This is a genomic window from Psychrobacter sp. 1044 (assembly GCF_904846525.1).
In the GTDB taxonomy this organism is placed as follows: domain Bacteria; phylum Pseudomonadota; class Gammaproteobacteria; order Pseudomonadales; family Moraxellaceae; genus Psychrobacter.
Map to the genome: position 1 here is coordinate 115,343 of NZ_CAJHAZ010000001.1, position 57,671 is coordinate 173,013.

A 57,671-nucleotide genomic window follows, 5' to 3' on the forward strand; every position below is an offset into this window, starting at 1 on the left:
GTCATGCGTGACTGGTTTTCATTATTGGGTCGAGAGGCGGTGGTTGCGTTGATGCTTGGGGCGACGATGGCGGTGGCTATCTCAATCATCGGTTATGTACGTGGTGATGCAGTGGTGTCGTTAGTGCTGGCACTGAGTATGATGTCGGTGGTGATGATTGGTTGTGTGATTGGTATGAGCTTACCTTTTGTGCTTAATAAATTGGGTTTTGACCCTGCCACTGCCAGTGCGCCTTTGATTACCTCTGTCTGTGATGCCTCGGGTGTACTAATTTATTTGTTTATTGCTTCACAGTTTTTGTCTATCGGTTAACGCTGCTATAAAGCCTAGTCCCACTAGCGTTGTGGTTTTTTTATAGTGGTAATTCAGCTACACTGTCACTATAAAAGGTCTGGCTAACACGCTCACGAGCGGTATTGTTCACGACAGTATTCGCTGAGTTTTTGCCATGCCCACCCACTTGTATAGGCAGTAATAGTCGCTATGTTTAACTTTATGAAGAAAACCTCCACCAAAAAATCAGAAACACCAGAGCAGCGGGCAGAGCGCGATAGTGCCGTGGACAAGGTGCTGCTTGGTTATGAGGTAGGTACTGTCAGTATTGCCACCATGGTAACGGGGCTCGAACGTGATGGTGACCAGCTCACCTTAGACTTGCGTCTACCCGTAAATAGTAATCCTGAAATTATCCAACAAGAGCTTGGGCAACTGTTACATCCGCACGGGATCAAGACTATTCATATGAATGTTCGTCTGCCCGCACCGACGAAAGGCTCGGGGTCAAGTCTGCCAAAAGCAATGCCAAAAACCACTAATGCCATGGACAATCAACATCAACCAGCGGCAAATGCTGATAGCAATACTACTGTTGAACCACCAATTACCAAAGCCGCGCCGACACAAGCGTCACTCGCCGCGCATCCGCGTATTCGTCATATTATCGTCGTGGCGTCGGGTAAAGGCGGTGTTGGTAAGTCAACGACTACCGTGAATATCGCCTTGGCATTACAAAAGCTAGGCAACCGTGTTGGCGTACTGGATGCCGATATTTATGGTCCTAGTATGCCAACGATGCTAGGCGTCGATAATGTCAAACCTGAGCTGGAAAACGAGCAGTTTGTTCCTATCAATGCGCACGGTATGGCAATGCTATCGATTGGTAGCTTGCTCGATGGCGACAATACGCCTGTCGCGTGGCGCGGACCAAAAGCCACTGGTGCGCTGATGCAGCTGTATAATCAAACCAACTGGCCGCAGCTGGATTACTTAGTCATTGATATGCCACCGGGTACGGGCGATATTCAGCTCACGCTAGCGCAGCGTATTCCCGTGACGGGCGCGGTGATTGTCACGACGCCGCAGCATATTGCCTTACTTGATGCGCAAAAAGGCATTGAGATGTTTAACAAAACCAATATCCCAGTACTCGGCGTGGTCGAAAACATGGCACTACATACCTGTAGTAACTGTAATCATACAGAAGCTATCTTTGGTACAGGCGGCGGTGAAAAAATCGCTGAACAGTATCAGGTGCCGCTACTGGGACAATTACCGCTCGCCAGTGGCATCCGTGCACAAGTGGATAAAGGTGAGCCGAGCGTATTAGCCGATGATGAGTTTGCGCCGTACTATCTTAGCATTGCTAAAAATATCGAAGCCACTATTAATAAATTCGCCAAGCCTGTCAATGATAAGCGTATTTTTTAATAGTTTTTAATTGCTTCTAGTAATAGTTAAATAGCCTAAGCAAATAAAATTAAGGGGCTTAGATTTTCAAAAAGGGAGTATTGTGAGCTTATCTATTTATCAACGCCATTTAGAGGATATTCCCACGCAGTATATATTTTTGAAATTATTGCGCCCGCCGATATACGTGATTGAGCTCTCAAACAATCAAGTGATTGCCGTTTGCTACTATAAAGATGGGAGTAGCAAACGGCATCAAGTTAATGATGACTTTAGTAATCGCCGCATGGTGATTACTGATCTTTTAAAAGCGGTACAAGCGTTAGCTTATCTACTACTTAAATTTCCTAAGCATCCGTTTGCAATAAGTGCTTTTGCAGTAGTCAATGTCTCTAAAGAGTTGGCAGACAGATTGCCGATGATAGAAATAAAAGCTATTAGGGAAGCAATTTGGGCGGCGTCTACACAGGCAAAGAGAAGAATCATAAGCACCACCGTCAGCTACCAAGGACAGCTAATCTCACAATGATATTTGGCTAGGATGCCATGACTATGAATAAAAACTTTAACAACCAAGATCAGCAACAACTATCTACCAGCATTAAGCCAGCTGTTCTTAACGAGCTGATTAAAAATGGTCAGCCTATTTTTGGTGTTTTTGCTCACGTTAAAAATATCAATTATTTGGACTATCACAGCCATCTTATCTCACAAAAGGCGCTGCCAAACTGGCGCAAAGAGTTAAAAGCCAATCAATTCTGTTTTATTCAAATTATCCAGCCGCCTTATCGGGTTTGTCTGGCATTAGCGACGATTAAACTGGCAACCAGTGCTTTCGTTTATGTTTATAACGATGAGATTGAGCAGTTAGAGGTTTGTGAAGCATTGCAGCCGTTGATGCATCAAACACAGTTAGAAGGCGATTGCTATCAAGGGAAAATGGCATTTACCCATAGTAATCTCACATTAACATTGGATTTTACGCCTTCACAAATCGCAGTAGCATTGGATAGTAAACACATTACGCTTGATGCGACGCTACAGCGGCAATCAGCGCCATTAGCAGTCTGCACACCAACAGGCAGGCGCGGCTGGACCTTCACCCAGAAAGAACCGTTGTCGGTTATATCTGGTCATTTACTGATTAAAGCCCATTCAAAATTTAACACTGATTCTCAAGCCAAACAAATCCACTTTTCCGAAACGACTATCGCCAATCTCGATTGGACGCTTGGTTATATGCGTCACAAGACCAATTGGTTTTGGAGTTGTATCAATAGTTATTTGCCAGACGGTCGTCATTTTGCCCTAAATCTAGCGATGGGCGTCAATGAAACAGGGGTTAGCGAAAATGCGTGCTGGCTAGATGGGCAGATTTATTATTTACCGCCTGTGATGTTTGTTCGTGATGGTTTAAATTTGCCAGCTAATGAGCAAGATGATACTGCTAAAACCACAGATAATATGCGACAGCCTTGGCGCATCTATCATCAAAACCTAGGCTGGAGCAATGTTGATATTGACTTAACCTTCACGCCGATAACCGTCTATAAAAAGACGGATAACTTTGGTGTGCTTGCCAGTATATTTGAGCAATGGCTTGGCTTTTATAGTGGTGAGATTCGTCTAAAAGATGACGTGATTAAAATTGATAAGATAATGGGCTTAGCTGAAGACCATTTCGCAAAATGGTAGGCGGTTGTCGTATTGATTGTAGATTTATATTAAACGCAGGCAAGCCTATAAATTAAGCGCTCAATTCCGTATAATCGTCGCTATCAAAATACACTTCATATCATAAATTTTATTTTATAGCTGCTAAGGAACAACAATGTCTATCAAGTCTGACCGCTGGATTCGTAAAATGGCTGAAGAACACGGCATGATTGAGCCGTTTGAAGCGGGCCAAGTACGTTTTAATGATGCAGGCGAGCGTTTGGTTAGCTACGGTACGTCAAGCTATGGTTATGATGTACGCTGCGCGCCTGAATTTAAAGTTTTTACCAATGTTCATTCAGTGATTGTAGATCCAAAAAACTTTGATGAAAAAAGCTTTATTGATGTCATCGGTGACGAGTGCATTATTCCACCAAACTCGTTTGCGCTAGCACGCACCATGGAATATTTCCGTATTCCACGCGATGTATTGACGATCTGTCTTGGTAAATCAACGTATGCCCGTTGCGGAATTATCGTCAACGTGACGCCGCTGGAGCCTGAGTGGGAAGGGCATGTCACTTTGGAGTTTAGTAATACCACCAATCTACCAGCGCGTATTTATGCAGGTGAAGGGGTGGCACAAATGCTATTTTTCCAAAGCGATGCTGATGACGTATGTGAAACCAGCTATAAAGATCGCGGCGGTAAATATCAAGGTCAACGCGGCGTGACATTGCCAAGAACCTAGTAATTTTATATGCTAACTGAAAGTGCATAATGATAAATCTTTTAGATTAATCACAAAAAGGCTGACCGTATATAATACGATCAGCCTTTTTTATACCGAAAAATTGACTATTTCAATACTTTTAAACCAGCTTTATTATCACGTTTGGCTTTAGGTGTCGCAGTAGGGCTCTTCTGTGAGCTTACTATCGCATCATCTTCAGGTTGATAGTTGTCATATTCATTGGGGTCAAAAAACATCCCTTGCGAGTTTTCTTTCGCATAAATACCTAACACCGACGTCATTGGTACCCAAATCTCTTGTGACACGCCGCCAAAACGCGCACTAAAATGAATATAATCATTTTCCATACTCATATTACCAGTCGCACGGCTGGCGATATTCAATACGATACGACCATCTTGCACGTGTTCCCTTGGAATCTGTACGTTTTCGGCAGTGGCATCAACCATCAGGTAAGGCGTTAGTTGATTGTCTTCTATCCACTGATAAAGTGCGCGCACCATATAAGGACGTGTTGGGGTAATAGAGGTGGTTTCGCTCATCTAAGGGTTTCCTATACTGATAATTTGAAGATAATAACTTAAAGGTATTTTGTTGTTTTCTATTTTAAGACAGCGGTTAAGCATTGTCTAGGGCGTGTCCTGATTTTGAAAATGGTGATAAAAATTGCAGCCAAACAAGGAAAGTAGTGCTGATAATATCTAAATATAAGCAAGTTACTTTGACACAGTTTGACAAAGATTTAGTCATTTTGGCCCATTTAAGGTTTAATGCTCAGATTGAGGGTACACCCTAATTAACGCACACTTTTTTGAAAGCTAGTACGCTCAAAGACCCGCTGTTGATAATCAAATAGGGGGCGACTAATTGCGCGTGGCAGCTCAATTCCCATTTCTTCAAGTCGCCATAACAAAGGTGCTAACAATACATCACACCAGCCAAAATCGTCTGCCATAAAATAAGGTTTATGAGCAAACAGTGGTGATAAAGTAATCAGAGAATCGCTTAACTGTTTTTTCGCAATAGCAGCTTGTGTTTTGTTAAAGCTATTAGGGTGCATGAGTAGACGCTTACCGAGTACCAGCCAATCGTGCTGAATACGCCAAGCCAATTGGCGAAATTGGGCACGCTCTTGCGGGGTATCCGGTAGTAGCTTGTTTGTATGGTAACGCTCTTCAAGATACTCAAAGATAACGTTAATCTCATACAGTGCGATTTCACGTTGTTGCAGAACAGGCAAGGTGTGATAGGGATTCAGCTCGGTTAAATCTTCAGGCCGTTCAGAGTGCAAGCGTGATAGATAATAGGCCAGCTTTTTTTCCTCAAGCAATAGGCGCACTACATGACTGTCGTAGCCATCATCAGCGTATAAAATCAGCTGACTACTTGGAATGTCGTTCGCATCAATCATGAAAGCCTAATGTTAATAGTAAAGCCTATCATCGTAAACAAAGTTGCTCTGATTATCAAGGCAAGGTACGTAAACATTGCGGGTGAGCCTTTTTTTAAATAATGGTTCAGTGTTTTATGGTCTTTTAAGAGACAAAAAAAGGCACTACCAGAGTAATGCTTTTTACATAATGCATGATTTAACTTGATAAAACGATAGACGATAAAATTATTCCTAGAACCCTTTATTTTATTGATGTATAGTGATTTTAGATATATGATGTACTACAACGTACGATATTATCTTACAACATAAAGCATTATAAATGGCTACCAATGTGGCTACCAGATTAAGGGGGCAGGAAAATGGTTAGAAAGGAGGTTAGCACCGATACCCAAATCAAACGGGCAATCAAAGAAGCCGTGCAAGCTGACAAAGCAGTTAGTTATCCAATAGCAGGTTATAAAGGCTTAGAGATACGCATAAGACCGCATAAAGATAGCACAGATGCTACAGCCGATTTTAGACACCGCTATACACACCCCATTACAGGCAAACGCCCTTACATGACGCTAGGACAATACCCAGCGTTAAGCCTTGCCGATGCCCGTCAATACCACAGCGACAATATGCAACTACTAGCCAAAGATATAGACCCAATAGAGCATAGAGAAAGTAAAAAACAAAAGCAGATAACCGACCGCCAAAACATCTTAAACCACTTCATTAACGAATGGCGCGATATTCAAGCCAGCAAAAACCTAAATAAACGCACTATCAAAAATCTTGAGGAATTAGTAAGACCGATTGAAAAACAGTTAGGGCATATGAAAGTAACAGACATAACCCCCAGTCTAGTTATCAAGTTTATTAATGACATTCAAAAAACCAATACCTATAAAGGATTGAGGGTAAGAACGTTATTAAAGAGTATCTTACAGATTGCCAAAGCTCATATGGTGATCGAATACAACCCAGCAAGCGACCTACAAGGAACGCTAAAAAGACATGCATCTAAACACCGCCCAGCATTGAGTAATGATGTGACCGCTTTTGCCAAACTGCTAAACGAAATTGACCAGTTAGACGATGCAAGCCAGCTATATAACAAGCGTATCTTACAGCTATTGGCTTTAACCTTTACTCGAGTAGGCGACCTATGCGCTATGCAATGGACTGATATTAATTGGCTCAAAAAGCAATGGCAGTTTAAGCCACAAAAGGCAGGTAACAGGGGCGATATGGTAGCTAGTCTAGTGATACCACTTGCACCGCAAGCCATAGCCATATTAGAGCAGATGCAACCGCTAACAGGTGATAGCGATTATGTATTTCATAACCCTAGACGCAAAAAAGAGCCTTACCATCATACGCAAGCAATCAACAAAGTATTAAACAGTGACTTAATGAATAACGGACAGGGCTACAAAGACATTCACAGCCCACACGGTTTTAGAAGTACAGCAAAAACTATGCTGATGGAACGGTTAGGATATGACGAACTGATAACCGAACTGGCACTAGGTCACCGCATGCTTAATGCTTATGGTACTGCATACAATCGAATGACTGGATTAGATCAACGCGCTTTAATGATGACCGACTGGGCGAACTACCTAGACGACATAAAAGCTGGCAAGTTTGATAATGTTATTCATGCTGATTTTAAACAGCAAGCACAAAAGCAGGGCTAAGCTACTGCTACAATGACTATGCAAGGCTAGGACTAATTACCCGAACGCCAGCCATTTCATGCCTTAGGCTGGCATGCCTTGCACCTATTTTTATTAAGGTATGAATAACAAGTAAGGCATGGTTATGGGATTAATGGATAAGCCGAAAAGCGATTTTGGAAAAAGCCACGTATTTATTGATGACTTTATTTTATACATAGCATTTAAGCTACAAGAACCAATTGAAACCGTTGTTTCATGGTTGCTATATAACGGTTTTGATAAAAATATAAGCTCATATGAGGTTGATAAGCATTATCGAGTAAATAAAGGATTACAAGTAGATGGAATTGATAAGAATATAGATGAACTCTTTAATCAAATCAGTATAGATGGTTATTACTTTTATAGGGAATACTTAGAAGACCATGAATATCACTACGAAGGAAAAGAAACGTTAGAATATGACGAATATGAAGTAGTAAATAACAGCTTTTATTTAAATATCAATGATTTAAAAAAGCTTGAGTATTTAAGCGATCTTAACTTTAACGCTGCTCATAGATATAGCTATACAGTTTATGTTTGTGACTCAGTAACAGCAGAGTTAATTGATACAAGTCGAGACATACCTATAAGAATGTTTAAGCTCATTGGTAATAGTTTAGATGATTACGAGGAGATAGAAAAAAATAGAAAGCTATCTTCTACGAATGATAAAGATAGACATATAAGACCTCAAGTGATTGATGGTGAAAAAATTAAAGCATTAATTGAATCTATAGCGAGTGGTGAATTCATACCAAGTGATAAAGCAACTAAGCCTAAAGAAAAAAGTGATGACAATGAGCCGTTAAATAGTAGATCACAAGATAAAAAGTTAATAGCGATTTTAGCATTGCTACTTGCCAGCAAGTCAAAAATATATACTGTTGGAGATAAACCTAATGCTACCCAAATAAGTAATAGTATTTATGAGTTTGCAATTCAAGATCTAAAAATAGCTGATGAAGACATGAACGGGTTGAAAGCTGCTACAGCCAAAATCAGCAAAGCAGTACAGGATCACAGTGATATGCTATATAAACGCCCAGAATAAGAAAGCTAACTTTAACTTTAATTAATTAACTTTAATTTTTAATAACACCCCACACCGCACAATAAGCCTTAACAACTTTCATCAACTGAATAGGAGTTAAGGCAATGCCTAACACTACCCACGCAGCACCCACCAACAAGCTAAACCTAGCTTACCTATTAGCGAACCCTAAAGAGCTTTATCAGGTTAAGCAGATAGCCGATGTATTCCACAAGCACCCCGAAACGATTAGACGATGGATTAAAACGGACAAGATCACAAAGCCGTTATCTATCAATGGCGTTTACTACTTTAAAGGTAGCGACATTGTGGACTATCTAAACGCTACTAATGAGGGGGCTTAATCATGGATAAGCTAAAACGCAGCCAAAACCAAATAATCAAAGACCATCTTTTGACTGGTCAATCAATCACACGCTGGCAAGCTATCGAACTTTATAGAATAGCCACGCTACCCACTCGCATTAACCAGCTAGAAAATACAGGCTTAACCATACAGCGCAAGCGAGTAGATAAAGATGGCAAGCATTGGAATGTTTATTGGATTGATACCGATAATCTAGCTAGTGGGGTGCAGTCATGAGCCAATCAAACGACAGACTATTGCAGATAGCGGACACTTTAGAGCATATCAACGAGCAGCTAATTTTATTATCAATTGATACCGAACATTACGCTATGGCATTGCAAGCCGTGCAGACAAATGACCCCGTATCTCAAGGCGTTATTCAAGCAGTCATAGCTGCATTGTTTAGGGACTCACTATTTGCCACTGATGCAAGCGAACAGATGGACAGTGTGTTATCAACGCCTGAAATGGAGGTGACGCGTTATGAGTAAAGATAACAAAGACAAGCTAAAAGCCCGTGACAAGGCACACAGACAGCCTCAGCAACGCAAGTATATTAACCGCGCCTTTATCGTTTACATGCTGCTAATGACAATTTTATTTTCATTGTTATTTATACCATCATGCCAAAGCGCAAGGGGTAACTTATGAGCAGCGAGGGGGTAATCATGAGTAATACAGACAAAGCAAAGCCCCAAGCTGATGACAAGGGGCTAAGCAATTTACTAGGCATTTCAAAGCAAACTACAGATAAGATTATAGCAAATGATGAAGTATTAACCAGCCTTATAGCACTAGGTCAAGGCGATAAGCTAAGACAGTTTGATGATACTTTTAGTGTAGCAGGTGAATTTATTAACACCGCTGGCAAGGTGGCTATGGTATTAAGCAATAACTTGCACCAGCCAGCCAATATCGGTATTTACACGCCTAATAGTGATAAACCTATAGAGGTAACCGACCCAAGCCAGCCCAGCGCTTTTGTTATTGGCAATCTTAGCTTAGATAGTGACTGGTATGCAGTAAAGAGGCTTGCTGAGGGGATAGAGCTATACAGGCAGCTAATAAGCCAAGGGTTAAGCGTTACTATATTGGTGAGTATTAACCCCTTTCACTTTAATAATATGGTCAAGCATTTTGCTGAGGTTAAGCAAGTTATCGTTACTGCTACCATAGATAAAAAAGATGAGCTAACCCAGCCCCTACTAGGGGTAAACGTCAAAGCCATAATAACGACTTTTGACTTGCTGCTATCGTTTGATAATTACCAGACGCTTGATGATGTTTTGAGCGACCCTGACACGATCATAAAAGACTTATTAGCGGAGGCATGGGAAAAGCTAGGCGATATTGCAGACCAACACACCAAAGCCACACCCTATCCAGTAGAGGCATGGGGCAAAGATGGGCAAGTACTAAGAGATGCTTTAACGGCTATTATCTATCATGCACAAGTACCGCCAGCAATGGCAGGTCAATGCATGCTAGGGGCTTTAGGTACTATTATTCAGCAATATATTAACGCCCCTTATGCGTTAGGTAATAAGTTTATGCCAGCCTCGCTATTTTTACTCACTGAGGCAGAAAGCGGAGGCGGTAAAAGCAGAACGGTAGACTTTACCCATAAAGAGCTATTCAGTTATCAAAATGACAAGCGCAAAGAATACCGAACTTTGCTAGATGAATGGCTTGCGCAAAAAGCCAGCACCCCAAAAAAAGATTTAGAGCTATGGTTACTTGAAAACCCCAAACCTAAGCAAACGATACTTTTGGTTAAGTCTGGCACGATCCAAGGATTTTTAGACAATATGCTGATCGGTAATACCACCGATATAGCATGGTCAACGGCTGAGGCAGCCCTATTTTTAAGTGGTCATAGCTTAACCAGTGACACCGCCAAAAGTAACATTAGCCAGATATGTGACATATGGAGTAGTGGCTCGTTTGATAGGCTGCTATCCCCTCGATATGACACCATAGAGCAAAACAGCATGAATGGGGTTAGGTTTATCCTAGACTTGCAAGGACAGCCACCAGTAATCGCACCAGCGTTAAATGATGAGGCTATGAACGGTCAAGGCTTACTACCTCGCTTTTTATTTGCTTTTCCTGACAATATGAACGGTAAGATAGTTTATAACACTGATGAACGGCTAGACGCTAAACCAGAGCAAGACCCAAGATTGCAGGCTTACTGGCAAAGGTGCAGAAGGCTGCTAGACCCCATTGCTGATAGTGTAGATAGAGATAATGAGGGCAATATTATCCGCTTTAATATGCCTTTTAAGGATAGGCAGGCTAGAAAGGCTTTAGCCGATTATCAAACCGATAAAGAAAGCCAGTTATGCAAAGGCGGTCAGTTAGAGAAATACGCAAGCTATGCCAGACGCTTACATGAAAATGCCAGCCGTATCGCCTCAATACTTGCTTACTTTGATGGTAGACGCTTTATAACCGCTGAGGATATACATAGAGCATTAAAATTGACTGATTACTCGATAAGCGAGCGTATGCGCTACACTGACAAGCCCCAAGCTGGTGATAATGACACTCAAAAGCTAATCAGCTGGCTAGTGAATTACTGTAATAGGCAATCGGTTAAGGAGCTGGCTTATTCAACATCTCAAAGCAAGGTTACACCTAAGCACTTACGGCAAAAGCATAACTTTGAATTGATAGCTGAGGTATTAGAAAGCGAGGGTTATATTAAGATCATAACCAATGGCAGGGCTAGAACCATACAGGTAAGACCTGAGTTATTAGAGGCTAAGTAGGGGGAAAACTAGGAAAGTGGGAAAGCAACGGTTAGAACGCTTGGCATGCATAGACTAGCCAGCTTTCCTAATTATCAACTCACTAGGCAAGTGGGGAAAGTGAACGGCTAACCAGCTGCTAACTTTCCTTATTTGCCTTTTTAACTTTATAAGGGGAAAACACTATAAGCCATATATACCAAGACTTTGATAACTTACTTTCCTACTTTCCCCATTTTCCCCACTTTGCATATTGAAGTCTTGCATAAGATAATTTAAAACCATTTAGCTACAACGATTCATCTTCATAAAACTTTGCTACACATGGCATAGGTTCAACATAAATATCAGGGTTATCAAAATCTGGTGTCATTTTACACTCATACTTAATATTGCCACTTGAATCGAGCTCAATCATTGAGTCACCAATTACTTTGTAATAGCCACCATCTTCAAGAGGAAATCTATCAGCGTATTTGCCTTTATATAGTGTATAACTACCACCTTTTGTAATTGCTGTAATCTCAGTATGACCATCTGGTTTTATGACAATAGACTGTTCATTATTATTACCACCATATAAATTATAGCCACGCTCTCCAGTAAATGGTAACTCTACCTGTTGCTTTATATTTGTATTAGCACAAGCTGAACCAATAAATGCAAATAAAAAGCAAAAGGGTATTAATTTTTTCATAACTTACAATTCCTTATCCACAAAGTTCAATTTAAGCTACATTAACTTAATTCCAGCCTAAATCACATCGCTTAATAAAGTAACAGAGTATCAGTATTAAAATAAGGTCAAGAGTAAAACAACTAATGATAAATACTCATGATAGTATAATAAAAGTGAATTTAACTAATGATTTAGATAACAGGTGAAAGTAGTCATGCCAACACTTGCCACAACCCACAGCCTAAATAATTACCCCAGACTGAGTATAACTAACTATCGTGACCAGTTGAGGCAAGCAGGCAAAGCAAACAAGATTGACCTTAACTATAAATACCGCAATCAATCCTACAGCTATTCCATTAGCCTAACAAAGACAGCATGCAATTATGGCAATTACCGTTACTGGTGGTTATGCCCGAACTGCAGCAAGCGAGTATCAATATTATATTGCGCTGGTGCTTACGTCTGCAGACATTGCATAGGGGCAAATTATGGCAGTCAGCTGCAACAACCAATTGATAGATTGTTTAGTCGTGCAGACGCAATCAGGCAGCGTTTAGGCTGGCAAAGTGGCATTGCTTACGGCAACCAAGGTAGACCCAAGCATATGCACTTTACGACCTACTATAAGCTAGTGACAGAGCATGACAGGCTAGTACAAAAGATATGCGGTGCAACCATGCAGATGATTGAGAACAACAAAGGCAGGGCAAGTTATGAGCGATAGAACACGCGATTTTATTACACTAGATAGCATACTTGATGAAATAGAGCAGGTAAGGCAAATGGCGTTGAATGACGATGATTATAAGACAGCCTTGTCATGCACCATGAGCAAATCAAAACTGCTAGGCGGTGGGTTAGGATTAGAACGTAGGCAGAAAGATAGAGATGACCCACTAATGAAAATACTATCCATGTGATTAAGAGCAGCAAAAAGACAAGATATGATAGAAAAAAGCAAACTTGCCTAATGATTTAGATAACCCACGAAATATAATTATGCCTACCACTGCAAATACTCATAGCCTGAGCGACTATAAACAGATCAGCATAAACAGCTTTAATGATTATATACGCACTAGCCAGCCTAATCATTTAGCCTTTAGCTACAGCCACCGTAATAAGTCATATAACTATAATGTTGAGCTACTAAAGACAAAATGCAATTATGGCGGTTATCGGTATTGGTTCGCTTGTCCTAAGTGTAGCAGGCGTGTAGGTGTGCTTTATTGCGCAGGGCTTTACGTCTGCAGGCATTGTATAGGAGCTAACTATCAAACACAGCTAATGCAGCCATGGCAGCGACCCGATATACGCATACAGGCAATAAGAAAGCGTTTAGGGTGGCGTTATAGTATGTATCAACCCAAACCCAAAGGCATGCACAGAGCTACCCATAAACGGCTATTCATGGAATACATAGAAATAGAGGATAGTTATATCAGTAGAATAGAAATGATTGATAAGTTAGTGAAAGCAAAAAGTAATAGCTAAACTTTTAATTATGCGGACGTATAAAAATTACTTAGGCAGCTGTCATTACTAATAAACAGCTCAACAATTACATCGCCCTATGGCTACCAATACTCAAAAATCAAAACTACTGGCTACCAAAACGGCTACCAAAAAATAATAACGAAATGTTATTAACAATTAAATCAAGAACTTAATGCAATAAAAAAGCACTACCGGAGTAGTGCCCTTTTTTTCGATAAAAATATATTTTTTAATACTTAATTATTTTACATCTTTCCAGAATTCTTTGTTCAATAAGTAAACTGGAATGAGTAATACTAATAAGAATAAAATTACAAAGAAGCCAATCACTTGACGGTCATGACGGTTAGGCTCTGCCATCCACGCCATAAAGTTAACCAAATCACCCACTTCGGATTCAAACTCTTCAGCACTCAGCTCTTCTTGCATATTATGCAATACATGAGGCATCGCCGCATTGGCAAGTACTAAGTTATTGGCACCCCAAGGACGGCTTGGGTCTTCATAAAACGATAACAGGTAAGTATATACCCAGTCATCGCCACGTAGTCTGGTCTCAAGTGATAAGTCTGGTGGTGCTGCGCCAAACCATGATGCTTGTACTTCAGGATCAATTTCAGCATTGATATGATCACCGATTTGATCGGTGGTGACCATCAAATACTTTTCGACCAACTCAGGTGGTATCTCTAAATCTTTAGCAATGCGCGAGTGACGAACATACTGGGCAGAGTGACAACCAGCACAGTAGTTCATAAAGATTTTCGCACCGTTTTGTAGCGAGCCCTTATTGGTAAAATCAATAGGGGCAGTACTACAAGCTAAATGTTCTTCAACACCCTCAGCATTGGTGAATGTACCACATCCACCGCCACCAGCTGCCAGTGCAGTACCAGCCGTCAAGGTTAATGCCGCGCCTAAGCCTAGACCCGCTAGGGATTTAATTAGCGTGTTCATTAGTGACCTCCGGTAACGCGTTCTGGTGGCTGTTTACACTTCTCAATAGAGGTATAAATTGGCATCAGTAAGAAAAACAAGAAATACAAGACAGTGAAGATACGAGCCATCAATGTTGCTGTTGGTGTCGTTGGCGTCGCGCCTAAGTAACCTAAAACTAAGAAACTAATCGCAAACACGGTTAAAGCAATTTTAGATAAAATGCCTTTATAACGTATAGAGCGTACAGGCGATCTGTCTAACCATGGTATCAAGAATAGTACGGCAATCGCACCACCCATCGCAATCACACCACCCAACTTGTCAGGAACCGCACGTAAAATGGCATAGAATGGCGTGTAATACCATACTGGTGCAATGTGTGCTGGTGTTTTCAATGAATTCGCTGTCTCAAAATTTGGTGGCTCAAGGAAGAATCCGCCGCCTTCTGGGAAGAAGAATACCACTGCAAAGAACAAGATAAAGAAGACCACGATACCAATCATATCGTGTACTGTGTAGTACGGATGGAATTCAATACCATCTAACGGCACACCATTTTTATCTTTTAGCTTCTTGATATCAATACCATCAGGGTTGTTCGAACCCACATGGTGTAGCGCTACAATATGCATGAATACTAAGCCCACAAGTACGAGCGGGATAGCAACCACATGTAGAGCAAAAAAGCGGTTTAGGGTGATACCTGAGATAATATAATCACCACGTACCCATTCTGCAAGCCCATCACCAATCACAGGTAGAGCAGCAGGAAGGTTCAAGATAACCTGTGCACCCCAAAATGACATATTGCCCCAAGGAAGTAGGTAACCGAAGAAACCTTCTGCCATCAATGCTAAGTAAATACCCATACCGATGAGCCAAATAAGCTCACGTGGTTTCTGGTATGAACCATATAGCAGTGCTCTAAACATATGCAGATAGACGACCACAAAGAACGCAGATGCACCAGTTGAGTGCATATAACGGATGAGCCAACCACCTTTGACATCGCGCATGATGTATTCAACAGACGCAAATGCCCCTTCGGCACTTGGGTTATACATCATGGTCAGCCAAATACCTGTTACCAATTGGTTAACCAATACCACCATTGATAACACGCCAAAAAAGTACCAAAAGTTAAAGTTTTTTGGTGCATAGTACTTTGACATATGGTATTCATAGGTTTCGGTCGCTGGAAAGCGTGCGTCCACCCAATGCATTAACTTTTTACCCATGCTCATATTAAGCCTCCCCAATCGTCAAGATGGTACCATCCATGTTGTAATCTGGGACAGGTAAGTTAAGCGGTGCAGGAACGCCACTATAAACGCGACCCGCCAAGTCATATTTAGACCCGTGGCATGGGCAGAAAAATCCGCCATACCAATCATTACCACCCAAGTCAGCCGCGCCAACATCAGGACGGTAGTTTGGTGCACAACCTAAATGTGTACAGACGCCTTCTACTACCAATACTTCTGGTGAGATAGAGCGTTCTGGATTTTTACAGTATTCAGGTTGTAATGACGCATCAGATTCAGGGTCAGACAGTAAAGGTTTTACTGACGCTAAAGTCGCTAGCATGTCTTCTGTGCGTTTGACCACAAAAATGGGTTTACCGCGATATTTGACAACGATCATCTGTCCTGCTTCGATAGAACCAATGTCTTGGGTCACTGCAGCCCCTGCAGCCTCAGCTTTAGCGCTTGGGTACCAAGAACGGACAAAAGGTGTTGCCACAGCAGCTACCCCAGCTGCACCAATCGCGGCAGTCGAGGCAATAAGAACTCTACGGCGTTGTACGTTAACGCCTTCGGCTTGGCTCATTAATACTTCCTCCAGGTGAATGAAATGGGATTATCCCACACTGGGTTTGTGGCTTAGAAAATGTACAATATCAAGCCACTTTGGCTGTGCCTAATTTTGCTAATTGTTGCTATTCTAAGCTATTTCGGTGATAAAATAAATTATTGCGTTAAAAATAAAGCAACCTTGATAGAACATACTCTAAGGTTGAATAGGAGAATTGATGCAAAATAGCTGCATTATCAATGTCTCACATAGATTTTTTGGCAAGGATTATAAGCGTGATGACCTTATAATTAATAAGGATATTTTGCAATAGCGAATGATACTCGAAATTAAGGTAATGTTCACTAACTTTCAGTACCTAACTACTATGTAAGTAGTCGTAAACCAATAATCACCGCTTTATAAGAACAAAACGGTGATTATTTCATTACTTTTTATGTTTTATCAAACTTCAAGTTTTATAAAACATGGCTTCAGTCGCTAACATTAGCTCTCAAGCTCACTCCAACGCTCAAGCTTACTCATCATCTCATCTTCAATCGTCAGTAGGCGCTCACTTGCGGCAGTCGCTGCATTAACGTCAGTGGTGAACCATGAGCCATCTGCTAGTTTCTCTTGCAATTGGGCTTGTTCAGCTTCTAATGCAGCGATTTCTTTTGGTAAATTGTCCAGTTCACGCTGTTCATTGAAATTGAGCTTTTTGGCAGCTTTGTTAGGTTTTGCTGCGGTTGTCTTATTGGTAACTTTACTGACAGTATTTGCATTATTGGCTGGTGCTCTAGCCGCGTGGGCGGCTTGCTCGCGGTTTTTCTGTACCAAGTATTCTTGATAACCACCGACATACTCTTTGACGATACCTTTGCCGTCTTCATCTTGGTCAAATACCCAAGTAGAGGTAACGACATTGTCCATAAATGAGCGGTCATGGCTGATGAGCAAAATTGTACCGCCAAAGCTGGCGACTGACTCTTCTAGTAGCTCAAGTGTCGCCATATCCAAGTCGTTGGTTGGCTCATCAAGTACCAGAATGTTGGCAGGCTTTAATAGCTGCTTGGCAAGTAGTACGCGGTTACGTTCGCCACCTGATAGTGCTTTGACTGGGGTACGCGCACGCTCTGGGGCAAATAAGAAGTCTTGTAGATAGCTCATGATGTGTGTCTTACGACCACCCACTTCTACAAAGTCTGAGCCTTCAGAGACGTTTTGCGCCACACTGGCTTCAAGGTCTAACTGATCGCGCAACTGGTCAAAGAAGGCAATTTTTAGATTGGTACCCAATTCGACACTACCAGTCTTGGTAACTTCGTCATCAGACATATCGAGTAGGGCTTTAATCAGTGTGGTTTTGCCCGCACCGTTGGGTCCGACAATGCCGATTTTATCGCCGCGCATAATAGTGGTCGTAAAGTTGTCAACCAATACGTTGCCATCATATTCAAGATGTAAGTTTTTGACTTTACAGACCAGCTTACCGCTTTTCTCGCCTTGACCCATCGTAATGTTCACATTACCCACTTGCTCACGGCGATCGCTACGCTCTTCACGCAATGCTTTTAGCTCACGGACACGGCCTTCATTACGGGTACGACGGGCTTTGATACCTTGGCGAATCCAAACTTCTTCTTGCGCCAGTTTTTTATCAAAGTTGGCGTTATTTTTTTCTTCAGCGAGTAATTGCAGCTCTTTTAGCTCTTGATAGCGTGCATAGCCACCTTCGCCTTGAGTGACGTCATAGCTGGTCAATTGACCACGATCTAGCTCAATGATGCGCGTCGATAGTTTATTGACAAATGCTCTATCGTGGGTCACGAATAGTAGGGTCAAACCTTGCCAATCCAATAAAAAGCGCTCTAGCCATTCAATACTATCAACGTCTAAATGGTTGGTTGGTTCATCGAGCAGCAGTACATCAGGTTTGGTGACCAAGGAGCGTGCTAGTAGTACACGGCGCTTACGACCACCTGATAATGAAGATAAATCATCATCTGGATCCAGCCCCATGGTTTTGATCAGGCGGGTGGCTTCTCGTTCTAAATCCCAACCGTGTACCGCATCGATATCATGCTGCAAGTCTGCCATACGCTCACAAGCATCCATGTCGCCATTAGCACATAAATCTGTTTGGGCATTGTAGTTGATAAGCAGCTCAGCCGTGCGGCTGCTACCACCCATAACGATGTCTAGGATACGTCCGCTTGTCTCGGGAACGTCTTGTTCTAGCATCGCCACGCGCACGCTGCTATTGATGATGACTTCGCCGCTATCAGGTTGTAAGGTGCCGTTAATTAGCTTAAATAAGGTGGATTTGCCTTCGCCATTACGGCCAATTAAACAGACACGTTCACCTGCTTCAATAGCAAAATCAATGCCATCAAGAACAGGAGCGACGCCAAAAGCAAGGTGGATATCTTTTAAATGTATCAGAGCCATAGAATATCTTAAGCTTATATAATAGTGAGGTAGGGGTTGCTGCAAAATTGCGAGCAGTATAACATGCCATCACGTGACTGTAGTGAGCGTAAATGATTTTATCCGCACTATTTATGACTTTTGTTCAAGGTTGCTATTTTATGAGGATCATCATCGTCTAATTGCTACTTTGTATCGGTCATCGAGCCATTTTATTAATGAATCCTACCAGTCTTATGTTTATGATAATTCAGAGAAAAATATGAATCAATTTAATCCTCAAGATAAGGCTCAGAACGAGGCTTTAGCTGTGCACACTGACCTACAAACTCAACAAGTCATTGATTTACAGATGAGTATGGCGCATCTAGAAATGACAGTAGAGCGACTCGATGAGGTGATTGCGCGGCAAGATAAAGATATTCAGACATTACAACGACAGTTGCAGCTAATTTATAAACAAGTGGAAAGTCAGGATCCTGAAGGCGGCATTGCACCTTTTGATGTCATGGCGGAAAGACCCCCTCATTATTAATATCTGCAAAATTAATATCTGCAAAATTAATATCTGCAAAAACTAAATGGTTGAAAATTTATAACTATTATATCCGCATTGTGAGATACAGATACTGTTCAGTCATAATCAGGAAATAATGTGTTTTTGCAGTTGTTTTAATGTTCGAAAATCATTACTATCCTCCACCTCGGATGCTGCTTGCTTATTAAAATTAAGTAAAGTAGTAAAACAATGCGGACGTTTGGAGATACATAATGCGCGCAAATTTTCATTTGAAAACTCTCACAGTAGCTGTTGCTGCTCTTTCTATTGCTAGCGTTGCTAGTGCTGCTGGTCTTGATCGTTCAGGTCAAGATATCACTGCATTCTTACAAGATGGCACCTACGCCGAATCTGTTTATACTTATATCGATGCCGATGTGAGTGGTAAAGACTTGTCAGGCAATAAGCTCAATGATATCGCAGAGTCTTATGATTTTTTTCGTTATGGTGTAAAAGCAGATATTAACGACACGTTTAGCATCGGTATTTTATATGATGAGCCTTTTGGTGCCGCTGCGGATTATAACGGTCAAAACGATTTCGTTACCGAAAGTGATCGTGACGCTATCATTCAAGACTTTACAAAAAAACCTAATATTACCGAAGCTTATGTCGATAACGTATTAATACCACAATTGCAAGGGGCGCTTGCTCCAGGTAATCCAGGTGGTCTAACTGCTGAGCAGTTACAAGCCGCTCAAGGTCAGCTTATTGGTCTTGAAGCCGCTAAAGGTCTTGCAGCAGTGGCGGGTGAAGCGACGCAAGTAGAAGTACGTACTGAGAGTATTACTGGTATTCTTGGTGCTAAATTTGGTGCTAACAAAGAGTTTCAAGCTTATGGTGGTCCAGTGGCTCAGCGCGTAAAGGCAGATGTAAAATTGCGCGGTGATGCATACAGTTCAGCCAAGGGTTATACCACTCACATCAGTAATGACCAAGACTATGGCTGGATCGCTGGTATGGCTTATAGCAAGCCTGAAATTGCACTTAAAGCTGCTTTGACGTATCGCTCTGAAATCAAGCATAATGCAAAAGCTTTTGAGACTTTTCCAATTGCTACGGCTGCAGGTGCTACCGCTGGTCTAGCGTTGCCGACTACCAGACATTCTGATATTGAAATCAACACGCCAGAATCAGTCAACTTTGATTTCCAGACAGGTATCAATCCTACCATGCTAGCTACTGCTAAAGTCCGTTGGGTGCCATGGAGTGATTTTGCTATCGTACCGTCACTATACAATGATGTCAGTAAAGTATCGACAAAAGATGATGAAGGCTTGGCATTAGTTAGTTACGATGAAGATCAATGGCAAGTTGAGCTGGGTCTCGCTAAGCGCATGACGCCAGCATTAGCAGTGACAGGTACTGTCGGTTGGGATAGTGGTGCTGGTAACCCTGTAACCTCGCTAGGTCCTATCGAAGGCTACTACAGTGCTGGTTTGGGTGCCAAGTACAATGTGACTGAAAACTGGGCAGTATCAGCTGGTGGTAAATATCTATGGTTCGGTGATGCTAAAGGCCAAATTCCGACTAAAGCCGTGGTTAGTAACTTTGAAGACAACGATGGTTTTGCACTTGGCGTGAAGCTTTCTTACCAAGCAAACTAATGTGATGTGTCATTTGCTAAGTTATAAATCCATAGTCTAGATAATAAAAAGCGATCCTGATTGGGTCGCTTTTTTATGCCAGTGTATTTAAGTTTAATAAAGGATTAGAGTATTTTAGAATTATTAAGTTATAACAGATAAGGATCTGCCTGCTATCTCTAAAAAATGCTGATAGCAATTTAAAAAATATCAGAATGAAAAACTAGATATTAGTTTTGTACGTGTATCTTATTTGTACTGTCCAGTCATATTCGAGAAATAAAGCACTTTAATTGTTGTTTTAGTGTCAAAAAGGCATTAGTATTCATCTCAGGACACGACTTTTATAATCATAAAGTTATGCGCAGCAATGCTACATATTGATTATTTAAGTAGTAAAACAACAAGGACGTTTGGAGATACACAATGCGCAACACTTTTCATTTAAAAACCCTTGCAGTAGCGATTGCCGCTTTTTCTGTAGCTAGCGTAACCAATGCTGCTGGTCTTGACCGTTCAGGTCAGGATGTCACAGCCTTCCTCCAAGATGGCACCTATGCTGAAGCTGTTTACACCTATATCGATGCTGATGTTAGTGGTTATGATAGCGCCAATAACGTTCCTACTAATAACACCTATGTTAGAGGTGATAAGACTGGCGATATCGCTGAATATTATGATTTCTTTCGTTATGGTGTAAAAACAGATATCAATGAAACCTTTAGTGTTGGTATCTTATATGATGAGCCCTTTGGCGCAGCAGCGAAATATACTGGTGATAACAATTTTGTGTCGAAAGGCGATATTAATGCTTCAATAACTCAGTTAACGGGTGGCCAGTTTGACGCCAACACTCTTGGCCCTGCAATTCAAGGTTTGACACAGCAGGCTCAAGCAGCAGGTGCGGAAGCGCAACGACTTGGACAATTAGCTGCAACAGCTACAGACCCTCAAGTCGCACAAGGTCTTGCACAACAAGCTCAAGCTCAAGCAGCAGCAGCGCAAGGTTTTGTGAATCAGGCCACTGGTCTCGGTACAGCAAATGCGATAGCACAAGCAGAAGCAGCTAATGCAGGAGAAGGCACTAACGTTGAAGTACGTAGTAATAGTCTGACAGCCATTCTTGGCGCAAAATTTGGTGCCAATAAAGAGTTTCAAGTATACGGTGGTCCAGTCGCTCAGCGTATTGAGTCTGAAGTGAAACTACGAGGTTTGGCTTATGGTCCTGCTACTGGCTATACCTCACGTAACAGCCCTGATATGGACTATGGTTATATAGCCGGTATTGCTTATAGCAAACCTGAAATTGCCTTAAAAGCAGCACTGACCTATCGCTCTGAAATTGATCACAACATGAAAGTGGCTGAAACCTATCCTTTAGCTGGCGTTATAGCTGGTGATCCAGCTGCAGCCAATCGCACCAGTAATATGGAAATTACTACTCCTAAATCCGTAAACTTTGATTTTCAAACCGGTATTAACCCAACGACGTTAGCAACTGCAAAAGTGCGCTGGGTACCTTGGGGTGACTTTAAGATTACGCCGCCACTATATAATGAGGTTAGTAAAAGATCTTATGGACCTGATGGTTTGAACTTGGTTGAGTACGAAGAGGATCAATGGCAAGTAGAGCTTGGTCTAGCCAAGCGTGTTGCGCCAGCACTTGCAATTAGTGGTACCGTTGGTTGGGATAGTGGTGCTGGTAACCCTGTCACCTCGTTAGGTCCTATCGAAGGCTATTACAGCGCTGGTTTGGGTGCAAAGTATAACGTGACAGAAAACTGGGCAGTATCAGCGGGTGGTAAATACTTATGGTTCGGCGATGCCCAAGGTGTATTGCCAAGTGACAAAATTGTTGGTGACTTTCAAGACAATGATGGATATATCTTCGGTGTGAAATTGTCTTACCAAGATACTAAATAATACGCATATTTAGCAGTACTAATACATAAAAAAAGCGATCCGTGATGGGTCGCTTTTTTTATCGGTGTTCGAAATAGAAATTGATATAAAAGAACATTAAATCAACGACTTTAAAGTGTGCATAAAAGTTTTTAGCAAAATAATAAATTTATTTGACAGCTTTTTTTAGACGATTTCTAAGACGGCAGTGATTGGTTTCTTGCCCGCAATTAAACGATATTTGCCTCAAACATAAGCCACAACATCATTGAGTTATTACGATCATAAGTATATTTCAGCTGAAATATATGCTTCTTGAAACGCACTTAAGTCCAAGACTCATTGACCTCTCAGCGCTAATAGTGTGTCATCTTATAAATGATCTTATATATCGATGACCCTATGGTGCTCGGTATTGTGCCAGCGCTAATGGATATCATAACCGCCATACCTCTAACTCTTTAGCCTCGCTGAGGTAGTTCTGATTATTCACTTATCTTTGATATTTGAGGCGCATTATAAATTTATTCAGTAGCATATCTTACACTAACAAGTTAGATGATTAATGACATAGCATAAGTGGCTACAAGCGTGATGATTGAGTGAAAAGTTAACACCTGAATTATGAAATGTTATAGCGCTATTAGCTAAGTATGAGATCTCTAATAGAAATAACCATAGCTTACTTATGTACTAATGTCCTAGGTATTGTATTTAATAGTCATCAATAAAAAACCTCACCAATAGATGGCGAGGTTTTTTTATAGTAATAATTATATCGATAAGCTTATTTATTTAAATTGAGTTCCATTTCTTTAAATTTCGCAGTAACAGAGGCTTTTGGACCGCCTGTCATGATACTTACCGCAAAAATGGCGATTGTACTTAAGATAAAGCCCGGAACGATAGCATATAACCAGCTATTGAGTGCCATGCCGTTCATCTGGAAAGGACCATAAATCCATAGAATAACCGTCAATGCACCAACGACCATACCAGCAACTGCACCGTTACGGTTCATACCGCGCCAGATTAGGCTGAAAATAACCAACGGTCCAAATGCGGCACCAAACCCTGCCCAAGCATTAGAAACCAAATTCAATACTGAGCTTTCTGGATTAGACGCCAGTAAAATGGCAACAACGGCGACAATGATTACGGAAATGCGGCCGACCAATACTTGACGTGCCTCAGGTGCATCTTGATCAAAAAACAACTTATAGACATCTTTAGTCAATGAGCTTGATACCACCAATAGCTGTGATGAGATGGTACTCATAATCGCAGCTAAAATTGCAGCTAATAAGAAGCCTGAAACCAATGGATGGAATAAAAACTGCGTAAATACTAAAAATATGGTCTCAGGATCATCTAAAGTCATCGCTGTCTTTTGAACATACGCACGACCAGCAAAACCTGTCATCAGTGCTCCAATAAGGCTGACAATCATCCAGCTCATACCGATGTTACGGGCAGTAGGGACATCTTTGACTGAGCGAATGGCCATAAAACGTACAATGATGTGTGGCTGACCAAAATAACCCAAACCCCATGCCATCAATGACACAATGCCAAGGATACTCATACCATTAGTAATGTTAAGCAAGCTTGGATCGATATTTCTAACCGCTTGAGTGGTGGCTGAAATACCACCCAGATCAGTGAAAGCGACGACAGGAACAATGACCATCGCAAATAGCATGATGATACCCTGTACAAAGTCAGTCATTGAAACAGCTAAGAAACCACCGAATAACGTATAAGCGACAACAACGCCAGCGGTGACCCATAGACCAGTGCTATAAGAAAGATTCAGTGAGCTTTCGAAGAGTTTACCACCGCCTACTAGGCTTGCAGCAGTATAAACCGTGAAGAATAAAATGATAACCACGGCTGAGATAACACGTAGCATGTGCGACTTATCTTCGAAGCGGTTGGCGAAATAATCGGGTAGAGTGATGGCATTGTCAGCCACTTCGGTATAAACGCGAAGACGCGGTGCCACGATAAGGTAGTTTAAAAATGCACCAAGTGTCAAACCAAGTGCGATCCATATACTCACGACACCGTCAGCATACATATAGCCGGGCAAGCCAAGTAGTAACCAACCTGACATATCTGATGCACCTGCCGATAGTGCAGTGACTGCTGGACCTAAACTGCGTCCTCCTAACATATAGCCTTCAGTATCATTGGCTTGCTTAAAGTAAGCGTAAATGCCAATACCAATCATCACTAAAAAATAGGCGCCAAGTGATACCAGCACGCCACTAGAAACTCCGTTCATATAAATTGTCCTTAACCAACATGGTTGGCGGTAATTATTTTAACTATAAAGATTAAGTGTTATAAGACGATGTCCCAAACAATATCTAAAGACGAAAAAAGCCATTAAGTAGGACATAATGGCTTTTATTCAATATCTGCTGTTAGTTTTATATGATTGATGCTGTTCTAGGGCTAATACGAATTCGCAGTGCTTAGAGATCAATAAAAATGCCATAGTACATCATATCGATTGCTCGCATTTGCGACTCATTTATCAGTATCGGCCACCTATATAACCAATCATTTAAAACCATTAAACCTACTGTTAACCATCATATATTACTCGAAGTGTTCAATATATGACTATCAGTGTTCTTATAGTAAATTTTTGTTATAAAAACAACGTCAAGCGTATTATAACGCATGAGGGTCATAAATGCGAATAGCGTGCTTTTTAGATTCCATAGCACGCTCTAATCCTCATTTAGCGAGAGTCTTATTCAATAGGCGCTAACAAGTCTAACAAAGCTGTAACGCTGCTAGATTGCGTCAATTTCGGATTGATAACCACACCCAAATAGCGCTGTAACTCTATATTGTCTGCCATATCGATACGTTCTAAATCCTGACTGATCATGGTTTGCGGTAATACAGACCATCCCAGACCAACAGAAACCAGCATGCGAATAGACTCAAGAGGATTGGTGCTCATCGTGGCATAAGGTTTCAGATTGTGCTTGGCGAATTCAGCCAAGGTAATTTGACTGGTAAAGGTGTTGGCAGACGGTAAAATAGCAGGATAGCGTGCCAATTGCTCTAGTGTCACATTAGATTTGGTCGCTAAAGGCGATAGCGTACCTGTCATAAAGTAAAGAGGGTCTGACCATAGCGTATGATAGGTCAAGCGCTTATCATAAACGGGCGGCAATGTTAAAAATGCTAATGATAAATCGCCATCGAGTACGGCTTTGTGCGCTTTTTCTGAATCGACGAAATGTACTTCTAGTTGTACGGCAGGATAAGCTTGGATAAAATGCTTAAGTACAGGTGCTAAATGGTGCAAGCCAATATGATGACTGGTGCCGATCACTAATTTACCAGATACGATATGCTGAGAGTGTTGCAGATTAATCTTAAAATTCTCATAATCTTCTAGCCACCGCTTGGCATGCGGCAGCATTTCATTGGCTGCTTGGGTTGGTACAATGCCGCGTCCCACCGTATCAAACAAAGTAATGTTGAATTCATCTTCCAAATTTTTGATGCGTTTACTGACGGCAGGCTGTGTGATAAACAGTTTTTCTGCGGCACCTGAGATGCTGCCAGTGTGCATAACGGTAACGAATGTCGTCAAGTTTGTGGTGTTCAAACGGATGTCCTTAGCTACTTTGCGAGCTATAAATAAAAGTTGGCTGACCCAATCACAATGTATTAGAAATAAAAGTTTGCGTCTGGGCAAAAATCATCAATTATTATTATAGGATTAGCCTGCTATAATCACAAGACATCAAGACGTATTGTGACATATTTATTCTATTAAATTGACTATTTGCAGCTCATCGCACGTTTTAAGCGCTGCTGACGATGCCGCTGCGTATAAAATTTAAAGAAAATTTTTACCATAGACTATAGTTGAGTAAATTTAAAAGTAGTACAAGGTAACCGAGTGTAGATGTATATTTAATACTTCAAGCGAGGTTAACGCAGTAATACTTTTATAGTGGAATGACTATAAGCAAGTAAAAAAACCAGTAATTAGCAACCAATAAAGGATAGCAACATGGCCGGTCAAACGTTATATGACAAACTTTGGAATGCTCACGAAGTCACCAAGCGTGACGATGGTTCGAGCCTGATTTATATCGACCGCCATCTGTTGCATGAAGTGACCAGTCCGCAAGCATTTGAAGGTTTGGAGTTAGCCAATAGAGCACCGTGGCGCCTGTCGGCTAACATCGCCAGTCCTGACCATAACGTACCCACAGTCACTAAAGAGCGTTTAGAAGGCGTGCTTGGTATCAAGGACAAGGTATCACGCTTGCAGGTAGTGACATTGGATGAAAATTGCGCCAAATTCGATATCGCTGAGTTTACGATTAATGATGCTCGTCAAGGCATTTTACACGTCGTTGGCCCTGAGCAAGGTTTGGTGTTACCGGGTATGACGGTTGTTTGTGGTGATTCTCATACCGCTACTCATGGCGCGCTGGGCTGCTTAGCGCACGGTATCGGCACATCAGAGGTTGAGCATGTATTGGCAACGCAGTGCTTGATTCAAAAGAAATCAAAAAATATGCAAATTCGTGTCACTGGTAAGCTTGGTGCTGGCGTGACCTCAAAAGACGTGGTACTTGCTATCATTGCAAAGATTGGCACGGCTGGCGGGACAGGGCATGCTATCGAATTTGCTGGGCAAGTATTTGAAGAGATGAGTATGGAAGGTCGTATGACCGTTTGTAACATGGCGATCGAAGCGGGTGCTCGCGTGGGTATGGTTGCAGTCGATGACACAACCATCGAGTACGTCAAAGGTCGTCCTTATGCGCCAACCTCTGAGCAATGGGCGCAAGCGGAAGCTTACTGGCGTACCTTATATTCAGATGATGACGCGGTATTTGATACCGTGGTTGAGTTGGATGGTAGCCAAATAGCGCCACAAGTCTCTTGGGGAACCTCTCCTGAAATGGTTGTCGATATCACTCAATCTGTACCAACACCTGATCAAGCGGTAGATGAAGCGCAAGAAGAAGGCTGGTTACGCGCTTATACCTATATGGGTTTAGACGCTGGGCAAAAGATTACCGATATCCAGCTTGATCGCATTTTTATTGGTTCATGTACCAATTCGCGTATCGAAGATTTGCGTGATGCCGCCGCAGTCATTAAAGGTCGTAAAGTCGCGGACAATATCAAAGAAGCCATCGTTGTGGCAGGTTCTGGGCAAGTGAAATTGCAGGCTGAAGCAGAAGGCTTAGATGCCTTGTTTACTGAGGCGGGTTTTGAGTGGCGTGAGCCGGGTTGTTCGATGTGTCTTGCCATGAATGCTGATAAGCTTGAGCCACAAGAGCATTGCGCTTCAACGTCTAACCGTAACTTTGAAGGTCGTCAGGGCAATGGTGGTCGTACGCATTTGGTCAGCCCAGCAATGGCAGCTGCCGCCGCATTGGCGGGTCACTTTGTCGATGTGCGTACGTTTTAACTTTGCATTTCTATAGAGCATAAAAATGAAAATGCTGTTTGTTTTATTTTGCTTATTGGGTAGCTCTCAGCTAGCGATGGCTCGTGATTACTGTAATGGAAGATTTGCCTATTGTGTCGATGTGCCAAATCAATTGGCATGGTTGCCTGAGGCAGATAATGGTGATGGTCGTCATTTTAAGTTACCCAACTCTAATGCCACTATTTTGGTCTTTGGGAGTAATACACCAACTGCTTTCTTTTATACCGATAGCGATTATCTAAAAGAGAAGCAGCATCGATATAAAACAGGCATGACAGTTACTTACGAGCTGTTAAAAGATAAAACCTATACAGCAAGCGGCTATAGAAAAGACGGTCAAGTTTTTTATCATGTTATTAAAGTTAAGGATGGTCAGGAAGCAGTATTACATCTGAACTATCCTGAAAGTGAAAAAACTAAAATGACAAGTATTGTTAAACAAATGGCACGCTCTTTTAAGATTCATTAGACCGTCAAAAAAATTTACGTTAGTAATCGATATTTTAAGGAAAATTCATGCAAGCTTATAACACTCAAACTGGCATTGTCTGCCTACTTGATCGCGCAAACGTCGATACCGATCAAATTATCGCAAAACAGTTTTTAAAGTCTATTAAACGCACAGGATTTGGCGTCAATTTGTTTGATGATTGGCGTTATCTTGACGAAGGATATCCGGGGCAAGACAATAGCACACGCGTTATCAATCCAGAATTTGTGCTAAATAAGCCGCGTTATCAAGGCGCGACGATTTTGCTGGCACGCCGCAACTTTGGTTGTGGTTCTAGTCGTGAGCATGCGCCATGGGCGTTGTCTGAATATGGTTTTCGTACGGTGATTGCACCAAGCTTTGCCGATATTTTTTATAACAACTGCTTTAAAAATGGCATGCTACCAATTGTCTTGGACGAGGCAATTGTAGATACATTAATGAAAGATACGCTTGCTAATGAAGGCTATGAGCTAACCGCAGATCTTGAACGCCAAGTCGTCGTCACCTCAACAGGTGAAGAATATGCATTTGACGTAGATGCTTTTCGTAAACATTGCTTGTTAAACGGGCTTGATGATATTGGTTTAACCTTGCAGCAAAGCGATGCCATTAAAGATTATGAGCATAAGATGATGCAAAAAACACCATGGATATTTAATGATGTACGAGCATAAATCATGAATCTGCAAGCCATTACTCATAAAACTGCTGAACAGTAATAATGTAGCGTTGAGTTATGGCGGTGAACTGGCTAAAATGAAGGGTAGTTTTTTTACGATATTTTATTATTTCTCTCATAAATAGTAGCCGCCATTATGAATAAAAAACGTTATGTTTTATGGACAAGTACGGTTGTTGCCGCAAGCTTATTATTGTCAGGCTGTCAGCTATTGACTGGGTATCAGAAAATAGATGAGGCAGAAAACGCCAAAGCATGGGCAGGTAAGATTAAACCGATTGATGGTGAAGTCAATATTGCCTGTATAGGAACTTATCATTGTGAAATTGCACGGATAGATAAGACACGAGTGATAGGGGCTGATACGCATGAGCCTATCAATCCTACCATGTTGGTCGCGATGCAAGATATGATTGCAAAGGGCAAAAGTCATACCAACAATAAGCATGCACAAACCTCAATGCATGCAAACATAGATATGACACCACTCGCTCATAAAAATGAGATTAAAATTGTACCTTTGTCTGCCTCAGGCATGCCGGGTCTAACCAATTATTATGCGCGGGTAAAACCTGCAAAACGCGAAGTACAGGTGAATTTCTATCCAGAAAACAATCTGGGCTATGTTGAGCGTTTTACTTTAATTCACGATTTTATTGACGCTGATACTTATCAATTACGGGCTTATCAGAAAAAGTCTAACGATAATTCTGGCAGTTTATTAGACACCGCTTCACCACAGCCGCTATGTGTTGATCTGTATCAAGGCAACACTGTACAGCGCCGCTTTTGTAAAGAGCTGTCTGCTGAGCATCAAGGAGAGTTTGTAGAAACTCGTATCGTGAAAGCATTGCCTGCATCATCGAAAGTAAAAGCCAAAGCTTAAAGCCTATTTGAGTTTCAAAAATAGCAAATTGACCACGATTTTTTGTGCTATTGAAGGCACTAAAAATCGTTTTTAGGAAAATATCGTAAATTTGTAGTATTAGGGCGTGTCCTCAATTCAATTGATTATCCTCTAAATGAGTTAAAAATGGCTAAATTTTGCCAAACATCGTTAAATAGCTTATCAATATCTCGATATTATTTGCGCTACTTTCCTTGTTTGACGGCAATTTTTATCACCATTTTTAAAATGAGGACACGCCCTAACATAAATAAAAAACTACCTACCCACAAGGATTAGTATGGCAACGATTTTAACATTAGCGGGCGATGGTATTGGTCCCGAAATCATGACTCAAGCCATTGACGTACTGAATGCGGTCAATAAGAAATTTGCGTTAGATTTGACACTTGAATCTGGATTGATTGGCGGTGTGGCCATTGACGCAACAGGTGAGCCTTTGCCAGATGAGACGCTAGACCGTGCCCGTGCAGCAGATGCGGTGTTGTTAGGAGCGGTCGGTGGCCCTAAATGGGATGGTATTGAACGCAGCAAGCGCCCTGAACGTGGTTTACTTAAAATACGTGGTGAGCTTGGTTTGTTCGCTAATCTACGTGTGGCAAAGCTTTACCCGCAGTTGGTCAATGCGTCTAGTATCAAACCTGAGATTATTTCAGGATTGGATTTGCTTATCGTTCGTGAGCTGACAGGTGGTATCTATTTTGGTGAGCCACGTGGAATACGCACGCTAGAGAATGGTGAACAGCAAGGCTACAACACCATGGTCTATAGCACAAGCGAGATTCAGCGTATCGGCAAAGTTGCTTTTGAATTGGCAAAAACCCGTGCGCAAGCAGCAGACACAGCAGCGAAAGTTTGCTCAGTGGACAAGGCAAACGTATTAGAAGTCACCGAGCTGTGGAAGCAAACGATGACCCAAATGCAGCAAGCAGATTATAGCGACGTGGCGTTATCGCACATGTATGCTGACAATGCTTGTATGCAATTGATCAAGAATCCTAAGCAGTTTGATGTCATGGTCACCGGCAATATGTTCGGTGATATCTTGTCTGATGAAGCTGCTATGCTCACTGGATCTATCGGTATGCTGCCATCAGCCAGTCTTGATGAAGCAGGCAAAGGGATGTATGAGCCGTGTCATGGTTCAGCGCCTGATATTGCTGGGCAGGACAAAGCCAACCCATTGGCGACTATTTTATCGGTTGCGATGATGCTGCGTTATACCTTTAAGCAAGAAGCAGCGGCACAAGCGATTGAGCAAGCAGTGAGTGATGTCCTTGATGACGGTTTGCGTACGCTGGATATCTTGGACAGTAGTGAAGCTAGATTGAAGCAAGTGGGGTGCCAAGAGATGGGTCAAGCAGTATTGGCTAAATTACTCTAGTCCCACTATAGTGATATAGATTGAATTTCACCCTGTTTTATTTCGATAGGGAAAAATTCTAACCTTTATCATTTATCGTCGTTCTAAACCCATAATTTGCTCAGCAAATTATGGGTTTTTTTTATGTTTATTTTAATCACTTTCCATCGGTAACACACTAAACCAGATAGTTGTAAAAAAGTACTTGTTTTAACACAGACACCGCAGGAAAAGGGCTTTATTAACATAAAGCTGTTATATGCTCACAAGGTAATATGACACTATTAACAGCTTACAAACCACTAGAACCACAGACTTTCACGTTAGAAGAGAGCTGATGAAAAGGTGTTTGAGTAAAGTTGGGTAGTAAGGCGTTAAAACTCAAAATAACAAGCCTTGATGACAACACAACAAAATAAAACTTATTATTTTTATAAAAAATTAGGAGCATGAGGTGTATCAATTAAAAAAAATCAGCACAGCAGTAGCGATGATTGGTTTTTCTACGGCAGTTTTCATGGGGCAGAGCGTTGCAGCACCACTGGATAGTGTAAATGCTAATAATCAAGCAACGACCAATAACTCTGACAACCAAATACCGACCAATAACGATGAAGCCAGTATTAGCAAAAACAATGCTAATAAGGCGAATGCTGCTGAAGAGGTCAGCCCTGTGACCAATGGCGTTAGCCAAAAGCTAGCACGTGATAGCAAAACCGCAAATGCTTCGAACAAATTTTTACCTATTATCAAGTATACGACAGACAATTTATCAGTTGCTGCGCAAAAGGTGAATAATGCCACTTGGAAAGAGGGGATGAGTATCGACCGTGTCATCGGTACTAAATTGCAAGCCTTATTAAATTGGCATCACAATGGTGTAGGCCCTGTTGATGGTTATTGGGGAAAAAACACCCGCAAGGCCATGCAAGCGTTTCAACAAGCAAATGGTTTGGCAGTCACTGACACGCTAAACAACGAAACATGGCAAGCGCTGACAAAGAATGAAAAACTCACGGTGCAGCCAGTGCTAGTCAGTTATCAGATAACTGATGGGGATGTTAATATTAAGACGACAGAAATACCAGCTGGTGCTGAAGCCAAATCCAAACTTGAGGGATTGTATTACGAGAGCATCACAGAAGGGCTAGCAGAAAAATTCCATATCAGTGAAAGCTATCTCAAAGCGTTAAACCCTAAGGCTAGCTTTACGGCGGGTGAAACCATCACAGTTTATAATCCTGGCAATCCAAATACTAAGCCTGTCAGTCGAGTTGTTGCTGATAAAGCCACTGAAACGCTATATGCCTATGATGATAAAGACAACTTAGTTGCTAGCTATCCGACTACAGTAGGTAGTACGGCAACACCGTCACCAACAGGGACACATACGGTAGAGGTGAAGGTACATGAGCCTAATTATACTTATACTGCTAAAGACGGTAGCAAGTCTATTCTTCCACCTGGCCCTAATAATCCAGTGGGCTCGGTATGGATTGGGCTTAGTAAGCCTTCTTATGGTATTCATGGTTCACCAGATCCTGACCGTATCAGCCGTCAAGCATCAGCGGGTTGTATACGCCTGACAAATTGGGATGCACTTGCTTTGCTAGGGGTGATCCAAAACGGTGCGACTGTCGAGTTTAAATAATGCCTCACTACTTCTCAATCATGCTACTTATTAATCATGATTTAAAAATTTCAAAGTAAGTCAACTCATAAAATTTAGACAAAAAAATACCGCTGAAATTTAGCGGTATTTTTTATGATAAAAACAAATAACTAAGACTGAATCACTAAAATATTGATAGGCAATAATGAGCAGGTTAGCATTTTCATTATTATTATCAGTTAAACCACCCAAGCGTCTATATCAGCTATCAGCGAAAAGAAGCCATTTAGCAACCAGCTGTATTTATATAAATGCTTTTATAACCATTTTAGTTTATAAGAAATTAGTTTTTGCCACGATAAGTAATACGACCTTTTGATAGGTCATAAGGTGTCATTTCGACCTTAACTTTATCACCTGTCAAGATACGGATATAATGCTTACGCATCTTACCTGAGATGTGAGCAATGATTTCGTGTCCGTTTTCTAAACGAACTCTAAACAGGGTGTTTGGAAGGGTGTCAATGACTTCGCCTTCAAATTCAATAATATCGTCTTTTGCCATAGTTGGTATCAATCAATTAAAAATAAGCCCATATTATACGTAAGTTAGCGGATTAAAGCAATACAGCACTAGGTTTTTACTTGACAGCCTGTAATCGTTATGTATGCTAACTTCTATTTATTCAGTCAGGTAAATTTAGCCAAATGGGGGTTAAAGGAGCATTTGGCAGTCGTTGTTGAAAATGCTCAGGATAGTAAGCATTGATAAAATATAGACCATCACCAGAGGCAGTAGGCGGTGCGATAGTACGATCTTTTTTGGCTAAAATATCTAAAAAGGCTTCTGGCTGCAACTCGTGTCGACCGATGGCATACAAGGTACCCATTAAGTTACGAACCATATGATGCAAAAATCCATCTGCTTGAATATCAAAAACAATAAACTGACCATGGGCAAAGAGTCTTGCGTGACTGACTGAGCGTACCGGCTGATTAGACTGGCAAGCAGCGGCGCGGTAGCTACTAAAATCGTGAGTACCGACGATCTCAGCCGCCGCCAGTTGCATCGCTGCTAAATCGAGCGGTTCATAGATGTGAGTGACTTGGTGATTCAAAATAGCAGGGCGCTGTGCTTGATTCAGCGTGATGTAGCGATAGCGACGGGCAATGGCACCAAAACGCGCATGAAAGTCGTCAGGCATTGGTTGAATCCAGCGCAGGGCGATATCATCAGGCAATAGACTGTTTACTCCGCGCAGCCAGTTATGAGTAGGACGATAGGCACGTGTCGTAAAGTGGGCAATCATATTGCTGGCATGGACGCTTGCATCGGTACGACCAGCCGCGACGACCTCTACCGCCTCATTTGCAACTTTACCGATAGCGGTTTCTAATGCTTCTTGTACGCCTAATACTTCTCGTTGCCGCTGCCAGCCATGATAGCGCGTCCCCAAAAACTCAATTGCAATGGCTAATGTATAGGTTGGGGGCGTTTCAGCGTTGCTGCTGTTAATCTCGGACATGTTAATCTCGGACATGGTTGGTATTGGACATTTTCGTATTGGTTCTTATAAAGTAAACATATTTAACGATAGTCTAACGTTTTTTGATAGTGGTACCCGCCTGATTGACATTGTTCAACCAACGTTGTCTGCGCCGAGTGGGATTGTCATAACGCAGCAGTAGCCATAACAGTCGTGCATAGATAGCGGGAATTGTTAAGCGTCCGCCAGCAATCACATGATACTCATATTGCCAACTACCAGCCGCATAACTGTCACTGACACCGCCAAATGGAGACTGGCTGGCACATATCACCATGTGGCCGTTTTTATAAGCAAGCTCTAGTGCCTCTGCTAGCGCTTGTGAATAAGGAACATTACCTGCGCCAAATCCCAATAAGATAATGCCACATGGCGGCTGTGATAATAATGCCTGTAGCTGGCTAGTCATTACCTCAGTGTCGTTTGGCAAGCAATATAAAGCATGAATGCGTGCTTGCTCAGCTCGAGATTCGATATGGTCAATCATTGATTGCTGATCATCGAGCCAATGCTGGCGGCGGGTATTCGGTAAGTTTTTGATATAACTATTGGCAGGATAGGCAGCTCTGGAGTGACCCGTAAATGCCATCAAATCATGGCTATGAATTTTTTGTACCGTTTGCGCAGGCCAAGACTCACCGCCAAAAGCAATCTTCACACCCGACTCACCAGCAGCAGCCAGTTTTAGTGAATCGCTGAGGTTATCCCATGCGTCGCTATGGTCATCGATATCATAGGAATGTATCACCTCGCTGTCTAACAATGGGCGCATACTACCAGTGACGACTATACAAATATCACTGCCGGCAAACGCTTCTGCTAAAAACGCACCCAAATAACTCAAAGTATCTGTACCAGTGATGAGCACAAAACGCCTGTCGCCTTGTGCATAGGCTGCTAGCAAAAGCTGATAAAAATGTACAAAGTCGTTAGGGGTAAGTTGGCTACTGTCTTTAATTAAGGCATTATCCAGCCATGAGATTTGAGGCAAGTGGTTAGCGTTATCTTGGTCAGTCAATAGCTTTTGTAAAGTCGGTAAGAATATTTCTGCTGATAACGGTGCTAAGGGTCGTCCATAGCTACCAAAAGTACCGCCAGCATAAATGAGTTGGACAGGATTGGATAATGTATTTGTCATAGCAGAAAATGGCATAGTATGAGCCGTAATAAACAAGTATGTGATAAAAAAGAGAGTTTAAGGTTGGATGCTAATAGCTAATAGCTAATAGCGCTCAGTAATAATAAATAGTATAAAGGTTAAATGCAAAAAAAATCAGCAAGTATTCTTAGTGTTATAGAATACTTGCTGACAAAAGAACGATGGGGCTTTTACGCAGTACGATCTAGTAATACTTTTGCTTGATTCTGTTGCTCACTAGTGCCCTGAATTAATACCTCATTCAATAAGCGTTTGGCACTGTCGTATTCACCCAATTGTAAATATTGGCCTGCCAAATCTAGCGTAACTTGAGTGCTATCTAATGATTTGACAAAGTCAAAGTCGGCCGCAAAGCGCGAGGAAAAGTCTTCTGCTGTTTCAGCAGCATCTCCGGCGGTAAGGGTAGACTCATCCTCAATTGGAGCAACTGGGCTGAGTGCTGTTGAAGAGTGAGTATCGAATTCATTGTCTAATAAAGAGTTATCATCGAACAGCAACGGGGCTGTCGGTGTGACACTAGATTCTTCAGCAAGAGCATATTCTGAATCATTATTATCAAGCGATTGTGCTTCGAGATTAATATTTTCAAAGCTCTCAGTTTCAAAGCTCTCAGTTTCGAAACGATCTTCTTCAATAATGAAGTTATCAGTATCACTATTTTCTTCAAGTACAGGCGCTTCGCTTTCTGTTAATGTTTCTATGTTGTTTGGCGCATCGAGACTGTCTAAAGACAACGTGAAATCATTTTCTTCGTCATTCTGGACAGTGTTGATAGAAAATGCTTCAGCAGTTTCGTCAACACCTTTATCGACATCAGTTGCTAGATCATCAAAGTCTAAAATGAACGCGTCATCTTCTAGCGTCATTTCATCGTTAATACTATCAGAGCGGTCTGCAATGACAGAATCCGTTGCCTGCGCATCAGTTTCTTCAGATGAATCAAAGCTGAAGTCAAAATCACTAAGATCATTGAGATCATTATCTTCTGCGGACACCGCGACATCATTATCAGTTATGTCGATATTGGCAGTGTTCAGGCTTTCATCATCTGTCATCTCTAATGATGACGTGACTGGCGTCGTATCAGTCGCCTCAGATGCGCTAATATTACTCTCTAAATCACTCAGCGTAAGATCAAAGTTATCCTCTACATTGTCGCTAGTAAGACTGGCCTCATAAGATGTATTTGTTACTGCCGAATTAGACATGCTGTCGTCTATCAGCGTACTACGGTTATCTTCAGAGGTTGCTGGCTGATCAGATAGCGCGTTCTTACTATCGATTTGATTAATCGGTAAGTCAAAATCTATGCTTTCAAAATGGCTATTATCTTCTACGGGTGCCTCTTTTGCTGCGACTTGATTTTGCTCTTCCGAAAATAAAGCTTTTAACTCATCAGCTAGCGCAAGACTTTTTGGGTCGTTTTGCGTCTTGATGGCATCATAAACTTTGTTAAAGTTCTCTGGCTGATTAATAGTCGCATATATGCTGAGTAATTTAACAGATAATTGGCCATCATTCGGTTTTTCGCTTAGGCCGCGACTGAGGGTTTCAATAGCTTTGTCATAACGCTGTTGATCCATGAATCGCTGGGCAATCGTAATATGATCAAACTTATTGTCATCATCTTTGTGGCTTTGGGCAGGAGTTTTGTGATCCGTTTTTGGCATCGGAGCTGGCGTAGTGGTACTCATTCCCGGCTGCGCTGAGGGCTTTTGCGCTTTCTTTTTGTACAATAGTAAACCGGCTACTATTAGAATAAGTACCAATCCGGCGATGATATATAGCATATTGTCCATAGTTACTCCCACGCCTATGATCACAGCACACTGCGTTGATCAGTTAGGCAATTATTGATTGCGTAGTTTTTTGAGACGAGCTTGGAGCTCAGCCAGTTTTTGGTTTTGTAATTGAATTTTTCTTGTATAGCTATCAAGTGCACTGCTGGTTTTTGACAGCTGCTGAGCTTGAGCTGCCGTACTTTGTCTTGAGGCCTTGAGCGTGGCTAATATATCTGTGCTGAGACCATTACCTGTTGCCGCTGCTGATGTTGCTTGGGTGCCATCTGCGTTGCCATTACGACCAGGTGCGAGCACTGAAAATTGTGCTTTTGGCAGCGTTTGTGTTTTAGTAATCATGGGTTTTTTGCGCTGTTTAGCGACTTGATTTGTTTCAGACGGTTTTTTAGAGGGTGCTTTTGCGGCCTTTTTTACCACAGGTGTGTTTGCTCTGCGGCTATATTGTCTTTGCGCCTCAATCGCCGCTTCTAGTTTTTGTTGTGATGGTACAACATCGTAACTGGGCAAGCTAAGCTTGGCATCCGCTTTGAGTTGACCCGCGTCTTTATTAATAAAGGCGTCAGGGTTTTGCTTCTGAATCTGCTTCATTACTGTTTGAATGTCTAAGTTATTTTCTTGCGCAATTTGCTGTGCAATAATCCATAGACTGTCGTTGCGCTGTACTTGATATTGGGACGCAGTAGTAGTGCTGGCTGCCGTACTGATAGAGGCGTCGTTGGTGACACTAGATGGAACAGTGGCGACAGCTGTATTGTTGGTATCAAGACTGGCTTTTGGTGTACTCGCTTTGTTGTCACTCGGCGTTGGCATAATAGGAGAAGCAGTCATCATGCCAGCTTCTGATTTGCTACTCGGCTGTATCTGGCGAGTGACTTGAATATTCAAAATATCGAGCTGTTTATCAGTGACAGCTGTAGCAGACAGACTATTATCTATTGGCATGGTCTTATTATTGACTAGGGCTGTATCATTCGCTACATTCTTAGCAGAATTGAGGTCGATATTGCTATTACCCATTGTCGTAACATTGCCATTTGCACTCAAGCGACCATTGTCTAATCGACTGGTTGGATTACGATCATTGTCGTTAGCGCTAAGAGTGTTGTTAACGTTGTTTAAACGACCGTTATCTAGCCGGCTAGGCGCATAAGCAAGATTGTTGCCTTGCGAAGTAGGAGTCGTTGTAGGTGCTTGGATATTAGGTGCTGGCAATTTAGACATCACCAACTCGCTCGTTGACGAGTGAGTAGTCGCTAGTATGGGCGATAATGTTAATGGCGGCGGTGCACCTTCTCTAACAGTCAACGGTTTAGCCGTATTAGAGGACACACTGGGTAGATTGGGTTTTTTTGCGCCAGTAACGATGTTTTTAGGCGTGTCAATGGGCAAACGGCTATTGAGCGGCATCAACAATGTCTTGGGAATGACGTTGCGTTGACCCTTATCATTTATGTTTAAAACCACATCAGCAAAAGGTGTAGATACAGGTTTTGAGGTAGTAATAAATACTTGACCGCTGGTCGCTGAGGTAGGTTTAAAGCGTACGGTCATCGAATCAGTTTGGGCTAAGCCCATTTGCTGATAAATAGTAGAGTTTGCCAAACTTGCTGAAAAGTCAGCGGCTCGAATATCACTGACCACAATGCTCGCAGCTAGCGGCTCATGCTGGGCAGAGGTCACAACAGTCTTGCCAATCGTTGCAGCTTGTGCACTCGATACGAGAGCCGCATAGCCTACGGAACAAAGTAGTGCCATCGAGACCGCGCGATGTACCGTAGTCAACCGATGAGATAAATGACAAGACATGTGCAGACCTTTAAGATATAAGTTATCTGTGCTGTTATAACAAAATACCATTTAGTTTACCAGTTTATTTCACAACTGTTGTGGACAATACAAAAAATGTTTGAGTATTGTTTAACCTCGCTTTCTGTCGAGCAGCATTGCATCGCCATAACTAAAGAAGCGATAGTGTTCTTTAATCGCATGTTGATAAGCATGCTCAATGGCATCTTTACCCGAAAATGCCGACACCAGCATTAACAACGTTGATTTGGGTAAATGGAAATTGGTTAATAGTCGATCTATCACACCAAACTTAAACCCTGGGTAAATGAATATATCGGTATCACCTGACCAGCTGGAGAGAGGCTGCCCATTAACGGCTGTTTTTTGATAAGCCGTTTCGAGCACGCGTGTGACCGTGGTGCCAATAGCGATGACTTGTTTACCATTCGCATGGGTTTGATTGATGAGCTCAGCGGTTGCTTGTGGTAAATGTGCATACTCACTATGCATGGTGTGATTGAGCAAGTTGTCCGTTTTTACTGGCGCAAATGTACCAGCGCCAACGTGCAAAGTCACAAAAGCAGTACGAATACCTTTTGCCGCAAGTTCACTCAGTACCGATTCATCAAAGTGTAAGCTTGCAGTCGGTGCAGCCACACTCGCAAGCTTGGTTGGATCATGAAAGACCGTTTGATAACGAGTATTGTCTGTCTCATCCGCATGGCGTTCAAAGTAGGGGGGAATAGGCAGCTCACCATAAAGCTCTAAATGCGGCAAGATCGGCGCATCAAACGCTAAAATAAATAAGTTGTCTTGACGACCAATCATCACCGCCCTCATATGACCGTCAGCAAGCTGCAAGTGTTGTCCAAGTTTGAGCGCTTTACTGGCTTTAACATGGCAAAGTGCAATATGTTCTTGATTCACGGGTTTGTCATTTGCAGCTTCTACAGATTTTTCAGCCTCTATATATAAAGTCGCTGTCTCTAAATCTGAGATATCAACCAAACGTTCAATCAATACTTCAAGCTTACCGCCAGTATCCTTTTGTCCAAAAAGACGCGCTTTCATCACCTTTGTATCATTAAATACAATCAAATCACCTTCATTTAATAACTCAGGTAACTCAGTGAATAAGCGATCTTCTACAAGCGTAGAGTTTTTTTGATTATTGGCGGGCAAATACAAAAGTTTTGAGGCAGAACGCTGTGAGAGAGGATAGCGTGCAATCAGGCTATCTGGCAGCTCATAATCATAGTCATCAACGCTCAAATAACTCAAATCATTGTTGTTTTTTTCGGCATCAATTGAGGCGGCAGTAGTAGGGTCTATAGTGTGAAAATCGGTCATAATCAATCTTTAAATGAATGTAAATTTTGGCGTAATTGTAGCAGAAACGATGTCATGAAAGGACAGTTTAGTAACGACTCATGCGCACAAAACGGTTTGCATATTAAATAGCCTAAGCATTAATTGTTAGAATGAATAATTAACAAAAGCAATGAGCGTCAGTATGTTATTCAAACAAATTTAACTGCGGCAACAATTGGGCGGCAGGTGCCAATGAAGAGAAAGTAACACCGACTAAGCGGATAGGTAGCTCACGAGGAATGTCTAAAAACAGTTTGTCCAACCAATAATGGGCAGAATCAGCACTGTTAAAGGCAGTCGATAGCGTGTGTGAGCGGGTGATTTGAGTGAAGTCTGCGTATTTAACTTTTAGAGTAATGGTATAGGCGACCAGCTGTTTTTGTTGCAGTTGATGAAAGGCATCGGCATTCTGTTCATAAATTTGTATACGTAATTCATGGTTATTACTTAGATTGTCTTTGAATGTGGTCTCAGAACCCACAGATTTATGCGCGCGCTCAGATTTGACAGCACGCTCATCACGCCCATGGGCGATATCATGATAAAACTGCCCACGCTTGCCGAACTCCTGCACCAATACAGCCGCTTGCATTCGCTTGAGATCCGCGCCAGTACTTACACCCATCGCATGTAAGCGCTTGGCAGTGGCTTTACCAATACCATGAAAGCGCTCGATAGGTAGCGTACTGATAAAGGCATCAGCGTCCGCTGGTGTGATAATGGCCGTACCATTGGGCTTATTGATATCAGAGGCAATTTTAGCCAGCATCTTGTTAAACGACACACCTGCTGAGGCCGTTAATCCAGTATGCGCTAGTATTTGTGCCCTTAGCCAGTTCGCCATCAAGGTCGCTGAACCTTTATGGACTTGTAGCCCTGTAACATCGAGATACGCCTCATCTAGAGACAATGGTTCAACATGTGGCGTTAAGCGGTACATAATCTGGCGAATATCGCTACTAACTGCACGATAAACCTCAAAACGTGGCCTAACAAAAATGACTTCTGGGCAACGTTTACGCGCCTCATAACAAGACATGGCAGAGCGTACACCGAATTTACGTACCTCATAGCTGGCTGCTGCGACCACACCGCGACCACTTGGATCGCCACCAACCACCAGTGGCTTACCGCGCAGTTCAGGAAAGTCACGCTGCTCCACACTGGCATAAAAAGCATCCATGTCTATATGAATGATTTTACGGGGGCTAGCATTTATAGAAGTTGTCATACTCACTATTTTACCTGATTCAAGCGCTTTGATTGAGTATCAAAATTTAAATTTATCGATAGACTCCTTTGCTAGGTTAGCAGGACGCTAGCAATGATATATGAATAATTTTATATGTCATAAATCTTATATATCATAGAGTTAGTTAATAATAAACAGTAGTATTAATTCAAAAAAATCGTATTTAGCAAACATATTTTTGCTATTGAATTGTTTAGGTCTGCTGTAAATCAAACTCATTTGTACTCTTGCACCACCTGTCCTATCAACCTCACCGTTTGTCATAAATCTCACATTTAGATGTTACAGTTTTGATTCTGGTGTTTTACAATATAGTATCCGCGCTAATGGATGACTGTAAAACAATAAGTAATGCCTTGTGCGCCTCTATGACCATGTAAAAAGGACATTGCTTATCGCTCATGCCAAGATCGAAAATGGAGTTTTGGTAAAATTAACTCTTTAAGGGCTTGATGTTAGAGAGTTTAGAATGACTAAGGAGCTGATGATGAATAATGAACTAAAAGGGAGCGATTTAACAAGAGCGATGCTAGCACGCGGCGATAAAAAAGTATGGTGTGCGGTTTGTGATGATAGTGATGAGCAAGCAATGATGGATCATTGTGGTAATGATTTTACGGCTTATATCGTGTCATTTCGTGACGGACATTTTTATTGCAATGCTGGCATGCCGTGGGAGTTTGCCGTGCCCATTAAGATAATTGCGGTGCTGCAATCTGAAATAGAAATGTAAGTATAGCAATAATATTACCGGCACAAAAAAACCTCCTAATGAGGAGGCTGATTTGTTACTAATATTGGTACCAGTGGTCGGACTCGAACCGACACGCTTATTAGGCAACGGATTTTGAATCCGTCATGTCTACCAATTCCATCACACTGGCATGTTAGAAGATAAGGTCTATTAGATAGAGATTATCGAATTGGGCTACAGGGTTAACTCTGTATAGGCTGCGTATTATAGCAGCCTATTTTTATCCGTCAAGAATTATTTGATATAATTTTCAATTAAATCAAAAAAAATGGTTTAGCCTACAAAAGCACGTTCAACGGCATAATCTGCTTGGACACCCATGCGTGGTGAAACGGTCAAACCAAAATCGTCCAAAATCGCTGAAACTTCAGCATTAAATGGCATGCTACCGCAGATCATGACACGGTCGTCTTCTTTATTCATCGGTGGTAAGCCAATGTCTTCAAAGAGCTTTCCTGAGGTCATTAAGTCAGTCACGCGACCTTGATTTTTGAACTCCTCACGAGTCACTGTCGGGTAGTAAATGAATTTTTCACGGTACCATTCACCAAAGATCTCGTCGTTAGGTAACTCATTTTCAAACATATCACGATACGCCAAATCATCGACATGGCGCACACCATGTACCAAGATGATTTTTTCAAAGCGTTCATAGACTTCAGGATCACGTGCCAATGCTAAAAATGGCGCCAGTCCAGTGCCTGTAGAGAGCATATAAAGATTTTTGCCAGGCAGTAAATCATCTAGTACCAAAGTGCCCGTTGGTTTTTTGCTGACCAACAGCTCGTCACCGACTTTAATATGCTGTAAGCGCGAGGTTAATGGGCCATCTTGAACTTTGATAGAAAAGAATTCTAAGTGATCTTCGTAGTTCGGGCTAGCAATCGAATAAGCACGCAATAGCGGTCTGCCATCGACAACGATTCCGATCATCGCAAATTCGCCATTACGAAAGCGCAGGCCATCGTCGCGAGTTGTCTTGATGCTAAATAGAGCGTCATTCCAGTGATGAACCTCTGTGACCGTTTCGGTGCGAAGTTTTGACATAAAGTCCTCGTTAATAAGTTGCTATCGGTTTTATTAAGTTTAAATGAGTGTTAAATTAAAATTTTCAATGAAAAAGGGTATAGAAGGGTAGTAAATTTTCAATCACTATTGGAACAGCCAATCGTTTAAAACCTCTGTCACGCAAAGTAAGTAGCATAGCCGATGTTTTAATCAATGTTGTGGGGCAATATTCTAACATCTTATTAAGCATTTAAAATCAGGAGAGGGACTGATAAAGTCTAAGGATAGATATGATTTAATCTGTCTCCTGTCAAACCACGACAATGGCTGTTGCTGTAGATGGCTTATAAGGTTTGAAAAATAAAGGCTCTCATCGAATTTATGGCTCATAATACCAAAATTTAAAATAAAAATCCGTCTGGCAGCGGCGATGCGGCATGATAAAATGGAATATCGTTAGTGAGTAATTTTGTATCACTGGATAATATGCGCTAAACGTTCTCATAAAAGCAGATGCTTACTATTGAACGGCTTTTTGGAGAAACATGATGTCCGATGATAATATCTCTTTGGCGGGTTACCACCATGCGCCAATGATTGGCTACCATCGTGCGCCGCTATCACAGAAATTTGGTGCGCCACGCCAGCCGAATTTGGTTGCGCTCACCAGTATCATTGAGATGATAGCGCCTTATGACTCGCTAGCAGCATTTGCCGGTTTAGACGCGTTCAGCCATATCTGGATCAGTTGGCAGTTTCATCATAACTATACCAATAAAGACACTCATATTGGCAAAGGCGGCACGGGCTTTCGTGCGCAAGTCCGCCCACCAAGGCTCGGTGGCAATCAAAAAATAGGGGTATTCGCCAGTCGCAGTATGTATCGACCCTCAGCACTTGGGTTATCTGTCGTCAAGCTTGAAAGTATCGAGGTTTGCGATGGGCGCGTGTTACTTATTATTAGCGGTGCCGATATGATAGATGGTACGCCGATTATCGATATTAAGCCCTATGTCGCTTATAGCGATGCGCTCAGCAATGCAAAAAGCGGGTTTGCACCAACTGCGCCAGATTTATTAGAGATAATTATTACGGAGTCTGCTTACGAGCAATTTATGACGTTGGTTGACGCTGGACGATGCGATAAAAATGACAATGACAATGACAATGACAATGACAATGACAATGACAATGACAATGACAATGGGACTGAGACTGAGACTGAGAATAAAAATAATAAGAAAGCTATTCATGCAAAAAATAATAGTGTAGCGACGCTTATTCAACAAATGCAAGAGCAGTTGCTCATTGCTGATATCGAGACTATTAAAGCATTAATTGCGCAAGACCCGCGTCCAGCTTATCGTCGCGCGGAGATCAATACGCCGTTTGTCATGCGTTATAAGTCTGTTGATGTGAGCTTCCAGTTGGTAGAATCAGGGCAATTGCAGATAATGGCTGTTGTGAAAGTGAGCTTGTAGCGCCCAGTGACGCCATTACTGCCGCATGAATTATCCATCAATTACTCCTCAATAAATAACGCATCAATAATAAAAGAAGAAAAATATGTCTGCTCAGAAATATTCAATCGTGATTGATTTACGTTGGTGCTTAGATGAACTATTGGCAGATAAGGTAATTGATCAGCGTGGCTACAATTTAGTGATGACGAGCCGCCGTGATAAAGCGCAGCATCCACTCCTGACCATCAGTGAATTTGGTCTGCCAAACGGTCATGCACTGGATAAAAATGTTGAGCACAAATTGACTTTGGTATGGTTGAATCAATGGTTAGCTGCCAAAGCAGGCATGGCACTTGTCCGTATTGACCCGTTAAAAGTCGATGTCCCAGCCGTCACTCAGTTGATGTCCTTTGAATATGCCCGCTCACAGCATATTTTGCCCATTGAAGTGACGAATGATGAAGTCGTCATCGGTACAGACCAGCCGTTCTGTACTGAGTGGCAGACAAGTATCGAAAAATTAATCAAGTCTAAAAGTTATCGTACGGTTTATATCAATCCTGAGCAAATCAATCGCTACCGTCAAGAATTTTACCAAGTCACCCAAGCGATTGCAGGAGCAAATAGTGTCCACAAGCGCGCGGCGGCTGATGTCACCAATGTCGAGGCATTATTGCAACTTGGCGACAATACCAACCCTGATGCCAACGATCAACATATTGTCAGAGTTGTCGATTGGCTGTTGCAATATGCTTTTGAGCAGCGAGCCAGTGATATCCATTTAGAGCCTCGCCGTGAGACGGGTAAAGTCCGTTTTCGTATCGATGGCGTGCTACATACCGTCTATGAGATGCCTTTGGCAATCATTGTCGCGGTGACGGCGCGGATTAAAATATTAGGACGACTGAATGTGGCAGAAAAACGCAAACCACAAGATGGCAGGTTGAAAACCCGTACGCCAAAGGGTCTGGAAACTGAGCTGCGCTTATCGACGATGCCGACAGCCTTTGGCGAAAAGCTGGTGATGCGGGTATTTGATCCTGAAGTGCTGGTGCGCTCGTTTGCTCAGCTTGGTTTGTCAGGTAAGCAGCTCGATACTTGGCATGAGCTGACCGCGCATCCAAATGGCATTATCTTGGTTACGGGTCCGACTGGTTCTGGTAAAACCACGACGTTATATAGCACGCTCAAGCAGCTCGCCACAGAACAAGTTAATGTCTGTACGATTGAAGATCCTATCGAGATGATTGAGCCTGCTTTTAACCAAATGCAGGTCAATCCAGGAGTTGATTTGCATTTTGCAGATGGTATTCGCTCTTTGATGCGCCAAGACCCAGATATCATTATGGTTGGTGAGATTCGCGATGCCGAAACCGCCAATATGGCAGTACAAGCATCACTTACTGGACATTTGGTACTATCGACGTTGCATACCAATGATGCACCAAGCTCACTTACTCGCTTACATGATTTGGGTATTCAGCCGTTTTTGACCTCAGCGACGATATTAGGCGTCATGGCGCAGCGTTTGCTACGCACGTTATGTCTGCATTGCAAAAAAGCCCTAGACGTGATCCCAGACAGTGAAATTGCTGTTCAGTGGCAGGAACTGGTTCAGCCTTGGCGTGCGCCCGCTCCAGCGCAAATTTATACGGCGCAAGGCTGTGAGCATTGTCGCCATACGGGCTATCAAGGTCGCGTTGGTCTGTACGAGATCATGCCGTTGTCAAATGAGCTAAAAAAACTGGTCGCCGCCGATGCCAATTTAGATGTGCTTAAGCAGCAAGCGTACCGCGAAGGTGTGCAGCCATTGCGCTTATCGGGTGCAAAGCGTATTAGTGAAGGGCTGACGACCATAGAAGAAGTAATGCGAGTGGTGCCGCTTCATTAAAAGCTGCCTTTTTACTAAAAATAAGTTTGCTAATCATGACTTGAAAAGCGCACTTATCAGAGCAATTAATGCTCTTACGACTACTAATTTTATATTGTAAGTTATTGTTCTAAAACATTTTATTTATTTTTTATTAACGAGATTACTTATGTTTACTGATAGTCATTGCCATCTTAATCGCTTAGATTTAACCAAGTATGATGGTCAATTGTCTGGCGCGATTGACGCGATGAAAGAAGCCAATGTCACTCGGGCAATGGCGATTATGTGTGATTTTGCCGAATATGATGAGATTTCTCATATTGTCAGCACCTATAGCGATGAGGCGCTAAATCTTGGCATGAGCGTCGGTATTCATCCTTGTGAAGATATTAGTGTCTTGCAATCAGCGACGGTTGAACGTTTGATCGAAACGGCTGATGCCGACCATGTATGGGCGATTGGGGAGACAGGGTTAGATTATTACTGGTCAACGGAAAACAAAAAAGAGCAGCAAGCCAGTCTTGCTCGCCATATTCATGCCAGTCAAAGCCTGCAAAAGCCACTCGTCATTCATATGCGTGATGCCAAAGAAGATACGATTGATATCCTAAAATCAGAAGGCGCTGAGCACGGTATTATTCATTGTTTTACCGAAGATTGGGAGACGGCCAAGCGTGCACTTGACTTAGGATTTTATATCTCATTTTCGGGCATTGTTAGCTTTAAGAGTGCTCAAATGATTAAAGATGCAGCAAAAAATATGCCTAGAGACAGACTGCTTATCGAAACTGACAGTCCTTATCTAGCACCGGTGCCCAAGCGTGGTAGACCGAATGAGCCTGCCTACGTACCGTATGTCGCCAGTTGTCTGGCAGAGATGTATGGCTGTAGTAGCGATGACATTGGGGCATTAACTGCAAAAAACTTTGAGAATTTACTGGCACAGTATCACTAAAATGGTTATGCTATGACCACTCAGTCATTTATGATACAGTCCTGTTGCTTTACGTTATTTGACTTATGATGTGAAGCGTAAGCCTATGATTATCAATGACTATTTAGCAAACATAAGCATATCTCCTTTGGTGGTTTTCGAGCAGACTTTGTATGATGTTATACGCTTGTCGCTGATGCATTCATCCACAGGATGGTCATATGCTTAATCTTGTCAGGTTTTAGGAGAGATTATGAGTCGTCAGCATCAGTTCAAGGCACGAGAAGAGAATATCTTAGCGATGGCAGAGCAATTGCTACTTGAGTCGGGCGATGGTGATATTACTTTAGACAGTTTGGCAGACCAGCTGGATCTGGCTAAAGGTACACTGTACAAGCATTTCTCCAGCAAAGATGAACTCTATTTGCGTATTATTATCCGCTATGAAGAACAACTGTTTGAGATTAATCGTATTGATGATTGTCCATCAGCAGGCGTTGCTCGTATGATCTTTCAGCAGTTATTTAATCCACAAAAAGCCATGTTGCTCAATCAAATCGAAGAGCGTTTGGCGGCATCAGTGACGGGTCTTAATCGCTTGTTTGGTGAGCTATATGATATTCGCCGTCAGCGTATGAAACGCTTGATTGACATTATCAGTGCGTATTTACAAGAGCAGCACAGTAGTTTGAGCACGCGCGACTATTTGTCCTCGATTTGGGCGATGGGTCAGGGCGGTGCTGGACTATTAAATTCAAGCTTTTACCAGCGGTATTTGGGTCGCCGTGATACCCTACGTTATGCCTTCGTTCAGCAAATGCTTGAGTTGCCGAGCCATTATCCTGCGGCTGACGATGAGGTGATGGATGAAGATATGCAGGAGTTGGTCGAGCAAATCGATACTGAGTCAGAAGAGCACCGTAATACCAGTTATTAATATCTTTATTCAACTTATAGTCTTTTAACTCAAGTTTTTTAAATTCGTGTTGCTATATTCGTTATCGCAGCACGGTGCATCCATGCTAAAAATGGATACATGCTTACCAGCTTTAGCGCCCAATTATAGTTTTATTCTTTATACCACAACCTACTTATAGGTTTATAGGTGCAATATGCCGGTCACTGCCAAGACTCCGTCCAGCTCAGCGGTCACTTGCTATTCACACTTAAGTCATCAATATTTGCAGTATAAAAACACGGATAGATATCTTTTACCTCTGGTTTATCAGCATAAATCCTTTCTAGTACAAAACGCTCACATTTCCCCTTATAAATCCTCAAGCCTTGCTCAGGCACAGCAGGGCTTTACCCTTGTCGAAATTGTAGTGGTGGTCGTTATTCTATCTATCTTTGCTGGCATGATGAGCTTGTCGGTGGGTAGTAGTGAATCGCGTAAAAACCGTGCGTTTTATGAGCATTTAACGGATTCGCTGAGCTATGTACGGTTGTTGTCTGCTGAGCGTATGCAGCCGATGGGTTTGAGCTTGCAAGCAGATAAACAAGGTCAAGTAGCTCCTGTGATTGTTACTTTATCAAATCCTTATATTGCCTATCAGACCAATGATACCCCGTCAAATAGCATGGACAGCACGCCTAAAAATTCGATGGAATTATCTGCTGATCTGACAAGTATGTCGGGGGCGATGGGCAAGCAACAGCCAATACCTAGCTGGGAGATTGAGCCAGAAGTCAGTTTGCCGGAGTTACCTGCTGGGGTTAGTTTAAGGGTGCAAAGCTTGGAGGCTGGCAACCTATCAATGCCTGAACAAGGACAAATATTGCAGCCTTGGTTTGCCAATCAAGCAGTCCCACAAATATTATGGTTTGGTACAGGGCAAGCAACGCCTGTCACCATTGAGGTGCTGCACAATTCGCGTCTGGTGGGCGAGGTCATTACCATTATGCCTGATGGTAGTATGAGGATCGGACAAGGACTGTAGCTGATGATAGATAAGGATGACATTATATCTGCTGATATAAACAAAAAGCCAATGCTATCAAAGCATGAAAGCGGCTTTACTCTGATTGAGGTAATGGTAGCGTTAGCGATTTTAGCGGTTGTTGCTGTGGCTGCTAGCCGTGCCAGTAGTGCTTATCTCAGCTCAGTGGATGTCTTACGCACACGCACACTGGCACATTTTGTCGCACAGAATGCGGCCGCTGATTTGCGTATTCAAGAGACTTGGCTGACGGCCAATCGTACGCAAACAATCAATGCTCAAGGGCGTGATTGGCAAGTAGTGATGACGGTCAGTGATGCCATTACGCCTGCTTTAAAAGAGGTGAATATCGCTGTCGCACCCATTATAGATGGACAGACGCGTACCGCCGTGACTGATATCAACGTAATATTGAGCAATGCGGAGCAAGACATTGGCAGTTTGGACTTAAGCAGTTTGGGTGCTGATATTGCAGGGCAGTCTGGAGGCAATCCGTGAAGTCGCAGCGTGGATTTACGCTACTTGAATTGATGGTTGCCATGGCAATATTTGCGATGCTGGCGGTGGCTGGCTGGCAGGTGTTTGATAGCGTCAACCGCGCTCGCGAACGTGCACAATTTCATGCTGATAATTTGGCTGTTTTGCAATATGCTTATTTGCAGCTACAGCAAGATATGGGTCAAATTATCCCTTATCAAATACCAAATACTCAAAATATCAGTGTGACAAATAACAGTACAAATGCTAGTGATAGCACAAACAATAGCGCCCAAGCCAATGAAACAGTGCCTGAGCCTTTTATGAGCTTGGATGGTGAGCATGTCAGCTTTGTTCGTTTTGCCGACCCCGATCCACGTTATCAAAGTAGCATGAGTGTCCAGCATATCGAATACATTTTTGCAGATGAGCGTTTAATTCGCCGCCAATATACCAGCATCGATGGTGGGCGCGATAGCATCAGCCTAGACAGTGTATTGCTCGAAGGCGTCACCGCAGGGCGTTGGCAAGCATATTTACCTGAACTGAGCACCAAGTTCCCTAATGCAGACAGCAGTAATAACAGTACAAATACAACCTCTGGGCAAACGACCAGTGCCGTAAGCGCCAAGCCAGCAGTGGTTTTATTGCCCAAAGGTATTGCTGTCAATTTTACTTATCAGGATATGCCAATCACTTGGCAATGGGCGCTTGCTCCAGAACCAATACCAAGTAATTATAAAAATAAAAGCAATAACAATGCTAATAATGGCAATGGTAGCAATAACGATAGTAGTGATAAGACTAATAATGACAACCCGAATAGCAATGTAAATAACAATTTAAATAACAATGCAGGAAGTAATATTTAACATGCACCACTGGGTCAATAATAAAGGCGGCTTAAGTCAATGACAGCGCACTCTCAGCGCGGAGTAGCGCTGCTCACTATCTTACTATTGGTGGTCAGTATTACCGTGGTGGCGGGGGCGATGCTTGCCAGTCAAAAGATTGCTATTAGGCGTAGCGGCTTATTGTTTGATCAAAATCAGCTGTCACAAGATATCAATGCTGGTCAGCAATTAGCCATCACGATGATTCGTGCTGACGATAAGCTGAATGACACAGATAGTGAGCAAGATATTTGGGCGCAGCCATTACCGCCTTATCTTTTAGCCAATCATAGCATCAGTATCGAATTGCGCGATGAAGCCAGTCGTTTTAATATTAATAATTTATATCAGAATGGCGCGGTTGATAGCGCCGCCTTAGCCATATTTCAAAGACTGTTGACACAATTAAATCTGGAACCTGATATTGCCATTGCTGTTCTTGATTATCAAGATACGGATAGCGACGTTTATCAAGATGGTGGTGATGAGAGTGTGGTTTATTCTCAGCAATCAAGTGGCTCAGCGAGTAAGACTTTGCCCAATCAAGCATTGGTCAGTGTCGATCAATTGCAAGAGATTCGAGGGGTAAATGCTGAAGTACTAGCGGCACTACGTCCTTATATTACGGTGGTTTCTTATTATGTGCCTATTAATGTCAATACTGCCAGTCCAGTTTTGCTGGCTGCACTGATAGATGGCGCAACCAGCCAACAGATGCAGGGATTGGTCGATATGCGGGCAAAGCAGGCGTTAGCCTCTATCGATGATGTATGGCAATTGCCGATGTTGAGCAGCTTAAATGATGATCAGCGAAAGGCGTTAAAACCACTGCTTGCAGTCGATAGCCAAGCCTTTATGGCGCTTATTACCGCAACGGATAGTGCAAGTCTTGGTCAACAAAGACAACGGTTTGCAACCGTATTGATTAGCAAGGTTGCGACTGATGCTAGCGCGGCAGTAGGGAGTAATGCGAATAACAGCACGCCTAACAATAATAATGAGAATGGCAATAATAAAAAAGCCAAAGAAATTAAAGTGGTGACACAGCGTTTATGGGCATTTAGACCCAGTTTCTAACGTTGAGTCACCTAAAAAGAGTCTCAATCAGTGCCGAGGTAGAATATCTGACGCCACTTAATCTCCTAAGTGCGTCTCTTCCGTAGATTTCCAGTTATAAGCCCCATAAAACAACATCTGTGCTTGGCGAGTGCAATTATGGAGCATCAGCTGTTTATTTTCTTCAATCTCGTTCAGATCGATTTCATCATCATGGTCTTCAGTATAAGTCAGCTCCAACCAATCGATAATCCAAGAAAAGAACATATTTACCCCAGCTTCAGCCAGTAGGCGACGGTCATAGGCATTGATATGAGTAAAAGCAGGCTGTAGCGCTAAATCATCAGCCAAGCTTTGAGCATGTTTTTTGACAAGTTCATTAATGGCTTTGCGTACAGCTTCTGAGCCACCGTAGCGCTCACTGACTAAAAATTGCCAGTAATAAGGCTGATCACTAACCATATGCAAGAACAGCTGAATGCTCTTAGCAATTTGGCGATCAAAGCTACGTTTACGCCCAATTTGCAAACTATCGCTTAGAATCGCCAGCGTACCGCCTAGCTCTTCTACCACCAATGCTCGACCAAGCGATTCCATGTCATCAAAATGCCGATAAAATGCGGTCGGCACCACGCCAACCTCACGCGTTACTTGCCGGAGGCTGATTGAGCTAAAAGACTGCCCTGTCATACATAAATCAAGCACGGCATTAAAAAAGGCGTGCCGAGTTTGAAGTTTCTTTTGTTCGCGACTGCTCATAATATTTCAAAATTGTCCAATAAGGGTTTATCATACTCATTTCAGCGTAAAAATACGACTGAAATACGCAACTTGTGTTAATTTACTAGACCGGCACGGGTCTTTTAAACCATCGTACCCCAATGGCCTTGTAACTCTTGTGCCAATCGATACGCCTCATGATCATTCATCCCAGTGATAAAGTCCAATATATTTAAAATATTGTGATAGACATTATCTGATAATAGCCGCCGATGCTCATCGAGATGTGGCTGTAACAACATGAGTAGGCGCTGCTGCTCAAAGGACATGGATTGAGGATCAGATGTTGCTCTACTACTTGTCCAAGCTAATGGCATAAAAGCATCTAATAAACGATGCAAGCATTGATTGGCCATTAGCTCCATTCGGACTTTGCTTGGGTGATTAAATATTTTCTCACGTGCCAACTGTTTGGCTTGGTTGATTCCACTTTGCACACTGATATCACAGTGGTCAAATAAACTGCCTTGCAGTGTACCCGCCAGCAATGCATCACTGTTGGCGACAAAAGCATCGGTCACGGTATTGACCAAGCGCATCATCGCACGGGCTCGCAATGACGCTAAGCTCTGCCTGACAGACATGTGTACGGGCAGATTGATACTGCTAGGGCGCTCACCAATCAGCTCATAAAATATGGCGGCAACCTCACTATAGGTCAGCATATTGAGATTGATACCATCTTCTAAATCTATCAAGGCATAGCAAATATCGTCTGCCGCTTCTAGTAAATAAGCCAGCGGATGACGCGCAAAACCGTCGTGCTGTGTTGAACGTGGTAAATGCAAACAGACTGCCAACTCTTCTAATTGTGCTGACTCACTATAAAAGCAGCCAAATTTTTGTACATTTTGATGGTGGTGTTTATCATTGACATCGTTGCTGTGAGAGGCAAGCCACGGATACTTCATAAAAGCGCCTAAGGTCGCACAAGTGAGACGCATACCACCTTTATCAGGATGGTGCTCATTACGCGCCAACAGTCGAAACCCTTGTGCATTACCTTCGTAGGCCAGCAAGTCCAAGCGCTCGTTGCTACTTAACTTTTGTAATATCGCTTGAGGGTCAGGCTGCCTAAACCAATCTCGAATGGCATACTCTCCCGCATGACCAAAAGGCGGGTTGCCAATATCGTGAGCGAGGCACGCTGCTTGTACAATGACACCGACATCGGCTGGCGATACGCCTGCTGGTAGACCGCTGGCCAATTTATCATGGAGCTTTTCTGCTGCCATGATTGCTAGAGAGCGTCCAATAGAGGAGACCTCAAGCGAATGAGTCAGACGTGTATGGATACCGAGCTGATTGGTTAATGGATGGACTTGGGTTTTTTGATTCAATTGCCGAAAGGAGTGCGAAAATACCAGTCTGTCGTAGTCTTTGTGAAACTGAGAGCGAGTACTCGTATTGGCGTTAAACTTTTTGGCAGCACCAAGACGCTGCGAGTTGAGGAGATGAGACCATTGCGTAGTAGGAGACGGCAAAGAGGTTGGAGTAGTTAGCATATTGAAACATCCGAAACCAAGGGAGCCTCTAGCATAGCAAAATAGCGCCCTTGGTACAGATATATAGTCAGAGAACTACATTAAGATTTCTGGCAGTTGAAAAGCACTTCTTCCTCTTCGGTAGCCACATTACTGCCCAATATTTTATTTCGCAACGTTGCTTTGTCACCATTTACTTGCCATATGATGCCATGGGTGTTATCTAATCCGATATCACTGGTATAGATAGTTTTTTCAGTACTGGCGTCGCTATCAGAGGTAGCGGTCAAATCGTATTCGATACCATCGATCAGTAGGTGCACTGTCTGTGGTGTAGTATCATCATGGTAAGAAACGCCGATAGTAGCCGTAGGATCACAAGAGAATGGTGTGCTGTTGCTGGCATGTTCTGCATGATCGTGTCCTTCATGCGCGCTTTCTTCGTGGCTATGACTTTCATGATTGTGTCCTTCATGACCTTGTTCCATAGCATCGTGCCCTTCGTGCTCTTCATGAGCATGTTCAGCGTGATCGTCTACGGGTGTTATTTCTTCAGATACTACCGTATCACTTTCTGTATTAGGCTGACAGCCCAATAGAGAGCCTGTCATGATACTTCCTACAAGCGCAACACTGGCAAATCTAGAAAAAGAGAAATAGTCAGTCACAGTATAAGTCCTCAAATAGTAAAATAAAGATATGTTATAATATAACAATGTTAAGATAAAATAAAGCCGATGATGGAGAATTTCCAACATCGGCTTATTAACTATCAGTCAGAATGTACTGCTTAAAACTACACGTTAAATCTAAAGTGCATGATATCGCCATCTTGTACGATATAGGTTTTGCCTTCTAAGCGTGATTTGCCAGCGGCAGCTGCGCCTTTTTCACCGTTGTATTCGATAAAATCATCATACGCAATGACTTCGGCACGAATGAAACCGCGCTCAAAATCAGTATGAATCACGCCAGCTGCTTGCGGTGCGGTTGCGCCAACTGCAACCGTCCAAGCGCGCACTTCTTTAACACCAGCAGTAAAGTAAGTCTGCATATCTAGCAAGTCATAACCACCGCGAATCACTTGATCAAGTCCGGCTTCTTCCATATCCATCTCAGCTAGGAAGTCTTTTTTGTCGTCTTCATCAAGCTGAGCGATTTCAGATTCGATTTGGTTGCATAGAGCGATAACGATAGAATCTTCGCCAGTCGCATAGTTGCGTACTGCATCAAGGTAAGGGTTGTTTTCAAAGCCATCTTCACTGACGTTAGCGATATACATGGTTGGTTTTAGGGTGATTAAACCATAACTTCTGATGAGTTTTTTCTCATCAGCATCTAGGTTCGCTGCGCGTGCCGCTTTACCTTCTGCCAATAAAGGCTCAACTTTTTTAAAGATATCAAGCAATGCTTGCGCATCTTTGTCGCCACCTTTAGCCTTCTTGGTTTGGTTGTGAATGGCACGCTCAACGGCCTCTAAATCTGCCAATGCCAATTCAGTATTAATGGTTTCGATATCATCAATCGGGCTGACGCGACCATCAACGTGGACGACGTTGTCATCATCAAAACAGCGTACGACGTGCGCAATCGCATCAGTCTCACGAATATTGGCTAGGAACTGGTTGCCCATGCCTTCGCCTTTTGAAGCACCAGCGACTAGACCTGCGATATCCACAAACTCCATCGTCGTTGGTAATACACGCTCAGGCTTAACGATATCAGCCAGTTTCTTTAGGCGTGGGTCAGGTACTGGTACGATACCCGTGTTGGGATCTTTGGTACAAAATGGAAAGTTTTCAGCGGCGATACCCGCTTTGGTCAACGCATTAAACAAGGTGGATTTACCCACGTTTGGTAGGCCGACGATGCCGCAATTAAAACCCATAACATTCTCTCAATATAATAATAAAATCAGTTGGTATAAAGATTGGTTAAATGATAAATCAAAATTGGGCATATTGTAGCAAATTTACCTGAATAGGGGTGAGGTTGTTGTGTTGTATACTGAGATTTTGTGTTTGGTCATTACCGGTAATTTTGCTGTTTTATCGATTATGGTAAGCTGTGCTATAAAACGATAGTTTGGCTTGTAGGCGTATGACAAGTAAACGCCTACGACTCGTTACACTGTACGAGTAATCTTCATTATGAACACCAAGCGCTCTCAGTCAAATCTGCAAAACACTATGTATAAATGCGCCGTTTCGATAAAGGCCGCTAAAATAAAATGAAAGGCGAAATCCTATAATGACTACCACGATTTTTGACACGCGCCACTACAATTATCCGCAGAACTTCATGGAAATTAAGCCTAAGCTGGCACGACTTGAGCAGGCGATTAAAAAGCTAGAGGTAAATCTAATCGATGCTAATAATACTGCAAATATTGAGCGGTTAAATGACAGGCTGAATGGTGAATTAGAGTTCAAAGTAGACTATGCTCGTGAACTAAATCCTGACCAGTTATTAGCAGCCACAACTATCGAAGGCAAGGTGCTAGTCATTGCTGGTGCCGGCTCTGGCAAGACTAAAACGCTCACGTACCGTACCAGTTATTTATTAGAGAACGGGGTCACGCCCAAAAGCATCTTGCTACTGACTTTTACGCGTAAAGCAGCCAATGAAATAAAAAGCCGCGCCAAAACCTTACTTGCGAATACCTTATTTGATAAACAGTCTGATGAAGACTTGGTAAAGGATAAGCTGCCAACTGATAAACGGCTTAACGATATCACCAGCGGTACTTTTCACTCTTTTTGTAATATGCTGCTGCGTCAGTATTCAGGGCTGCTCGGTATA

52 protein-coding genes and 1 tRNA gene (2 of these 53 running past the window's edge) are annotated in these 57,671 nt (G+C 42.4%); 31 read left to right on the forward strand and 22 right to left on the reverse strand.

All coding sequences use genetic code 11. The annotated features are described in order from the left end of the window. From mgtE to dcd, 5 genes are all read left to right on the forward strand, one after another. On the forward strand, nt 1-312 hold the 3' end of the coding sequence (gene mgtE / locus JMX82_RS00460) for a magnesium transporter (RefSeq protein ID WP_201538913.1). It extends 1,041 nt beyond the left edge of the window; the window shows 312 of its 1,353 coding nt (coding positions 1,042-1,353); the start codon falls outside the window, past its left edge; the stop codon is at nt 310-312. Between the two features lie 171 nt (nt 313-483). Beyond that, complete coding sequence (gene apbC / locus JMX82_RS00465; protein ID WP_201538914.1) at nt 484-1,707, forward strand: iron-sulfur cluster carrier protein ApbC; 1,224 nt, start codon at nt 484-486, stop codon at nt 1,705-1,707. Nucleotides 1,708-1,789: 82 nt separating this feature from the next. Next, a complete protein-coding gene (locus tag JMX82_RS00470; RefSeq protein ID WP_201538915.1) occupies nt 1,790-2,215 on the forward strand; it encodes a hypothetical protein in 426 nt (141 codons plus the stop codon). A 23-nt stretch (nt 2,216-2,238) separates the two neighbouring features. Further along, complete coding sequence (locus JMX82_RS00475; RefSeq protein WP_201538916.1) at nt 2,239-3,381, forward strand: DUF2804 domain-containing protein; 1,143 nt, start codon at nt 2,239-2,241, stop codon at nt 3,379-3,381. Nucleotides 3,382-3,517: 136 nt separating this feature from the next. Continuing rightward, nucleotides 3,518-4,093, forward strand: coding sequence for a dCTP deaminase (dcd, locus tag JMX82_RS00480; RefSeq protein WP_011513914.1), 576 nt, complete (start codon nt 3,518-3,520; stop codon nt 4,091-4,093). 107 nt (nt 4,094-4,200) lie between these two features. Here dcd and JMX82_RS00485 read toward each other — a convergent pair whose 3' ends face one another. Together JMX82_RS00485 and JMX82_RS00490 are read right to left on the reverse strand one after the other, a co-directional pair. Then, nucleotides 4,201-4,638 carry a ClpXP protease specificity-enhancing factor gene (locus JMX82_RS00485; RefSeq protein WP_045446801.1) on the reverse strand — a complete coding sequence of 146 codons (438 nt, stop codon included), beginning with the start codon at nt 4,636-4,638 and terminating at the stop codon, nt 4,201-4,203. A 254-nt stretch (nt 4,639-4,892) separates the two neighbouring features. Continuing rightward, a complete protein-coding gene (locus JMX82_RS00490; protein WP_193009387.1) occupies nt 4,893-5,507 on the reverse strand; it encodes a glutathione S-transferase N-terminal domain-containing protein in 615 nt (204 codons plus the stop codon). 344 nt (nt 5,508-5,851) lie between these two features. On the opposite strand from JMX82_RS00490, the gene JMX82_RS00495 reads away from it, so the two are divergent. From JMX82_RS00495 to JMX82_RS00520, 6 genes are all read left to right on the forward strand, one after another. Further along, nucleotides 5,852-7,180, forward strand: a complete 1,329-nt coding sequence (locus JMX82_RS00495) for a tyrosine-type recombinase/integrase (RefSeq protein ID WP_201538917.1) — start codon at nt 5,852-5,854, stop codon at nt 7,178-7,180. Between the two features lie 124 nt (nt 7,181-7,304). Next, nucleotides 7,305-8,258 carry a hypothetical protein gene (locus tag JMX82_RS00500; RefSeq protein ID WP_201538918.1) on the forward strand — a complete coding sequence of 318 codons (954 nt, stop codon included), beginning with the start codon at nt 7,305-7,307 and terminating at the stop codon, nt 8,256-8,258. Between the two features lie 104 nt (nt 8,259-8,362). Beyond that, nucleotides 8,363-8,602, forward strand: a complete 240-nt coding sequence (locus tag JMX82_RS00505; protein ID WP_201538919.1) for a helix-turn-helix domain-containing protein — start codon at nt 8,363-8,365, stop codon at nt 8,600-8,602. Between the two features lie 2 nt (nt 8,603-8,604). Continuing rightward, complete coding sequence (locus tag JMX82_RS00510; RefSeq protein WP_201538920.1) at nt 8,605-8,841, forward strand: helix-turn-helix domain-containing protein; 237 nt, start codon at nt 8,605-8,607, stop codon at nt 8,839-8,841. Then, on the forward strand, nt 8,838-9,098 hold the full coding sequence (locus JMX82_RS00515; RefSeq protein ID WP_201538921.1) for a hypothetical protein: 261 nt from the start codon (nt 8,838-8,840) through the stop codon (nt 9,096-9,098). The genes JMX82_RS00510 and JMX82_RS00515 overlap by 4 nt, the downstream gene beginning before the upstream one ends. Nucleotides 9,099-9,275: 177 nt before the next feature. Next, on the forward strand, nt 9,276-11,381 hold the full coding sequence (locus JMX82_RS00520; protein ID WP_201538922.1) for a DUF3987 domain-containing protein: 2,106 nt from the start codon (nt 9,276-9,278) through the stop codon (nt 11,379-11,381). Between the two features lie 268 nt (nt 11,382-11,649). Here the strand turns inward: JMX82_RS00520 and JMX82_RS00525 are convergent, their stop codons facing one another. Then, the gene (locus tag JMX82_RS00525) at nt 11,650-12,057 is read right to left on the reverse strand and encodes a hypothetical protein (RefSeq protein ID WP_201538923.1); all 408 of its coding nucleotides are present in this window, start codon (nt 12,055-12,057) and stop codon (nt 11,650-11,652) included. A gap of 698 nt (nt 12,058-12,755) precedes the next feature. Here JMX82_RS00525 and JMX82_RS00530 point away from each other — a divergent pair. Next, nucleotides 12,756-12,962, forward strand: coding sequence for a hypothetical protein (locus JMX82_RS00530; RefSeq protein WP_201538924.1), 207 nt, complete (start codon nt 12,756-12,758; stop codon nt 12,960-12,962). An 817-nt stretch (nt 12,963-13,779) separates the two neighbouring features. On the opposite strand, the gene JMX82_RS00535 is transcribed toward JMX82_RS00530, so the two are convergent. The 4 genes from JMX82_RS00535 to JMX82_RS00550 form a co-directional block, all read right to left on the reverse strand. After that, on the reverse strand, nt 13,780-14,496 hold the full coding sequence (locus JMX82_RS00535) for a cytochrome c1 (RefSeq protein ID WP_045446804.1): 717 nt from the start codon (nt 14,494-14,496) through the stop codon (nt 13,780-13,782). Beyond that, a complete protein-coding gene (locus JMX82_RS00540; RefSeq protein WP_372815435.1) occupies nt 14,496-15,716 on the reverse strand; it encodes a cytochrome b in 1,221 nt (406 codons plus the stop codon). Before JMX82_RS00540 ends, JMX82_RS00535 begins: the two co-directional genes overlap by 1 nt. 7 nt (nt 15,717-15,723) lie before the next feature. Then, entirely contained in the window at nt 15,724-16,308 is a 585-nt protein-coding gene (gene petA / locus JMX82_RS00545) for a ubiquinol-cytochrome c reductase iron-sulfur subunit (RefSeq protein WP_045446807.1), read from the reverse strand. A gap of 471 nt (nt 16,309-16,779) precedes the next feature. Next, entirely contained in the window at nt 16,780-18,723 is a 1,944-nt protein-coding gene (locus JMX82_RS00550) for an ATP-binding cassette domain-containing protein (protein ID WP_055124346.1), read from the reverse strand. 289 nt (nt 18,724-19,012) lie between these two features. Here JMX82_RS00550 and JMX82_RS00555 point away from each other — a divergent pair, with 289 nt between their 5' ends. The 3 genes from JMX82_RS00555 (at nt 19,013) to JMX82_RS00565 (ending at nt 22,770) form a co-directional block, all read left to right on the forward strand. Continuing rightward, a complete protein-coding gene (locus tag JMX82_RS00555; RefSeq protein WP_227676237.1) occupies nt 19,013-19,237 on the forward strand; it encodes a SlyX family protein in 225 nt (74 codons plus the stop codon). Between the two features lie 236 nt (nt 19,238-19,473). Continuing rightward, nucleotides 19,474-20,868: an outer membrane protein transport protein gene (locus JMX82_RS00560; RefSeq protein ID WP_201538925.1), complete on the forward strand. Its 1,395-nt coding sequence runs from the start codon at nt 19,474-19,476 to the stop codon at nt 20,866-20,868. A 405-nt stretch (nt 20,869-21,273) separates the two neighbouring features. After that, a complete protein-coding gene (locus JMX82_RS00565) occupies nt 21,274-22,770 on the forward strand; it encodes a hypothetical protein (protein WP_201538926.1) in 1,497 nt (498 codons plus the stop codon). A 766-nt stretch (nt 22,771-23,536) separates the two neighbouring features. On the opposite strand, the gene putP is transcribed toward JMX82_RS00565, so the two are convergent. Continuing rightward, the gene (putP, locus tag JMX82_RS00570) at nt 23,537-25,036 is read right to left on the reverse strand and encodes a sodium/proline symporter PutP (RefSeq protein WP_045446819.1); all 1,500 of its coding nucleotides are present in this window, start codon (nt 25,034-25,036) and stop codon (nt 23,537-23,539) included. A gap of 477 nt (nt 25,037-25,513) precedes the next feature. Continuing rightward, nucleotides 25,514-26,386: a LysR family transcriptional regulator gene (locus JMX82_RS00575; RefSeq protein ID WP_045446822.1), complete on the reverse strand. Its 873-nt coding sequence runs from the start codon at nt 26,384-26,386 to the stop codon at nt 25,514-25,516. Nucleotides 26,387-26,797: 411 nt separating this feature from the next. Between JMX82_RS00575 and leuC the strand changes: the two genes are divergently transcribed. The 6 genes from leuC to JMX82_RS00605 all read left to right on the forward strand — a co-directional run bounded on the left by leuC (nt 26,798) and on the right by JMX82_RS00605 (nt 33,330). Next, the gene (leuC, locus tag JMX82_RS00580) at nt 26,798-28,216 is read left to right on the forward strand and encodes a 3-isopropylmalate dehydratase large subunit (protein ID WP_201538927.1); all 1,419 of its coding nucleotides are present in this window, start codon (nt 26,798-26,800) and stop codon (nt 28,214-28,216) included. Nucleotides 28,217-28,241: 25 nt separating this feature from the next. Beyond that, complete coding sequence (locus JMX82_RS00585; protein ID WP_201538928.1) at nt 28,242-28,706, forward strand: hypothetical protein; 465 nt, start codon at nt 28,242-28,244, stop codon at nt 28,704-28,706. A 47-nt stretch (nt 28,707-28,753) separates the two neighbouring features. Then, entirely contained in the window at nt 28,754-29,404 is a 651-nt protein-coding gene (leuD, locus tag JMX82_RS00590; protein WP_201538929.1) for a 3-isopropylmalate dehydratase small subunit, read from the forward strand. A 141-nt stretch (nt 29,405-29,545) separates the two neighbouring features. Further along, the gene (locus JMX82_RS00595) at nt 29,546-30,295 is read left to right on the forward strand and encodes a hypothetical protein (RefSeq protein ID WP_201538930.1); all 750 of its coding nucleotides are present in this window, start codon (nt 29,546-29,548) and stop codon (nt 30,293-30,295) included. Nucleotides 30,296-30,596: 301 nt separating this feature from the next. Then, nucleotides 30,597-31,700: a 3-isopropylmalate dehydrogenase gene (leuB, locus tag JMX82_RS00600; RefSeq protein ID WP_201538931.1), complete on the forward strand. Its 1,104-nt coding sequence runs from the start codon at nt 30,597-30,599 to the stop codon at nt 31,698-31,700. 433 nt (nt 31,701-32,133) lie between these two features. After that, nucleotides 32,134-33,330, forward strand: a complete 1,197-nt coding sequence (locus JMX82_RS00605; protein ID WP_201538932.1) for a L,D-transpeptidase family protein — start codon at nt 32,134-32,136, stop codon at nt 33,328-33,330. 304 nt (nt 33,331-33,634) lie between these two features. On the opposite strand, the gene infA is transcribed toward JMX82_RS00605, so the two are convergent. The 7 genes from infA to dinB all read right to left on the reverse strand — a co-directional run bounded on the left by infA (nt 33,635) and on the right by dinB (nt 42,186). Further along, complete coding sequence (infA, locus tag JMX82_RS00610; protein WP_045446828.1) at nt 33,635-33,856, reverse strand: translation initiation factor IF-1; 222 nt, start codon at nt 33,854-33,856, stop codon at nt 33,635-33,637. Nucleotides 33,857-33,977: 121 nt separating this feature from the next. After that, complete coding sequence (gene truA, locus JMX82_RS00615; RefSeq protein WP_201538933.1) at nt 33,978-34,817, reverse strand: tRNA pseudouridine(38-40) synthase TruA; 840 nt, start codon at nt 34,815-34,817, stop codon at nt 33,978-33,980. 73 nt (nt 34,818-34,890) lie between these two features. Continuing rightward, nucleotides 34,891-35,976 (reverse strand): asparaginase, encoded by a 1,086-nt coding sequence (locus tag JMX82_RS00620; RefSeq protein ID WP_201539046.1) that lies wholly within the window; start codon nt 35,974-35,976, stop codon nt 34,891-34,893. A gap of 191 nt (nt 35,977-36,167) precedes the next feature. Further along, on the reverse strand, nt 36,168-37,796 hold the full coding sequence (locus JMX82_RS00625; RefSeq protein WP_201538934.1) for a FimV/HubP family polar landmark protein: 1,629 nt from the start codon (nt 37,794-37,796) through the stop codon (nt 36,168-36,170). Between the two features lie 51 nt (nt 37,797-37,847). Then, nucleotides 37,848-39,602: a FimV family protein gene (locus JMX82_RS00630; RefSeq protein ID WP_201538935.1), complete on the reverse strand. Its 1,755-nt coding sequence runs from the start codon at nt 39,600-39,602 to the stop codon at nt 37,848-37,850. A 111-nt stretch (nt 39,603-39,713) separates the two neighbouring features. Beyond that, nucleotides 39,714-40,934, reverse strand: coding sequence for a tRNA preQ1(34) S-adenosylmethionine ribosyltransferase-isomerase QueA (gene queA, locus JMX82_RS00635; RefSeq protein WP_201538936.1), 1,221 nt, complete (start codon nt 40,932-40,934; stop codon nt 39,714-39,716). 166 nt (nt 40,935-41,100) lie between these two features. Further along, nucleotides 41,101-42,186 carry a DNA polymerase IV gene (gene dinB, locus JMX82_RS00640; protein WP_201538937.1) on the reverse strand — a complete coding sequence of 362 codons (1,086 nt, stop codon included), beginning with the start codon at nt 42,184-42,186 and terminating at the stop codon, nt 41,101-41,103. A 508-nt stretch (nt 42,187-42,694) separates the two neighbouring features. On the opposite strand from dinB, the gene JMX82_RS00645 reads away from it, so the two are divergent. Further along, entirely contained in the window at nt 42,695-42,940 is a 246-nt protein-coding gene (locus JMX82_RS00645) for a hypothetical protein (RefSeq protein WP_201538938.1), read from the forward strand. 65 nt (nt 42,941-43,005) lie between these two features. Here JMX82_RS00645 and JMX82_RS00650 read toward each other — a convergent pair. Next, a tRNA-Leu gene (locus tag JMX82_RS00650) sits at nt 43,006-43,091 on the reverse strand. 143 nt (nt 43,092-43,234) lie between these two features. After that, entirely contained in the window at nt 43,235-44,008 is a 774-nt protein-coding gene (locus JMX82_RS00655) for a ferredoxin--NADP reductase (protein ID WP_193012877.1), read from the reverse strand. 509 nt (nt 44,009-44,517) lie between these two features. Here JMX82_RS00655 and tsaA point away from each other — a divergent pair. The 8 genes from tsaA (at nt 44,518) to gspK (ending at nt 52,626) form a co-directional block, all read left to right on the forward strand. After that, nucleotides 44,518-45,450 (forward strand): tRNA (N6-threonylcarbamoyladenosine(37)-N6)-methyltransferase TrmO, encoded by a 933-nt coding sequence (gene tsaA, locus JMX82_RS00660; protein ID WP_201538939.1) that lies wholly within the window; start codon nt 44,518-44,520, stop codon nt 45,448-45,450. 85 nt (nt 45,451-45,535) lie between these two features. Continuing rightward, nucleotides 45,536-47,323, forward strand: a complete 1,788-nt coding sequence (locus JMX82_RS00665) for a GspE/PulE family protein (RefSeq protein WP_201538940.1) — start codon at nt 45,536-45,538, stop codon at nt 47,321-47,323. Between the two features lie 148 nt (nt 47,324-47,471). Further along, entirely contained in the window at nt 47,472-48,260 is a 789-nt protein-coding gene (locus JMX82_RS00670) for a TatD family hydrolase (RefSeq protein WP_201538941.1), read from the forward strand. Between the two features lie 232 nt (nt 48,261-48,492). Further along, a complete protein-coding gene (locus tag JMX82_RS00675) occupies nt 48,493-49,176 on the forward strand; it encodes a TetR/AcrR family transcriptional regulator (protein WP_045446854.1) in 684 nt (227 codons plus the stop codon). A 175-nt stretch (nt 49,177-49,351) separates the two neighbouring features. After that, nucleotides 49,352-50,179, forward strand: coding sequence for a prepilin-type N-terminal cleavage/methylation domain-containing protein (locus JMX82_RS00680; protein WP_227676239.1), 828 nt, complete (start codon nt 49,352-49,354; stop codon nt 50,177-50,179). 3 nt (nt 50,180-50,182) lie between these two features. Next, nucleotides 50,183-50,677 (forward strand): type II secretion system minor pseudopilin GspI, encoded by a 495-nt coding sequence (gspI, locus tag JMX82_RS00685; RefSeq protein ID WP_201501487.1) that lies wholly within the window; start codon nt 50,183-50,185, stop codon nt 50,675-50,677. Then, on the forward strand, nt 50,674-51,528 hold the full coding sequence (gene gspJ, locus JMX82_RS00690; protein WP_201538942.1) for a type II secretion system minor pseudopilin GspJ: 855 nt from the start codon (nt 50,674-50,676) through the stop codon (nt 51,526-51,528). The genes gspI and gspJ overlap by 4 nt, the downstream gene beginning before the upstream one ends. Before the next feature lie 39 nt (nt 51,529-51,567). Beyond that, a complete protein-coding gene (gene gspK, locus JMX82_RS00695) occupies nt 51,568-52,626 on the forward strand; it encodes a type II secretion system minor pseudopilin GspK (protein ID WP_201538943.1) in 1,059 nt (352 codons plus the stop codon). Between the two features lie 57 nt (nt 52,627-52,683). Here the strand turns inward: gspK and JMX82_RS00700 are convergent, their stop codons facing one another. The 4 genes from JMX82_RS00700 to ychF all read right to left on the reverse strand — a co-directional run bounded on the left by JMX82_RS00700 (nt 52,684) and on the right by ychF (nt 56,757). Beyond that, nucleotides 52,684-53,364 (reverse strand): TetR family transcriptional regulator, encoded by a 681-nt coding sequence (locus JMX82_RS00700; protein WP_201538944.1) that lies wholly within the window; start codon nt 53,362-53,364, stop codon nt 52,684-52,686. Nucleotides 53,365-53,468: 104 nt separating this feature from the next. Further along, a complete protein-coding gene (locus JMX82_RS00705) occupies nt 53,469-54,890 on the reverse strand; it encodes a deoxyguanosinetriphosphate triphosphohydrolase (RefSeq protein WP_201538945.1) in 1,422 nt (473 codons plus the stop codon). Between the two features lie 80 nt (nt 54,891-54,970). Continuing rightward, the gene (locus JMX82_RS14335) at nt 54,971-55,480 is read right to left on the reverse strand and encodes a hypothetical protein (protein WP_201538946.1); all 510 of its coding nucleotides are present in this window, start codon (nt 55,478-55,480) and stop codon (nt 54,971-54,973) included. Nucleotides 55,481-55,665: 185 nt separating this feature from the next. Beyond that, the gene (gene ychF / locus JMX82_RS00715) at nt 55,666-56,757 is read right to left on the reverse strand and encodes a redox-regulated ATPase YchF (protein ID WP_201501482.1); all 1,092 of its coding nucleotides are present in this window, start codon (nt 56,755-56,757) and stop codon (nt 55,666-55,668) included. Between the two features lie 362 nt (nt 56,758-57,119). Here ychF and JMX82_RS00720 point away from each other — a divergent pair, with 362 nt between their 5' ends. Next, on the forward strand, nt 57,120-57,671 hold the start of the coding sequence (locus tag JMX82_RS00720) for an ATP-dependent helicase (protein WP_201538947.1). Its footprint extends 1,641 nt past the window's final position; the window shows 552 of its 2,193 coding nt (coding positions 1-552); it begins with the start codon at nt 57,120-57,122; its stop codon lies off the right edge, out of view.

Bases quoted from the DNA above. Each gene is read 5' to 3' on its own strand.
- JMX82_RS00500 (WP_201538918.1), top strand. From the start codon at position 7,305: ATGGGATTAATGGATAAGCCGAAAAGCGATTTTGGAAAAAGCCACGTA.
- dinB (WP_201538937.1), bottom strand. From the start codon at position 42,186: ATGACAACTTCTATAAATGCTAGCCCCCGTAAAATCATTCATATAGAC.
- JMX82_RS00525 (WP_201538923.1), bottom strand. From the start codon at position 12,057: ATGAAAAAATTAATACCCTTTTGCTTTTTATTTGCATTTATTGGTTCA.
- queA (WP_201538936.1), bottom strand. From the start codon at position 40,934: ATGACCGATTTTCACACTATAGACCCTACTACTGCCGCCTCAATTGAT.
- petA (WP_045446807.1), bottom strand. From the start codon at position 16,308: ATGAGCCAAGCCGAAGGCGTTAACGTACAACGCCGTAGAGTTCTTATT.
- JMX82_RS14335 (WP_201538946.1), bottom strand. From the start codon at position 55,480: ATGACAGGCTCTCTATTGGGCTGTCAGCCTAATACAGAAAGTGATACG.
- JMX82_RS00705 (WP_201538945.1), bottom strand. From the start codon at position 54,890: ATGCTAACTACTCCAACCTCTTTGCCGTCTCCTACTACGCAATGGTCT.
- gspK (WP_201538943.1), top strand. From the start codon at position 51,568: ATGACAGCGCACTCTCAGCGCGGAGTAGCGCTGCTCACTATCTTACTA.
- JMX82_RS00520 (WP_201538922.1), top strand. From the start codon at position 9,276: ATGAGTAATACAGACAAAGCAAAGCCCCAAGCTGATGACAAGGGGCTA.
- JMX82_RS00665 (WP_201538940.1), top strand. From the start codon at position 45,536: ATGTCTGCTCAGAAATATTCAATCGTGATTGATTTACGTTGGTGCTTA.
- tsaA (WP_201538939.1), top strand. From the start codon at position 44,518: ATGTCCGATGATAATATCTCTTTGGCGGGTTACCACCATGCGCCAATG.
- leuC (WP_201538927.1), top strand. From the start codon at position 26,798: ATGGCCGGTCAAACGTTATATGACAAACTTTGGAATGCTCACGAAGTC.
- JMX82_RS00630 (WP_201538935.1), bottom strand. From the start codon at position 39,602: ATGTCTTGTCATTTATCTCATCGGTTGACTACGGTACATCGCGCGGTC.
- JMX82_RS00495 (WP_201538917.1), top strand. From the start codon at position 5,852: ATGGTTAGAAAGGAGGTTAGCACCGATACCCAAATCAAACGGGCAATC.
- JMX82_RS00595 (WP_201538930.1), top strand. From the start codon at position 29,546: ATGAATAAAAAACGTTATGTTTTATGGACAAGTACGGTTGTTGCCGCA.
- JMX82_RS00620 (WP_201539046.1), bottom strand. From the start codon at position 35,976: ATGACAAATACATTATCCAATCCTGTCCAACTCATTTATGCTGGCGGT.
- JMX82_RS00535 (WP_045446804.1), bottom strand. From the start codon at position 14,496: ATGAACACGCTAATTAAATCCCTAGCGGGTCTAGGCTTAGGCGCGGCA.
- JMX82_RS00625 (WP_201538934.1), bottom strand. From the start codon at position 37,796: ATGGACAATATGCTATATATCATCGCCGGATTGGTACTTATTCTAATA.
- gspI (WP_201501487.1), top strand. From the start codon at position 50,183: ATGATAGATAAGGATGACATTATATCTGCTGATATAAACAAAAAGCCA.
- dcd (WP_011513914.1), top strand. From the start codon at position 3,518: ATGTCTATCAAGTCTGACCGCTGGATTCGTAAAATGGCTGAAGAACAC.
- JMX82_RS00530 (WP_201538924.1), top strand. From the start codon at position 12,756: ATGAGCGATAGAACACGCGATTTTATTACACTAGATAGCATACTTGAT.
- JMX82_RS00550 (WP_055124346.1), bottom strand. From the start codon at position 18,723: ATGGCTCTGATACATTTAAAAGATATCCACCTTGCTTTTGGCGTCGCT.
- JMX82_RS00670 (WP_201538941.1), top strand. From the start codon at position 47,472: ATGTTTACTGATAGTCATTGCCATCTTAATCGCTTAGATTTAACCAAG.
- JMX82_RS00655 (WP_193012877.1), bottom strand. From the start codon at position 44,008: ATGTCAAAACTTCGCACCGAAACGGTCACAGAGGTTCATCACTGGAAT.
- ychF (WP_201501482.1), bottom strand. From the start codon at position 56,757: ATGGGTTTTAATTGCGGCATCGTCGGCCTACCAAACGTGGGTAAATCC.
- JMX82_RS00700 (WP_201538944.1), bottom strand. From the start codon at position 53,364: ATGAGCAGTCGCGAACAAAAGAAACTTCAAACTCGGCACGCCTTTTTT.
- apbC (WP_201538914.1), top strand. From the start codon at position 484: ATGTTTAACTTTATGAAGAAAACCTCCACCAAAAAATCAGAAACACCA.
- JMX82_RS00510 (WP_201538920.1), top strand. From the start codon at position 8,605: ATGGATAAGCTAAAACGCAGCCAAAACCAAATAATCAAAGACCATCTT.
- JMX82_RS00680 (WP_227676239.1), top strand. From the start codon at position 49,352: ATGCCGGTCACTGCCAAGACTCCGTCCAGCTCAGCGGTCACTTGCTAT.
- JMX82_RS00540 (WP_372815435.1), bottom strand. From the start codon at position 15,716: ATGGGTAAAAAGTTAATGCATTGGGTGGACGCACGCTTTCCAGCGACC.
- JMX82_RS00505 (WP_201538919.1), top strand. From the start codon at position 8,363: ATGCCTAACACTACCCACGCAGCACCCACCAACAAGCTAAACCTAGCT.
- JMX82_RS00585 (WP_201538928.1), top strand. From the start codon at position 28,242: ATGAAAATGCTGTTTGTTTTATTTTGCTTATTGGGTAGCTCTCAGCTA.
- JMX82_RS00560 (WP_201538925.1), top strand. From the start codon at position 19,474: ATGCGCGCAAATTTTCATTTGAAAACTCTCACAGTAGCTGTTGCTGCT.
- JMX82_RS00485 (WP_045446801.1), bottom strand. From the start codon at position 4,638: ATGAGCGAAACCACCTCTATTACCCCAACACGTCCTTATATGGTGCGC.
- JMX82_RS00515 (WP_201538921.1), top strand. From the start codon at position 8,838: ATGAGCCAATCAAACGACAGACTATTGCAGATAGCGGACACTTTAGAG.
- infA (WP_045446828.1), bottom strand. From the start codon at position 33,856: ATGGCAAAAGACGATATTATTGAATTTGAAGGCGAAGTCATTGACACC.
- putP (WP_045446819.1), bottom strand. From the start codon at position 25,036: ATGAACGGAGTTTCTAGTGGCGTGCTGGTATCACTTGGCGCCTATTTT.
- JMX82_RS00475 (WP_201538916.1), top strand. From the start codon at position 2,239: ATGAATAAAAACTTTAACAACCAAGATCAGCAACAACTATCTACCAGC.
- JMX82_RS00675 (WP_045446854.1), top strand. From the start codon at position 48,493: ATGAGTCGTCAGCATCAGTTCAAGGCACGAGAAGAGAATATCTTAGCG.
- leuB (WP_201538931.1), top strand. From the start codon at position 30,597: ATGGCAACGATTTTAACATTAGCGGGCGATGGTATTGGTCCCGAAATC.
- JMX82_RS00490 (WP_193009387.1), bottom strand. From the start codon at position 5,507: ATGATTGATGCGAACGACATTCCAAGTAGTCAGCTGATTTTATACGCT.
- JMX82_RS00565 (WP_201538926.1), top strand. From the start codon at position 21,274: ATGCGCAACACTTTTCATTTAAAAACCCTTGCAGTAGCGATTGCCGCT.
- truA (WP_201538933.1), bottom strand. From the start codon at position 34,817: ATGTCCGAGATTAACAGCAGCAACGCTGAAACGCCCCCAACCTATACA.
- JMX82_RS00645 (WP_201538938.1), top strand. From the start codon at position 42,695: ATGAATAATGAACTAAAAGGGAGCGATTTAACAAGAGCGATGCTAGCA.
- leuD (WP_201538929.1), top strand. From the start codon at position 28,754: ATGCAAGCTTATAACACTCAAACTGGCATTGTCTGCCTACTTGATCGC.